General features: G+C 70.7%; 49 protein-coding genes and 5 pseudogenes (1 of these 54 running past the window's edge). 31 read left to right on the plus strand and 23 right to left on the minus strand.

Annotated elements, in window-relative coordinates; all coding sequences use genetic code 11:
- The 4 genes from ACFY10_RS21915 to ACFY10_RS21930 all read right to left on the minus strand — a co-directional run.
- On the minus strand, positions 1-3,957 hold a 3,957-nt coding region (locus ACFY10_RS21915), incomplete at its 3' end, for a beta-ketoacyl synthase N-terminal-like domain-containing protein (RefSeq protein WP_390666846.1).
- 141 nt (positions 3,958-4,098) lie between these two features.
- Entirely contained in the window at positions 4,099-4,956 is an 858-nt protein-coding gene (locus tag ACFY10_RS21920; protein ID WP_390666847.1) for an alpha/beta fold hydrolase, read from the minus strand.
- A complete protein-coding gene (locus ACFY10_RS21925; protein WP_390666848.1) occupies positions 4,940-5,206 on the minus strand; it encodes an acyl carrier protein in 267 nt (88 codons plus the stop codon). Before ACFY10_RS21925 ends, ACFY10_RS21920 begins: the two co-directional genes overlap by 17 nt.
- 487 nt (positions 5,207-5,693) lie before the next feature.
- Positions 5,694-6,554, minus strand: coding sequence for an AraC family transcriptional regulator (locus tag ACFY10_RS21930; protein ID WP_390666849.1), 861 nt, complete (start codon positions 6,552-6,554; stop codon positions 5,694-5,696).
- A gap of 167 nt (positions 6,555-6,721) precedes the next feature.
- Between ACFY10_RS21930 and ACFY10_RS21935 the strand changes: the two genes are divergently transcribed.
- Positions 6,722-7,513: an IclR family transcriptional regulator gene (locus tag ACFY10_RS21935; RefSeq protein WP_390666850.1), complete on the plus strand. Its 792-nt coding sequence runs from the start codon at positions 6,722-6,724 to the stop codon at positions 7,511-7,513.
- A gap of 179 nt (positions 7,514-7,692) precedes the next feature.
- On the opposite strand, the gene ACFY10_RS21940 is transcribed toward ACFY10_RS21935, so the two are convergent.
- Positions 7,693-9,912: an NADP-dependent isocitrate dehydrogenase gene (locus tag ACFY10_RS21940; protein WP_390666851.1), complete on the minus strand. Its 2,220-nt coding sequence runs from the start codon at positions 9,910-9,912 to the stop codon at positions 7,693-7,695.
- Positions 9,913-10,132: 220 nt separating this feature from the next.
- Here ACFY10_RS21940 and ACFY10_RS21945 point away from each other — a divergent pair, with 220 nt between their 5' ends.
- A complete protein-coding gene (locus ACFY10_RS21945; protein WP_390666852.1) occupies positions 10,133-11,674 on the plus strand; it encodes a M1 family metallopeptidase in 1,542 nt (513 codons plus the stop codon).
- A 13-nt stretch (positions 11,675-11,687) separates the two neighbouring features.
- On the opposite strand, the gene ACFY10_RS21950 is transcribed toward ACFY10_RS21945, so the two are convergent.
- The 3 genes from ACFY10_RS21950 to ACFY10_RS21960 all read right to left on the minus strand — a co-directional run bounded on the left by ACFY10_RS21950 (position 11,688) and on the right by ACFY10_RS21960 (position 15,429).
- Positions 11,688-12,794 (minus strand): mechanosensitive ion channel family protein, encoded by a 1,107-nt coding sequence (locus tag ACFY10_RS21950; protein WP_390666853.1) that lies wholly within the window; start codon positions 12,792-12,794, stop codon positions 11,688-11,690.
- Positions 12,795-12,885: 91 nt separating this feature from the next.
- Complete coding sequence (locus ACFY10_RS21955; protein ID WP_390666854.1) at positions 12,886-14,400, minus strand: amino acid permease; 1,515 nt, start codon at positions 14,398-14,400, stop codon at positions 12,886-12,888.
- 27 nt (positions 14,401-14,427) lie between these two features.
- Positions 14,428-15,429 (minus strand): hypothetical protein, encoded by a 1,002-nt coding sequence (locus ACFY10_RS21960; RefSeq protein WP_390666855.1) that lies wholly within the window; start codon positions 15,427-15,429, stop codon positions 14,428-14,430.
- A gap of 259 nt (positions 15,430-15,688) precedes the next feature.
- Here ACFY10_RS21960 and ACFY10_RS21965 point away from each other — a divergent pair, with 259 nt between their 5' ends.
- From ACFY10_RS21965 to ACFY10_RS21985, 5 genes and pseudogenes are all read left to right on the plus strand, one after another.
- Positions 15,689-17,149, plus strand: a complete 1,461-nt coding sequence (locus ACFY10_RS21965; protein WP_390666856.1) for an FGGY family carbohydrate kinase — start codon at positions 15,689-15,691, stop codon at positions 17,147-17,149.
- Positions 17,146-17,352: a hypothetical protein gene (locus tag ACFY10_RS21970; protein WP_390666857.1), complete on the plus strand. Its 207-nt coding sequence runs from the start codon at positions 17,146-17,148 to the stop codon at positions 17,350-17,352. Before ACFY10_RS21965 ends, ACFY10_RS21970 begins: the two co-directional genes overlap by 4 nt.
- A complete protein-coding gene (locus ACFY10_RS21975) occupies positions 17,349-18,752 on the plus strand; it encodes an FAD-dependent oxidoreductase (protein WP_390666858.1) in 1,404 nt (467 codons plus the stop codon). The genes ACFY10_RS21970 and ACFY10_RS21975 overlap by 4 nt, the downstream gene beginning before the upstream one ends.
- Positions 18,749-19,992, plus strand: a pseudogene (locus tag ACFY10_RS21980) (NAD(P)/FAD-dependent oxidoreductase). Before ACFY10_RS21975 ends, ACFY10_RS21980 begins: the two are co-directional and overlap by 4 nt.
- A 34-nt stretch (positions 19,993-20,026) precedes the next feature.
- Positions 20,027-20,527, plus strand: a complete 501-nt coding sequence (locus tag ACFY10_RS21985) for a hypothetical protein (protein WP_390666859.1) — start codon at positions 20,027-20,029, stop codon at positions 20,525-20,527.
- Here the strand turns inward: ACFY10_RS21985 and ACFY10_RS21990 are convergent.
- A complete protein-coding gene (locus ACFY10_RS21990; RefSeq protein ID WP_390666860.1) occupies positions 20,514-21,278 on the minus strand; it encodes a crotonase/enoyl-CoA hydratase family protein in 765 nt (254 codons plus the stop codon). The two genes, ACFY10_RS21985 and ACFY10_RS21990, sit on opposite strands and share 14 nt — an antisense overlap.
- Positions 21,279-21,382: 104 nt before the next feature.
- On the opposite strand from ACFY10_RS21990, the gene ACFY10_RS21995 reads away from it, so the two are divergent.
- Complete coding sequence (locus ACFY10_RS21995; protein ID WP_390666861.1) at positions 21,383-22,099, plus strand: SDR family oxidoreductase; 717 nt, start codon at positions 21,383-21,385, stop codon at positions 22,097-22,099.
- Positions 22,100-22,114: 15 nt separating this feature from the next.
- Here the strand turns inward: ACFY10_RS21995 and ACFY10_RS22000 are convergent, their stop codons facing one another.
- Positions 22,115-23,104 (minus strand): YbhN family protein, encoded by a 990-nt coding sequence (locus ACFY10_RS22000; protein ID WP_390666862.1) that lies wholly within the window; start codon positions 23,102-23,104, stop codon positions 22,115-22,117.
- Positions 23,105-23,269: 165 nt separating this feature from the next.
- Between ACFY10_RS22000 and ACFY10_RS22005 the strand changes: the two genes are divergently transcribed.
- The 3 genes from ACFY10_RS22005 (at position 23,270) to ACFY10_RS22015 (ending at position 26,086) form a co-directional block, all read left to right on the plus strand.
- On the plus strand, positions 23,270-25,180 hold the full coding sequence (locus ACFY10_RS22005; protein ID WP_390667104.1) for an ABC transporter ATP-binding protein: 1,911 nt from the start codon (positions 23,270-23,272) through the stop codon (positions 25,178-25,180).
- A gap of 100 nt (positions 25,181-25,280) precedes the next feature.
- Positions 25,281-25,745: an SRPBCC domain-containing protein gene (locus ACFY10_RS22010; RefSeq protein WP_390666863.1), complete on the plus strand. Its 465-nt coding sequence runs from the start codon at positions 25,281-25,283 to the stop codon at positions 25,743-25,745.
- A complete protein-coding gene (locus ACFY10_RS22015; RefSeq protein ID WP_390666864.1) occupies positions 25,742-26,086 on the plus strand; it encodes an ArsR/SmtB family transcription factor in 345 nt (114 codons plus the stop codon). The genes ACFY10_RS22010 and ACFY10_RS22015 overlap by 4 nt, the downstream gene beginning before the upstream one ends.
- Before the next feature lie 33 nt (positions 26,087-26,119).
- On the opposite strand, the gene ACFY10_RS22020 is transcribed toward ACFY10_RS22015, so the two are convergent.
- Positions 26,120-27,538 carry an amino acid permease gene (locus ACFY10_RS22020; RefSeq protein ID WP_390666865.1) on the minus strand — a complete coding sequence of 473 codons (1,419 nt, stop codon included), beginning with the start codon at positions 27,536-27,538 and terminating at the stop codon, positions 26,120-26,122.
- A 167-nt stretch (positions 27,539-27,705) separates the two neighbouring features.
- Here ACFY10_RS22020 and ACFY10_RS22025 point away from each other — a divergent pair, with 167 nt between their 5' ends.
- From ACFY10_RS22025 to ACFY10_RS22040, 4 genes and pseudogenes are all read left to right on the plus strand, one after another.
- Positions 27,706-28,431, plus strand: a complete 726-nt coding sequence (locus ACFY10_RS22025) for a FadR/GntR family transcriptional regulator (RefSeq protein WP_390666866.1) — start codon at positions 27,706-27,708, stop codon at positions 28,429-28,431.
- Between the two features lie 50 nt (positions 28,432-28,481).
- Positions 28,482-29,954, plus strand: a complete 1,473-nt coding sequence (locus ACFY10_RS22030) for an APC family permease (protein ID WP_390666867.1) — start codon at positions 28,482-28,484, stop codon at positions 29,952-29,954.
- A gap of 84 nt (positions 29,955-30,038) precedes the next feature.
- Positions 30,039-30,236 carry a hypothetical protein gene (locus ACFY10_RS22035; protein ID WP_390666868.1) on the plus strand — a complete coding sequence of 66 codons (198 nt, stop codon included), beginning with the start codon at positions 30,039-30,041 and terminating at the stop codon, positions 30,234-30,236.
- A 33-nt stretch (positions 30,237-30,269) separates the two neighbouring features.
- Positions 30,270-30,551: pseudogene (locus ACFY10_RS22040) on the plus strand (FxsB family radical SAM/SPASM domain protein); the annotation flags it as partial.
- Positions 30,552-30,660: 109 nt separating this feature from the next.
- Here ACFY10_RS22040 and ACFY10_RS22045 read toward each other — a convergent pair.
- Entirely contained in the window at positions 30,661-31,749 is a 1,089-nt protein-coding gene (locus tag ACFY10_RS22045) for an AraC family transcriptional regulator (protein ID WP_390666869.1), read from the minus strand.
- 189 nt (positions 31,750-31,938) lie between these two features.
- Here ACFY10_RS22045 and ACFY10_RS22050 point away from each other — a divergent pair, with 189 nt between their 5' ends.
- The 4 genes from ACFY10_RS22050 (at position 31,939) to ACFY10_RS22065 (ending at position 36,990) form a co-directional block, all read left to right on the plus strand.
- Positions 31,939-33,159 carry an MFS transporter gene (locus tag ACFY10_RS22050; RefSeq protein ID WP_388816127.1) on the plus strand — a complete coding sequence of 407 codons (1,221 nt, stop codon included), beginning with the start codon at positions 31,939-31,941 and terminating at the stop codon, positions 33,157-33,159.
- Between the two features lie 191 nt (positions 33,160-33,350).
- Complete coding sequence (locus tag ACFY10_RS22055) at positions 33,351-34,697, plus strand: flavin-containing monooxygenase (RefSeq protein WP_390666870.1); 1,347 nt, start codon at positions 33,351-33,353, stop codon at positions 34,695-34,697.
- Positions 34,694-35,572, plus strand: coding sequence for an SDR family oxidoreductase (locus ACFY10_RS22060; protein ID WP_078912476.1), 879 nt, complete (start codon positions 34,694-34,696; stop codon positions 35,570-35,572). The genes ACFY10_RS22055 and ACFY10_RS22060 overlap by 4 nt, the downstream gene beginning before the upstream one ends.
- On the plus strand, positions 35,569-36,990 hold the full coding sequence (locus ACFY10_RS22065) for an aldehyde dehydrogenase family protein (protein ID WP_390666871.1): 1,422 nt from the start codon (positions 35,569-35,571) through the stop codon (positions 36,988-36,990). Before ACFY10_RS22060 ends, ACFY10_RS22065 begins: the two co-directional genes overlap by 4 nt.
- Before the next feature lie 321 nt (positions 36,991-37,311).
- On the opposite strand, the gene ACFY10_RS22070 is transcribed toward ACFY10_RS22065, so the two are convergent.
- The 4 genes from ACFY10_RS22070 to ACFY10_RS22085 form a co-directional block, all read right to left on the minus strand.
- Positions 37,312-37,419 (minus strand): HPr family phosphocarrier protein, encoded by a 108-nt coding sequence (locus ACFY10_RS22070; RefSeq protein ID WP_390667105.1) that lies wholly within the window; start codon positions 37,417-37,419, stop codon positions 37,312-37,314.
- Positions 37,420-37,655: 236 nt separating this feature from the next.
- Positions 37,656-39,065, minus strand: a complete 1,410-nt coding sequence (locus ACFY10_RS22075) for a DHA2 family efflux MFS transporter permease subunit (protein ID WP_390666872.1) — start codon at positions 39,063-39,065, stop codon at positions 37,656-37,658.
- Positions 39,066-39,078: 13 nt separating this feature from the next.
- Positions 39,079-39,879: an alpha/beta fold hydrolase gene (locus ACFY10_RS22080; RefSeq protein ID WP_390666873.1), complete on the minus strand. Its 801-nt coding sequence runs from the start codon at positions 39,877-39,879 to the stop codon at positions 39,079-39,081.
- Positions 39,880-39,919: 40 nt separating this feature from the next.
- Positions 39,920-40,378, minus strand: a complete 459-nt coding sequence (locus tag ACFY10_RS22085) for a cupin domain-containing protein (protein WP_390666874.1) — start codon at positions 40,376-40,378, stop codon at positions 39,920-39,922.
- Positions 40,379-40,509: 131 nt separating this feature from the next.
- Here ACFY10_RS22085 and ACFY10_RS22090 point away from each other — a divergent pair, with 131 nt between their 5' ends.
- Both ACFY10_RS22090 and ACFY10_RS22095 read left to right on the plus strand, forming a co-directional pair.
- The gene (locus tag ACFY10_RS22090; RefSeq protein ID WP_390666875.1) at positions 40,510-41,136 is read left to right on the plus strand and encodes a TetR/AcrR family transcriptional regulator; all 627 of its coding nucleotides are present in this window, start codon (positions 40,510-40,512) and stop codon (positions 41,134-41,136) included.
- Between the two features lie 131 nt (positions 41,137-41,267).
- Positions 41,268-41,470, plus strand: a pseudogene (locus tag ACFY10_RS22095) (IS5/IS1182 family transposase); the annotation flags it as partial.
- Positions 41,471-41,822: 352 nt separating this feature from the next.
- Here ACFY10_RS22095 and ACFY10_RS22100 read toward each other — a convergent pair.
- The 5 genes and pseudogenes from ACFY10_RS22100 to ACFY10_RS22120 form a co-directional block, all read right to left on the minus strand.
- Positions 41,823-42,452 (minus strand): hypothetical protein, encoded by a 630-nt coding sequence (locus ACFY10_RS22100; protein WP_390666876.1) that lies wholly within the window; start codon positions 42,450-42,452, stop codon positions 41,823-41,825.
- Between the two features lie 438 nt (positions 42,453-42,890).
- Complete coding sequence (locus tag ACFY10_RS22105; protein WP_390666877.1) at positions 42,891-43,265, minus strand: hypothetical protein; 375 nt, start codon at positions 43,263-43,265, stop codon at positions 42,891-42,893.
- A gap of 514 nt (positions 43,266-43,779) precedes the next feature.
- The gene (locus ACFY10_RS22110) at positions 43,780-44,202 is read right to left on the minus strand and encodes a hypothetical protein (RefSeq protein WP_390666878.1); all 423 of its coding nucleotides are present in this window, start codon (positions 44,200-44,202) and stop codon (positions 43,780-43,782) included.
- A complete protein-coding gene (locus tag ACFY10_RS22115; RefSeq protein WP_390667106.1) occupies positions 44,157-44,414 on the minus strand; it encodes a helix-turn-helix domain-containing protein in 258 nt (85 codons plus the stop codon). Before ACFY10_RS22115 ends, ACFY10_RS22110 begins: the two co-directional genes overlap by 46 nt.
- Positions 44,405-44,614: pseudogene (locus ACFY10_RS22120) on the minus strand (transposase family protein); the annotation flags it as partial. The gene ACFY10_RS22115 and the pseudogene ACFY10_RS22120, both read right to left, overlap by 10 nt.
- A gap of 4 nt (positions 44,615-44,618) precedes the next feature.
- On the opposite strand from ACFY10_RS22120, the pseudogene ACFY10_RS22125 reads away from it, so the two are divergent.
- The 6 genes and pseudogenes from ACFY10_RS22125 to ACFY10_RS22150 all read left to right on the plus strand — a co-directional run.
- Positions 44,619-44,807 (plus strand): annotated as a pseudogene (locus ACFY10_RS22125) (DDE endonuclease); the annotation flags it as partial.
- Positions 44,808-45,110: 303 nt separating this feature from the next.
- Positions 45,111-46,085: a GNAT family N-acetyltransferase gene (locus ACFY10_RS22130; RefSeq protein ID WP_390666879.1), complete on the plus strand. Its 975-nt coding sequence runs from the start codon at positions 45,111-45,113 to the stop codon at positions 46,083-46,085.
- Positions 46,086-46,414: 329 nt separating this feature from the next.
- Positions 46,415-46,834, plus strand: coding sequence for an aspartate 1-decarboxylase (panD, locus tag ACFY10_RS22135; RefSeq protein ID WP_390666880.1), 420 nt, complete (start codon positions 46,415-46,417; stop codon positions 46,832-46,834).
- Positions 46,835-46,872: 38 nt separating this feature from the next.
- A complete protein-coding gene (locus ACFY10_RS22140; protein ID WP_390666881.1) occupies positions 46,873-47,226 on the plus strand; it encodes a GNAT family N-acetyltransferase in 354 nt (117 codons plus the stop codon).
- A gap of 67 nt (positions 47,227-47,293) precedes the next feature.
- Positions 47,294-47,968 (plus strand): aspartate/glutamate racemase family protein, encoded by a 675-nt coding sequence (locus ACFY10_RS22145; RefSeq protein ID WP_390666882.1) that lies wholly within the window; start codon positions 47,294-47,296, stop codon positions 47,966-47,968.
- Between the two features lie 378 nt (positions 47,969-48,346).
- A complete protein-coding gene (locus tag ACFY10_RS22150; RefSeq protein ID WP_390666883.1) occupies positions 48,347-49,264 on the plus strand; it encodes a TIGR03564 family F420-dependent LLM class oxidoreductase in 918 nt (305 codons plus the stop codon).
- A 111-nt stretch (positions 49,265-49,375) separates the two neighbouring features.
- On the opposite strand, the gene gndA is transcribed toward ACFY10_RS22150, so the two are convergent.
- Positions 49,376-50,815, minus strand: a complete 1,440-nt coding sequence (gndA, locus tag ACFY10_RS22155; protein ID WP_390666884.1) for an NADP-dependent phosphogluconate dehydrogenase — start codon at positions 50,813-50,815, stop codon at positions 49,376-49,378.
- A 278-nt stretch (positions 50,816-51,093) separates the two neighbouring features.
- Between gndA and ACFY10_RS22160 the strand changes: the two genes are divergently transcribed.
- The gene (locus ACFY10_RS22160; protein WP_390666885.1) at positions 51,094-52,251 is read left to right on the plus strand and encodes a transglycosylase family protein; all 1,158 of its coding nucleotides are present in this window, start codon (positions 51,094-51,096) and stop codon (positions 52,249-52,251) included.
- Here the strand turns inward: ACFY10_RS22160 and ACFY10_RS22165 are convergent.
- Positions 52,241-53,365 carry a DMT family transporter gene (locus tag ACFY10_RS22165; protein ID WP_390666886.1) on the minus strand — a complete coding sequence of 375 codons (1,125 nt, stop codon included), beginning with the start codon at positions 53,363-53,365 and terminating at the stop codon, positions 52,241-52,243. The two genes, ACFY10_RS22160 and ACFY10_RS22165, sit on opposite strands and share 11 nt — an antisense overlap.
- A 210-nt stretch (positions 53,366-53,575) precedes the next feature.
- Here ACFY10_RS22165 and ACFY10_RS22170 point away from each other — a divergent pair, with 210 nt between their 5' ends.
- The 3 genes from ACFY10_RS22170 to glgC form a co-directional block, all read left to right on the plus strand.
- Positions 53,576-54,331: a (2Fe-2S)-binding protein gene (locus ACFY10_RS22170; protein WP_390667107.1), complete on the plus strand. Its 756-nt coding sequence runs from the start codon at positions 53,576-53,578 to the stop codon at positions 54,329-54,331.
- Between the two features lie 38 nt (positions 54,332-54,369).
- The gene (gene glgA, locus ACFY10_RS22175; RefSeq protein ID WP_390667109.1) at positions 54,370-55,521 is read left to right on the plus strand and encodes a glycogen synthase; all 1,152 of its coding nucleotides are present in this window, start codon (positions 54,370-54,372) and stop codon (positions 55,519-55,521) included.
- A gap of 91 nt (positions 55,522-55,612) precedes the next feature.
- On the plus strand, positions 55,613-56,560 hold the 5' portion of the coding sequence (gene glgC / locus ACFY10_RS22180; RefSeq protein WP_390666887.1) for a glucose-1-phosphate adenylyltransferase. 273 nt of this gene lie beyond the right edge of the window; 948 of the gene's 1,221 nt are visible here — the first part of the coding sequence; the start codon lies at positions 55,613-55,615; the stop codon falls past the right edge of the window.

Below are 56,560 nucleotides of genomic sequence, written 5' to 3' on the forward strand. Positions count from 1 at the left end.
TTCGGCGAGTTGTTCGGGGCCGACGGGGGTGGGGCTGGGGAAGCGTTCCTGGAGGACGCCCATGATCTCGACGCGCTTGATGGAGTCGATGCCCAGGTCCGCCTCGACGTCCATGTCGAGGTCCAGCGTCTCCGCCGGGTAGCCGGTCTTCTCGGAGACCACGCCGAGCAGTGCGGCGGCGATGGCCTCGCTGTTGACGGCCGGAACGGCGGAGGGCGTCACCACCGCCTCCGGACGGCCGTTCATGAGGCCGCCCAGGCTCAGTACGAAGTCCACGATCTCGCTGAGCGTGCGGAGTTCGGCGAGTTGTTCGGGGCCGACGGGGGTGGGGCTGGGGAAGCGTTCCTGGAGGACGCCCATGATCTCGACGCGCTTGATGGAGTCGATGCCCAAGTCCGCCTCCACGTCCATTTCGAGGTCCAGCATGTCCGCGGGGTAGCCGGTCTTCTGGGACACGATGTCGAGCAGGGCCGCCTCGACGTCGCCGGCCGAAGTGCCGGTGGCCGTCGGCTCCTCGGGCACGGCCGGCGCCTCCAGGGCGGCGGGTTCCGAGGCGGGCGGGGACGGGGGAAGCGCGGCCGGGGCAGGCGGTGCCACCAGGGGTGCCGGAGGCTCGGGAGCGAGTACGGGAGCCGGCTCCGCGATGGCGGCAGACGCCACCGGGGCCGACGCGCCCAGCTCCAGGGCCGCCATGTCCCGCAGGATCTCGTTGGCCCGCGTGTGCGCACGCCCGATCGCCAGCCCGTGCTCCTTGACGGAGGCCACACCCGGCAGCACCGCGTCGATGCGGCCCTGCTCGTCGGCCCGCTCCAGCAGGCCCATCATGCGCTGGGCGCTGGTGAGCTGGCCGGTGAGGTAGTCGTCGTGCAGGGCCAGGTGGTCGGCGATCAGGCCGGTGAGCCGGTCGTCGGCCGACTGGGCGGGGGTCAGGGGTTCGTCTTCCATGAACTCGCTCTCCAGGACGTCCAGTTGGGCGGACGGCGCCGCCGCCACGAGCGGCGGTGCGGCGGCGGGCGTCTCGGCTGCGCCGGGATGCAGGGACAGGGGCGCGGCGGCGGGCACCGGGGTCGGCTGCACAGCCGCCACGGGCTGCTGCGGCGCGGGGGCGGCCGGAAGGGAGACGCGGTAGCCGTTCTCCACGGCATCCCGGTACGCGGCCTTGCGGGCCTCGGGCACATGGTTGATGCCGTTCAGCGGTACGGTCATGCCCTTGGCCGGCTCGGTGGGCGCAGGCTCCGCCACGTAACGGTCTTCGGTGGCCAACGGCAGTCCCAGTACGGCCAGTTGGGCGAGGGCCCGCTTCAGGGCCGGCTCGGCGTCCCCCTTGTCGCCCGGGTCCAGCTGCACCGCGAAGTGCTCGCGCTCACCGAGGATGCGGCGCACCAGCTGGGTCAGCACGCCCTTGGGGCCGAACTCGACGAAGGTACGGAAGCCCGCCGCGTACATCTCCTCCACGCGATCGGCGAACTCCACCGGACTGACCAGCTGGTCGACCAGCGTGCGCCGATTGGCTTCGACGTCGGGACCGTACGAGGCGCCGGGCGAGTTGGCGTACACGGGGCGGCGCGGCTCGCCGATCTCGGCCTGTGCCACCCGCTGCCCGAACTCCTCCACGGCGTGCGCGACGAACGGTGTGTGGAAGGCGGCCGACACCGGCAGCCGCAGCGCCCGGATTCCGGCTGCGCCCGCCGCCGCCACCAGCCGCTCCACCGCGTCGGTGGCACCGCCCACCACGATCTGGTCGGCCGCGTTGCGGTTGCAGACGGTCAACTCCGGGTGCTCGGCCAGGAGTCGGCGAACCTGGTCCTCGGGTGCGGACACGGCGGCCATCGCCCCGGCGTCGAAGTCCGGGTCGGCGGGCGGGGCCATCGCCGCGCCCCGGGCGCGGGCCAGCGCGAAGAACGTGTCGTCGTCGACCGCCCCGGCCGCCCACAGCGCCGCCAGCTCGCCGAAGCTGTGCCCGAGGAACCCGTCGGCGGCGAAGCCCAGTTCGCTCAGATAGCGGTAGTGGCCGGCCGCCAGTGCGCCGATCGCGGGCTGCGCGTACTCGGTGCGGCGCAGTTCGCTCTCCTGGGCCGCACGGGTCACCTCGTCGAAGGCCGGCGGCGGGAAGGCGACCCGGGACAGTGGCCGCTCGTGCTCGCCGAACGCCGCGTTGGCCCGGTCGAAGGCCGCCCGCAGCGGGGGTAGCGCGAGCACCGCCGTGCGGCCCGGTTCGACGTACTGGCTGCCCTGCCCGGCGAAGAGCGCGGCCACCTTTCCTGTGGGGGCGGCACACGCGCGGAAGTAGATGCCCTTGGGGTGCGACCAGGCGTCGGCGGTCGGCTTGGCCCGCAGCTCGGCCGCGGCCAGGGCGCGCAGTTCGGCGAGCTCGGTGTCGCCGCGGGCGACCAGGGCGAGCCGGGGGTGGCCGGCCGGGGCGGGGTCGGTGCGCGGGTCCGCTCCGCCGGCGACGGCCCGCACCAGGCTGTTCATGTCAGGTTCATGCCATACATGAACCCGGCTCACTGGGAACAGGACCTGCATGTCGCCGCCGTCGCCGTGCTCCTCCAGTACCACATGGAAGTTGGTGCCGCCGAAGCCGAACGACGAGACGCCTGCCCGCCGTCGGGGGCGGCTCGGGTCGAGGACCCAGGGGCGGGTGCGGGTGCCGACGTAGAACGGGCTCTCGGGCCAGTCGACGGCCGGGTTGGGCCGGTCCACGTTGATGGTGGGCGGCAGCAGCCTGTGGTGCAGCGCGAGCGCCAGCTTGATCATCCCGGCCGCGCCGGCCGCCGCCTTGGTGTGGCCGATCTGCGACTTCACACTGCCGACAGCCGCGAACTGCCGCTCCTCGGTGAACTCGGAGACCACCGCGGCCAGTGCCGACAGTTCGGTCGCCTCGCCGACCGCCGTCCCGGTGCCGTGCGCCTCGAAGAGCTCGACGGAGGCCGGAGAGCAGTCGGCGTCCTCGTACGCCCGCCGCAGGGCCGTCATCTGGCCTTCCTTGCGCGGGGCGTAGATGGACTTGAAGCGGCCGTCGCTGGAGGAGCCGATGCCCCGGATCACCGCGTAGACGCGGTTGCCGTCCCGCTCGGCGTCGGACAGCCGACGCAGGGCCAGCATGCCGATGCCCTCGCCGATGAGGGTGCCGTCCGCGTCCGCGTCGAACGGGCGGATGCGGCCCGCCTTGGAGAACGCCGGCGTCTTGCTGAAGCACAGGTACATGAAGATGGTGTTCTCGGCGTCGCAGCCGCCCACCAGCATCGTGTCCGAGCGCCGTTCCAGCAGGTCGCTGATCGCCGACTTGACCGCGCCGAGCGAACTGGCGCAGGCCGCGTCGATCGTCATGTTGGTGCCGCCCAGGTCGAGGCGGTTGGCGATGCGGCCCGCGACGACGTTGCCGAGCATGCCGGGGAAGGAGTTCTCCTCCCAGGGCGCGTAGGCCAGCTTGAACTTCTCGGCGATCTCCTCGGCGTCCCGCTCGCTCAGCCCGCAGGAGCGCACGACCTCCTTGAGGACCGGCGTCTGCAGCCGGGCGGTCAGCGGCTGGGTGAGCTGGTTGGCGCCGGTCACCCCCAGGACCACGCCGGTGCGGGAGGCGTCGTACCAGTCCTGGTCGGCGCCCGCGTCCTTGAGCAGGTCACGCGCCACGACCAGGCTCAACAGCTGGAGCACGTCGGTGACTTCGAGGGTGTTGGGCGGCAGCCCGAACTCCAGCGGGTTGAAGTCGACGGTCGGGATGAACCCGCCCCGCCTGGCGTACGTCTTGTCGGGCGCGGACGGGTCGGGGTCGTAGTGCTCCGACAGGTCCCAGTGGGTGGCTGGGACGTCCTCGATGCAGTCCGCGGCCGAGACGACGTTGGCCCAGAACTCCCGCAGATCACGCGACTTGGGATACAGGGCGGACAGGCCGACGATCGCGATCGGATCCCGGGCGAGCCGGCGGTCGAGGTCGGAAGGATGTGAAGCGTTCACGGAGAGGCTCTCTTCGTCGTACGGCGGGCCCTGGAGCGGCCCGGATCGGGTCGGTGGCCCTTTGGGGGACGTACGGGGATGTGAGCAGGGCAGGGCAGAGCGACGCGCGGACGCGCGGATGGCGGGAGGAAGCGGTGGGGATCAGGCGGGGGCGAGCAGGGGAGCGAGCACGCGCAGTGCGTCCGGGCGGTCGAGCATCGTGTAGTGATCGCCCGGAGCGGTGTGCGTGGTGAGGCCGTGCGGGGCGAGCGGCTGCCAGCCGAGCGTCGGGTCGCCCGGGATCAGGCTGCGCTCGGCCTTGACCAGGGTGAGGGGGAGGGGGGCGGGAGCCGGACGGTGGGGAGCCGTCAGGCGGTTGTTGCGCAGCAGCCCGTCGACGTACGTGTCGTAGAGCTTGCGCAGTCCCGGCAGCGGAGTGTCCGGGAGGAGGGCCCCGGCGGCGACGCCCTCGTCGAGGACGACGGTGAGCCCCTCGTCGACGCCGAGGCCGGCCAGCCGCCCGGCGGGAACCGGGACGGGGCGGCCGCGCTTGGCCCCGAGGTACATGGCGAACCAGCCGAGGAGCAGGTCGGCTTCGAGCGCGTCGTCGGGCTGCTGGTACTCCTCGGTCGGGGCGATGCTGTCCAACAGGACCAGCCGCTGCGGCAGTTGGCCGGCGGGCAGTTGTCGGGTCATGGACAGGGCGAGCACACCGCCGAAGGACCAGCCGACGAGTGTGTACGGCCCCTGGTGCGGCTCCATCGCGGCCAGCAGTACGGCGGACAGGTCCTCCACGGTGGTGGCGGCCCTGCCTCCGGTGAGCGCCGCCTCCGCGTACTCGGGCACCGCGCCGAGGTCGAGCACGGTCAGCCCGGCGTCGGCCGGCAGCGCGTCGGCCAGGCCCTGGTACACGGAGGCCGCAAGGGCGCCGGGGTGGACGAGGTACACGATCCGCCCCCCGGAGGCCGCGGCCCGCAGGACCCGGGCCACCGGCGGCCGTACGTCACGCGGTGGCCGCACGCTGCCCGCTCTCCTCGGCGAGATACGCGGCCAGGTCCTTCACCGTCGGGTGGTACCAGAGGGTGGTCGTGCTGAGCTCGAAGCCGAGCCAGTTCTCCAACTCGCCTGCCAGGATGAGGGCTTCGGTCGAGTCGAGGTCCAGTTCGTCGAAGTACACCTCGCGCGAGACCTCGCCGGTGGCCACACCCAGACGGTGGGCGATCTTCTCGATGAGCCAGGTCTCCGCCTCGGCGGCGGTCACTGCGGCCATGATGTGTCGTCCTTTCCTGAGTCGCTCCTGGGCGCACGGGCGCGCCCAGGAGCGTGCGGTCGGGTAAGGGCATACGTCGTCCTCGACGGTGGCGCCCAGGGTGATGACACGTGTTTTGACGCAGGGCTTCGCGGGACGCCGGCGGGGGAAAGGGGACGATCTGACACACCGGAATCGAAAACGCGGTAAGCAGTAAGGGGGGAGCGAAGCCGTTTCTGCGAAACGCCGCCGCGGTGCGACGAATGACAACGTGTCAGTAATGCGTGGTCTGGTCCATTCCGTGCTCGATGGGTCAAGGCTTGCGGGCCCGCAAGCCTGCGATGCTTTTGGTTGGTCGCCCGAAGCACGCAGGTCACAGTCTTGCCAGGATCTGGAATCTTTAACAACTGGCCTTCCAGCCAGTGGAAAGAAATCCGCGTTTACGGGCGTGGACGACCGCGGTCCAAAGTAACGGGCGGGTTAAAAGGCACTCGTGGATGGCGGGTTACTACTGGTTACCCGTCTTCGCCTCACGCCGGAAGGCGCCCGGTGTCATACTTACGCGGCGGGCGAAGAACTTGCCGAAGTTGGTGACTTCGGAGAATCCGAGCTGGCGGGCGATGGCCGTGATGGGCAGATCCGTGTGGACCAGCAGGCGCCGAGCCTCCAGTGCGACCCTGGCGTCGATCACGTCCTTGGCGGAGGTGCCGGCGACGGTCCGGCAGGCCCGGGTCAGGGCGCGCGTACTGCAGTTGAGGGCGGTGGCGTAGTCCTCCACCAGCCGGGTGTCGCGGTATTGCCGGTCCAGTTCGCGGCGGAAGCGGAGGAAGAGCTCGCTCTGCTCGGTGCTGAGGGTGCTGGCTGCCACCTCGTGGTGGCGGCTGCGGCAGAGCTGGTCGATGTGGAGCAGTACCACGGCCAGCAGGTGCTTGAGCAGTTCTTCGCCGAGCCCTTGGTCGGGTCGCTCGAACTCCTCCCTCAGGACACTCAAGACCCGCTGGAACGCGGACAGTTCGACGGGGCAGAGCTGCCAGTGCGAGGGGCGCAGGGCATCGTCGAGCATGCCCATGTGGGCGCTCATCTGCAGTGGGAACGCCTCGGTGAACATGATGATGTCCGCTTCCATGTCCGGCTGCGGGCAGGACCGGATCACCTGGCTCGGCCGGGTCCACAGCAGTGTGCCGGCCTGGCACTCCAGCGGCGTGGAGTCGATCTCGTACGTTCCCCTCCCCGCGGTGACCAGCACGATCTGGTGGAAGTCGAGCCGGTGGGGAGAGGCGAGGAAGTCCATGTCGCCCATGCCGCGCAGCCCGCACAGGCTCGCCACCGCGATGGCGAGGCCTGGTCGGCAGACAGGTCTGTAGGGCACGACAGGGATCGGTAACGATGCGAAATCGACCATGAGCGTTCCGGAATCGACCTTTCAGATTCAACTTTCGGCTTGAATCATAGAGGTGGTCGCCCAACACAGGTAATCCCTGCTCAGCACGTGTCAATGCTGCTCTCTGAAGTGCACGCGAAGGGACTCTGAACGGGATGACCACCCCCCACTCCGCCGCTCCGGAGCGTTCCGTCGTCGACCGGACGCTCAGCATCCTCGGTGCCTTCGACCGGGACAACCCGACGCTGACACTCAGCGACATCAGCCGGCGCGCCGGACTCCCCCTCGCCACCGTCCACCGCATCGTCAGCAAGCTCCACTCCTGGGGAGCCCTGGAGAGGTGTGCCGACGGCATGTACAGCATCGGGCTGCGCCTGTGGGAGACGGCCGTCCTCGCACCGCGCTCCTCCGCACTGGTCGAGGCGGCGCAGCCGCATCTGATCGCCCTGCACGGGCAGACCTCGGGCGCCGCGGTGATCGCCATCCGGGACGGCGGCGAAAGCGTGTGCCTGTCCTTCGTCTCGGACGACCCCGAATTCCCCAACCGCTACAGCCCCCAGGGCTGTCGCGTTTCCCTGCACGCCACCTCCGTCGGCCTGGTGCTGCTCGCCCACGCCGACCAACTCCTTCAGAGCGAGGTCTGCGGTGGCCCCTTGCACGCCTACACCCCGCGCTCCCTGACGGACGGCGCCGCACTGCAACGTCTCCTGGGCAGGATCAGACGTGAGGGGCACGCGGCCGTCCACGGCACGCTGACCGAAGCGCGGGGCGGATACGCCGTCCCCGTCCGCGACGGCCGCGGCGTCGTGGTCGCGGCCGTCGCGGTCGTGGGCCCCCCTGACCTGGTCCGGCCGGCCCGGCTCGCCCACCACGTCCACGCCGCGGCCAATGCCATCTCGCAGAGTCTGCGGGCGCTGCGCTCGGGTGCGGCGGAGGTCGGGGCATGAGGGCCGACCGGACGAGCACCTGACGGCACCAGCACGGGTGATGTCTCGTCAACTCGTCGTAAGCGCCCAGCCGTTCACGCCGAGGGTGGCCGGGTCGGGCAGCGCACGGGACGAGTCCGCCCCGGCAGGCGGGACGCCTGCCGGGGCGGGGAACCTCACGGGCCCGTCGGGCCCGGGCGTCAGCTCAGGGACGCCAGCGCCGCGTTCCAGGTGGCGGACGGGCGCATGACCGCGGCGGCCTTGGCCGGGTCCGGCTGGTAGTAGCCGCCGATGTCGGCCGGCTTGCCCTGGACGGCGAGCAGCTCGTCGACGATCTTCTGCTCGTTGGAGGCGAGCGTCTCGGCGAGCGGGGCGAAGGCCTTCGCCAGGTCCGCGTCGTCGGTCTGCGCCGCCAGCTCCTGCGCCCAGTACAGGGACAGGAAGAAGTGGCTGCCGCGGTTGTCGATGCCGCCGACGCGACGGGTCGGGGACTTGTCCTCGTTGAGGAAGGTCGCCGTGGCGCGGTCGAGGGTGTCGGCCAGGACCTTGGCACGGGCGTTGCCGGTGGCCGTGGCGTACTGCTCCAGGGACGGCACCAGCGCGAAGAACTCGCCCAGCGAGTCCCAGCGCAGGTAGTTCTCCTTGACCAGCTGCTGGACGTGCTTGGGCGCGGAGCCGCCGGCGCCCGTCTCGAACAGGCCGCCGCCCGCCATCAGCGGGACGACCGACAGCATCTTGGCGCTGGTGCCCAGCTCCAGGATGGGGAAGAGGTCGGTGAGGTAGTCACGCAGCACGTTGCCCGTGACCGAGATGGTGTTCTCGCCGCGGCGGATGCGCTCGATCGACAGCTTGGTCGCCTCGACCGGGGAGAGGATCTTGATGTCCAGGCCCTCGGTGTCGTGCTCCGGCAGGTACTGCTTGACCTTCTCGATGATCACGGCGTCGTGGCCGCGGGTCTCGTCCAGCCAGAACACCGCCGGGTCGCCGGTGGCGCGGGCGCGGGTGACGGCCAGCTTCACCCAGTCCTTGATCGGGGCGTCCTTGGTCTGGCAGGCGCGGAAGATGTCACCGACGGCGACCGGCTGCTCCAGGACGACGTTGCCGGCCTGGTCGACCAGGCGGACCGTGCCGGCGGCCTTGATCTCGAAGGTCTTGTCGTGGGAGCCGTACTCCTCGGCCTTCTGCGCCATCAGGCCGACGTTCGGCACCGAGCCCATGGTGGACGGGTCGAAGGCGCCGTTCGCGCGGCAGTCGTCGATGACGGCCTGGTAGACGCCGGAGTAGGAGTGGTCCGGCAGCACCGCGAGGGTGTCGGCCTCCTGGCCGTCCGGGCCCCACATGTGGCCGGAGGTGCGGATCATGGCCGGCATCGAGGCGTCCACGATCACGTCGGACGGCACGTGCAGGTTGGTGATGCCCTTGTCGGAGTCGACCATCGCCAGCTCCGGGCCCTCGGCGAGCTCGGCGTCGAAGGAGGCCTTGATCTCGGCACCCTCGGGCAGGGCCTCCAGGCCCTTGTAGATGCCGCCCAGACCGTCGTTCGGGGTCAGGCCGGCCGCGGCGAGGGTCTCGCCGTACTTCGCGAAGGTCTTCGGGAAGAAGGCGCGCACCACGTGACCGAAGACGATCGGGTCGGAGACCTTCATCATCGTCGCCTTGAGGTGCACGGAGAACAGCACGCCCTCGGCCTTGGCGCGGGCGACCTGCGCGGCGAGGAACTCGTTCAGCGCGGCGGCGCGCATCACGGAGGCGTCGACGACTTCGCCGGCGATGACCTTCAGGGGCTCGCGCAGCGCGGTGGTGGAGCCGTCCTCGCCGACCAGCTCGAAGCGGAGGGTGGTGTCCTCGGCGATGACCGTGGACTTCTCGGTGGAGGCGAAGTCGTTCTCGCCCATGGTCGCCACGTTGGTCTTGGACTCGGAGGTCCAGGCGCCCATGCGGTGCGGGTGGGTCTTGGCGTAGTTCTTGACCGAGGCGGGGGCGCGGCGGTCGGAGTTGCCCTCACGCAGGACCGGGTTCACGGCGGAGCCCTTGACCTTGTCGTAGCGGGCCTGGATGTCCCGCTGCTCGTCGGTCTTCGGGTCGTCCGGGTACGCCGGAAGGGCGTAGCCCTGGCCCTGCAGCTCGGCGATCGCGGCCTTCAACTGCGGGATCGACGCCGAGATGTTCGGCAGCTTGATGATGTTGGCCTCGGGCGTCTTGGCCAGCTCGCCCAGCTCGTGGAGGGCGTCCGGGATCCGCTGGTCCTCGGTCAGGTACTCCGGGAACAGGGCGATGATGCGCCCGGCCAGCGAGATGTCACGGGTCTCCACGGAGACACCCGCCTGCGAGGCGTACGCCTGGACCACCGGCAGGAAGGAATACGTCGCCAGGGCCGGGGCCTCGTCAGTGTGCGTATAGAAGATGGTCGAGTCAGTCACCGGGTGCTCCGCTCCACGTCTGCAACATTGCTCGACATCAAGATATCTCGTGATCGAGGCGGGCTCGACAGGGGTCCGGCCACGCGTCCCACACTCCGGAACCCCAAAGGCCTCACCGGCGTGCAACCAAACGTCCGATCCCATGGTCCTGGATGTAGATCGTGCATCTGATCGTCGACGGCCGGAGCTGACCACCCGGCCGCCCGAGCGAAAGCTGACCATGAGATATCGCACCAGAGTGACGGCCCCCGCGGCCGCCCTGATCGGTACGGCCGCAGCACTGACCGTGGGGGGTACGGCCCAGGCAGCCCCGCGCGACACGGGCACCCCGGGTCCCGAGACCCTCGGTGACTCCGTCTACCCCAGCCTCGGCAACGACGGCTACCGCGTCTCGGCCTACCACCTCGACCTCTCCTACGACGCCACCACCAAGCTGGTGGACGCCACCGCGACCCTGCGGATCACCACCACCCAGGCGCTCACCCGCTTCTCGCTGGACGCCCTCGGCCTGGACATACGCACCGTCCGCGTCGGCGGTCGCACCGCCGCCGTCGAGCAGGCAGACGAGAAGCTGCGGATCACGCCGGCCCGCCCGCTGCCCGCCGGGTGCCGGGTGACGGTCTGCGTCGAGTACGGGGCCGACCCGAGCCGCAGCCTCCCGCACACCGCCTGGGTCGTCACCCCGGACGGCTTCGCGATCTGCCCGCAGCCGAACTCGGCGCACACCGTCTTCCCCTGCAACGACCACCCGTCGGACAAGGCGGACTTCACCTTCCGCGTCACCGTCCCCGCCGGCCTGCAGGGCGTCGCGAACGGCCTGCTCGTCGGCACCGAGACCCTCGCCGACGGCCGGACGGCGTACTCGTACCGCTCGCGCGAGCCGATGGCCACCGAACTGGTGCAGATCACGGTCGGCGACTACGTCGTCAAGGACCGGCAGGGCCCGCACGGGCTGCCCCTGCGGGACGTCGTGCCGACCGCCCGGGCCGCCGCCCTGGAGCCGGCCCTCGCGCTGACCCCCGGTCTGGTCGACTGGATCGAGCAACGGCTCGGCGCGTTCCCCTTCGAGACGTACGGACTGCTGCCGTGCAACTCCGACAACCCGAAGGCCTTCGACTTCACCGGCCTGGAGACGCAGACCCTCACCCTGTACAAGCCGAACTTCCTGCTCCAGGAGGAGAAGAAGATCGGCTCGCACATGATGCACGAGCTGGTCCACTCCTGGTTCGGCAACCTCGTCAGCCCCGCCAACTGGGCCGACCTGTGGCTGAACGAGGGCCACGCGGACTTCTACGGACTGCTGTACCGCTACGAGCGCGGCTGGACCGACTCGCTCGGCTACAGCACGTTCGAGGACCGCATGAAGTACACCTACGGCCTCGGCGACCAGTGGCGGCACGACTCGGGCCCGGTCGCCGCGCCCAACGCGGTCAACCTCTTCGACAGCCAGCGCTACACGGGCGGAGTGCTGGTCCTGTACGCGCTGCGCCAGGTCGTCGGCGAGGACGTCTTCCACGCCATCGAGCGGTGCTTCCTGGACCGGCACCGCAACTCGTCGGCGACGACGGACGACTACATCGCCGTCGCCTCCGAGGTCTCCGGCCAGGACCAGTCCGGGTTCCTCAAGGACTGGCTCTACGGCACCAAGACGCCGCGGATGCCCGGCCACCCGGACTGGACGGTCACGCCGGTGAACTCGGCGCTGGCCTCACCGCACAGCCGCAGGGGCGGGCACTGGCACGAGAACTCGGCGACTCTCTGACCTCGCCCAGCTGTCAGTCGAGGCGGGCCGAGGACACCTCGCCCGCCTCGACAACCGCCTCCTGCGGGCCGCGCTGCTGCGGGATCGCCACCGACCCCGGCTGCAGCGCCACCGTCCGCGCGGGCGCCGGGATGCGGATGCCCTCCTCGCGGTAGCGCTTGTGCAGCGCCTTGATGAACTCGTGCTTGATCCGGAACTGGTCGCTGAACTCGCCCACGCCCAGGATGACCGTGAAGCCGATCCGGGAGTCGCCGAAGGTGTGGAAGCGGATCGCCGGCTCGTGATCGGCGACCGCGCCGGTGATCCCCGTCATCACCTCGGCGATGACCTCCATGGTCACGCGCTCGACCTGCTCCAGGTCGCTGTCGTAGGCGACCCCCACCTGCACCAGGACGGTCAACTTCTGCTCGGGACGCATGAAGTTGGTCATGTTCGACTTCGCGAGCTCCCCGTTGGGGATGACGACGAGGTTGTTGGAGAGCGCGCGGACGGTCGTCTGACGCCAGTTGATGTCCTCGACGTAGCCCTCCTCACCGCTGCTCAGCCGTATGTAGTCGCCGGGCTGCACGGTCTTCGAGGCGAGGATGTGGATGCCCGCGAAGAGGTTGGCGAGGGTGTCCTGCAGGGCGAGCGCGACCGCCAGACCGCCCACGCCCAGGGCGGTGAGCATCGGGGCTATCGAGATGCCCAGCGTCTGCAGCACCACCAGGAAGCCGATCGCCAGGACCAGCACCCGGGTGATGTTCACGAAGATCGTGGCCGATCCGGCGACCCCGGAGCGGGATGTGGTGACCGTCCGCACCAGGCCGGCGATCACCCGGGCCGCCGTCACCGTGACGACGAAGATGAGCACCACTGTCAGCACCTGGTTGACGTGGTTCTGGACCGTTCTGGTCAGCGGCAGCGCCGCTCCCGCGGAGGCGGCGCCGCCCACGATCGCCGCCCACGGCACCACCGTGCGCAGTGCGTCGACGATGACGTCGTCGCCGCTCCAGCGGGTGCGGTCGGCGTGCTTGCCCAGCCAGCGCAGCAGCATGCGCAGCAGGAACGCGGCCAACAGGCCCGCTGCCAGCGCGACTCCGGCGATGACCAGGTCGTCCACGGTGAGCGCTCGGTTCACCGGATACCTCCAAGTTCGGGATGTGCAGCCGCTCATCCTGCCTTATTCCGCACAAGGGTTCGTACCTGGTGGTTGCCCGGACGGTGCGGTTTCAGACGATGCCCTCGGCCAGTTCCGCCTGGTCGCGGTCGGAGCCGTACGCGGCGGTCTCGGGAGTTCCGTACGAACGGCGGGCGAGGTACCACCACACACTGGCGAGAACGAGTACGACGGCGAGGGCGATGGAGGCGTAGTTCATCGAGTCGACGGTGACCGGCGAGGACTGCGGCAGGCAGAACAGCACCGTCACACAGGCCACCCACGCCACCGCGATCCAGCCGACCGGCCTGCTCCAACGGCCCAGGTTCCAGGGCCCCGGCGTGAAGCGGTCGCCCGCACGCAGCCGCAGCAGGACGGGGATGGCGTATGCCGGGGTGATGCCGATGACGTTGATGGCGGTGACCGCGCCGTACGCCGTCGCCGAGTACAGGGACGGCAGCGCGAGCAGACAGGCGACCACGATCGACAGCCAGACCGCGGCGACCGGGGTCTGGGTGCGGCTGCTGACCTTGCGCCACAGGCCCGAGCCGGGCAGCGCCCGGTCCCGGCTGAACGCGAACACCATGCGGCTGGCGGCGGCGACTTCGGCGTTGCCGCAGAACAGCTGGGCCACGATCACCACGAGCAGCAGCGCGCTCGCCCCGTCGGTGCCCAGACCGTCGAGCAGGATCTGCGCGGGCGGCACGCCGGTCTCGCTGCCGCGGGTGGCCTCGTAGTCCTGGATGGCGAAGGTGAGGCCCGCGAGCAGCACGAAGCCCGCGATCCACGACACCCAGATGGAGCGCACGATGCCGCGGGCGGCCGACACCGAGGCGTTGGAGGTCTCCTCGGAGAGATGGGCCGAGGCGTCGTACCCGGAGAAGGTGTACTGCGCGAGGAGCAGGCCGACCGCCGCCACGTACAACGGGTTGGACCAGCCGGTGTCGTTCACGAACTTCGTGAACACGAAGGACGGTGACTGGTGGTGGTCGGGCACGATCGCCAGTGCGCCGACGATGAGGGCGACACCGGCCAGGTGCCACCACACGCTGACCGAGTTGAGCACGCCGACCAGGCGGACGCCGAAGAGATTCAGCACGGCATGCAGCAGCAGGATCGCGATGAAGATCAGCATCGTCCTGCCGGGAGTGGGCTCGAAGCCCCACTGGATGCCGGCGAACGCGCCGGTGAACAGGGCGGCGCCGTAGTCGATTCCGGCGATCGCGCCGAGCAGGCCGAGCAGGTTCAGCCAGCCGGTGTACCAGCCCCAGCGGCGGCCGCCGAGCCGGTCGGCCATGTAGTACAGGGCGCCCGACGTCGGGTAGGCGCTGGTGACTTCGGCGAGCGCGAGGCCCACAAACAGCACGAACAGACCGACGCCCGCCCAGCCCCACAGCATCACGGCGGGGCCGCCGGCGCCCATCCCGAAGCCGTACAGGGTCATGCAGCCGGACAGGACCGAGATCACCGAGAAGCTGATCGCGAAGTTGCCGAAGCCGCCCATGCGGCGGGCCAGCACCGGCCGGTAGCCGAGTTCGCGCAGGCGCTGTTCCTCATCGTGCGGGTCGGGGGTGCTGGGGCTCGACATGCGGAAACCTCCGGGGCAGCGGGGGAGTCAGGGGCGGTGGTCGGTGTCGTGGACGGCCGCATGGCTGCGGGCGCGGGCCTGGAGAAAGACCTCCACGGCCTGCGCACGATCGCCCGGATCCGAGGTGCGGCAGGCCCACGGCAGAGAGGTGCAGTACGGGCCGAGGGCGTCGAACACCCGCGCGGCGTCCCGGAATTGGAGGGCGCCCCACAGGGCGTGGGCGAGGTGGTTGAGGTCCAGCAGGGAGCGGTCGGCGGGGTGGGTGAGTGCGAACCACGAGTGCAGGGCCCGGCCCGCCTCGCGGGTGGCGTCCTCGGCCACCCAGTGCAGGTCGAGTGCGGCGTCGTGGCCGCCGGAGCGGCGGTAGCGCTCCACGCGAACGTAGAGCGGCAGGACGTGCAGTGCGGAGCCCGGCGGCGCCGCGCCGGCGGCCCAGTGCGCGAAGGCGGCGGCCTCGGCCGGCGGTCCGGAGGAGCTGCGGCGGTACAGGAACTGCAGCATCCGGTGGTACGCCTCGCGGTTGTACGGGTCCCGCCGGCCGGCCTCCGCGAGCAGGCCCCACGGGCCCGGCGGCAGCGTCGGCTCGGGCGCGGCCACCCGGTGCTCCGGGCGGCGCTGCTCCCGGTCGAGCACGGCCAGCGCGAGCAGACACACCCACGGCACCGGGTCCCGCGGGGCGAGGCGGGTCGCCGCGTCGGACACCTGCCAGGCCTCCCGCCACAGCTCGGGCGTACGTCGGTGGTCCTCCCGGTGCGCCCGCAGCGACCGCTCCACGGTGACCCGGGCGTGCATCACGGCGGCCGGGACGCTGGACGGCTCCTCCGCGAGCCAGGCCCGCACCACGTCGGTGCCGGCCGCGGCGGCCGCCAGGACCTGGGTGCGCTGCGTCCACTGCCACCAGGTTCTGGTGTCCGCGAGCAGGCTGCGCATCGTCATCCAGCGCCCGGTGCGCAGCTCCTGCAGGGCGGCGCGCAGGGCCTGGTCGTGGCCGGCGGGATCGTAGGCGGGACGTGCTCCTTCTCTGGCCATCAGCCGTCCGCCCCCGGGCGGGGGACGTGCGGCGCGACGGCTAATGGGAGTAACAACAGCCCTCCAGTGGGCGGCAGTTGTGGATGCGCGTCGGTTCGGCGGTCACGATAGAGGCGGACGTTCCGCCTCTCCACCGGTTTGCGCATCCTTTCGAACACCTGTGAGGCAGTGCCTGGTCGGGCATTGCTTGACGCGGCGCGCGGCACGGCGGCAGGCTGGCGTTCAGTGATCGCCGGGGGCTTCGAGGGGGAGAGGTGCGATGACAGGTCCGGTGCTCGCGGTCGACCAGGGCACCTCCGGCACCAAGGCACTGGTCGTCTGCCCCGAACGCGGCGTCATCGGCACCGGGTTCGCCGACGTGCACCCCCGCCATCTGCCCGGCGGCCTGGTGGAGGTCGACCCGGAGGAGCTGTACCGCTCGGTGCTCGACGCGGGCCGTTGGGCCCTGGCCGAGGCCCGCGAACCCGTCGTCGCACTGGGCCTCGCCAACCAGGGCGAGACCGTCCTCGCCTGGGACCCGGCCACCGGCCGCCCGCTGACCGACGCCCTGGTCTGGCAGGACCGCCGAGCCGCGACCGTCTGCACCGAACTCGCCCCGCACGACCAGGAGTTACGGGAGCTGACCGGCCTGCCCCTCGACCCGTACTTCGCCGCGCCAAAGATGGCTTGGATACGACGGCACCTCACCCGCGAGGGCGTCGTCACCACCAGCGACGCCTGGCTCATCCACCGCCTCACCGGCGCCTACGTCACGGACGCCGCGACCGCCGGCCGCACCCAGCTCCTCGACCTCGACCGAGCACAGTGGTCACCACGCGCCCTCGACCTCTACGGCCTGTCGGACGAGCGACTCCCCGAGGTCGTAGACAACGCCCAACCAGTCGGTACGACAAGGGAATTCGGCGGGAGAGACATCCCGCTCACCGGACTGGCCGTCGACCAGCAGGCCGCCCTGCTCGCCCAGCGCATCACCGCACCCGGCGGAGCCAAGTGCACCTACGGCACCGGCGCGTTCCTCCTCGCCCACACCGGCGACACCCCGCGGCGCGGCACCTCCGGCCTGGTCAGCTGCGTGGCCTGGCGCCTTGCCGGACACACCAGTTACTGCCTCGACGGCCAGGTCTACACCGCCGCCTCCGCCGTCCGCTGGCTCACCGACCTGGGCGTCATCAAGGGCGCCGCCGACCTCGACACCGTCGGCACCACCGTGCCCGACAGCGGCGGCGTCACCTTCGTACCGGCGCTCGCCGGGCTCGCCGCCCCCTGGTGGCGCGGCGACCTGCGCGGCTCGCTCACCGGCCTCGGCCTGGACACCAGCGCCGGTCACCTGGTGCGCGCCCTCTGCGAGGGCATCGCGGCCCAGGTCGTCGAACTCGCGGACGCCGCAGCCGCCGACCTGGGAATGCCGTTGTCCGCCCTCCGCGTCGACGGCGGCCTGACCCGCTCGACCCTGCTCATGCAGACCCAGGCCGACCTACTGCAACGCCCCGTCGAGGTCTCCGCCCTGCCGGACGCCACCGCACTCGGCGTCGCCGCCCTGGCCCGCCTCGGCGCACAACCCGGCCTGACGATGACGGACACCCTGCCGAACTGGAAGCCGGCCACCGTCCACGAGCCGCGCATTACCGGCGACGAGGCCGCCGAACGCCTGGCCGCCTTCCGCACCGAAGTCACCGCACTGCTCGACCGGTCCGCACTCAAGAAGGCGGGGCGGGCGTGACGGCCACTGTGAGCGGGCGGCTGCCGCAAACGCCGTATGACGTGGCGATCGTCGGTGCCGGGGTCGTCGGCAGCGCGCTCGCCCATCACCCGCGGCTGCGCATCGTGCTCGTCGAGGCTCGGGGCGATGTCGGCCAAGGCATCTGGCGGGCCGGCGCCGCGGTGCTTGACGCGTCCGTGGCCAAGAAGGCGGGGCGGGTGTGACGGTCACTGTGAGCGGGCGGCTGCCGCAAACGCCGTACGACGTGGCGATTGTCGGTGCCGGAGTGGTCGGCAGTGCGATCGCCCGCGCGCTCGCCCATCACCCGGGGCTGCGCGTCGCGCTCGTCGAGGCTCAGGACGACGTGGGTCAGGGCACCTCGAAGGCCAACACCGCGATTCTGCACACCGGGTTCGACGCGGTCCCCGGCTCCCTGGAGGCGCGGCTCGTTCGCGAGGGGGCCCGCCGACTCGCCGCGTACGCCGGTGAGGTGGGCATCCCCGTCGAACGGGTGGGCGCGCTACTCGTGGCCTGGGACCGGGAACAACTCGCCGCGCTTCCCGCCCTGCTGAAGAAGGCGGAGCAGAACGACTACCAGGACGCACGACTGTTGGAGCCCGCCGAGCTCCACGACCGCGAACCCCGCCTCGGCTCCGGCGCGCTCGGTGCCCTGCACATCCCCGGCGAGAGCATCATCTGCCCCTGGACGACCACGCTGGCGTACGCCACTCAAGCCGTCCGGCACGGAGTCGACCTGCACCTCAACTCGCCTGTGGAGCAGGCGAGTCGGGACGACGGCGTCCATCACCTCCACACGCCCCGAGGCACGCTCCGCGCCCGCCACCTCGTCAACGCCGCCGGTCTCCACGCCGACACCCTCGACCGCCTGCTCGGCCACCACGATTTCACCGTCACCCCGCGCCGCGGCCAGCTCATCGTCTACGACAAGTTCGCCCGCACCCTGGTCCGGCACATTTTGCTGCCCGTCCCCACGGCACTGGGCAAGGGCGTCCTGGTCGCCCCCACCGTCTACGGCAACGTCCTGCTCGGCCCCACCGCCGAGGACCTGCGCGACAAGCGCGCCACCGGCTCGACGGCCGACGCCCTGGCGCTGCTGCGCGAGAAGGGCCGCCGCATCCTCCCCGAACTGGTCGACGAGGAGATCACCGCCGTCTACGCGGGCCTGCGTGCCGCCACGGAACACGACGACTACCGCATCACCGCGCACCCCGACCAGTCGTACGTCACCGTCGGCGGCATCCGCTCCACCGGCCTGACCGCCTCGCTCGCCATCGCGGCCCACGTCACCGGCCTACTGGCCCACAACGGGCTGGAGTTGGGCCCGGCCCGCGCCCTGGAACCGGTCCGCATGCCCAACCTCGGCGAGGCCTTCCCCCGACCCCACCAGCAAGCCGAACTCATCGCCGCCGACCCGGAGTACGGCACCCTCGTCTGCCACTGCGAGCGTGTCTCCCGCGGCGAGATCCGCGACGCCCTGACGAGTACGATCCCGCCGCGCACCCTCGACGGACTGCGCCGCCGCACCCGGGCGCGGGCGGGCCGCTGCCAGGGCTTCTACTGCGGGGCAGCGGTACGCGCACTGTTCGAGGGGGCTGAGGCGTGAGGAACGTCGATGTCCTGGTCGTGGGCGCCGGCCCGGCCGGTCTCGCGGCCGCCGCCCGACTGGCCGCCACCGACACGGGCCGCATCGAGGTGCTCGACCGGGAACGGCAGCCCGGCGGAGTCCCACGGCACTGCGCCCACGGCGGCCACGGCACCTGGCTGCACCCGCTGACCGGCCCCGCGTACGCCCGCCTGCTCGCCGACGCGGCCGTACGCACCGGAGCGGTCGTCCGCACCGGGGTGACCGCCCTCGACTGGGCGGGCCCGCTCGCACTGACCACCGTCGGCCCGCAGGGCCCCGAGACCATCACCGCCCGCGCGATCGTGCTGGCGACCGGAGCCCGCGAACGCCCCCGTGCCGCACGCCTGGTGCCCGGCACGCGCCCCGCCGGCATCTACACCACGGGCGAACTCCAACAGGCCGTGCACCTCTACGGGCAGCGGATCGGCAGCCGGGCGTTGATCGTCGGCGCCGAGGACGTCTCGTACGCGGCCGCCGACACCGTACGGGCCGCCGGAGCCGACGTGATCGCCATGGTCACGGAACTGCCGTACCCCCAGACGACACCGGCCCGTGCGCAACACGCCCGGCTGCGCCACCGCATCCCCCTCCTCACCGACACCGCGGTCACCGAACTCCTGGGCCACGGACGGCTGTCGGGCGTCCGCATGCGGCACCGCGGCGGCCGTACGGTCACGCTGCCGTGCGACACGGTCGTCTTCACCGGCGACTTCGTGCCCGACCACGAACTCGCCCGTCGCGGCGGCCTGTTGCTGGACCCCGGCACGCGCGGCCCGGCCGTCGACGGCGCCCTGCGCACCTCACGTCCGGGCGTGTTCGCCGCCGGCAGTGTGCTGCACGCCGTGGAGAGCGCGGCGACGGCGGCGGGCGAGGGCGCGCAGGTGGCGGGGGCCGTCCGGGAATGGCTCGCGGGCGCCGTGGGGGCACCTCCCACGCCCTTGAGGCAGTGGGGGAGGATGGCCGGCATCCCGCTGACCGTGGACCCGCCCCTGCGCTGGATCGCCCCGAACCGCATCACGCCGCCGACCGCCACCCGTACGTCCTGCGCACAACGACCCTGCTGACGCACGCTGTTCTCCACATCACCCAGAACGGCCGCGTCCTGCACCGCCAACGCCTCCACACGGCCGTCCCGAACCGCCCCATCCGGCTGACGGCCCGCTGGAACGGCCGGGTCGACCCGAAGGGCGGGCCGGTCACGGTGAAGGTCCGCACGTGATCCATGGGACCCGTTCTCGATGTATCTGTAGGACATGGAAGTTGTTGCGACGAGCGTCATAGCCGTGCTCGGCACGCTCCTGGGGTCCGGGCTGACGTACCTGTTCCAGCGGCGCACGGTCGGCCGGGCTGAGCAGTTCACGCGGAGCGAGCGGCTGCGGCAGGAGCGAATCGACGCCTACTGCGCCTTCGCGGGTGCGCTCGCGAACTATCGCCGTGGGCAGATGGACCTCTGGTTCGCGAAGCACGAGCAGCAGGCCGAATCCGACCTGCGTGATCTGCGGAGGGAGGAACAGAGGCTGAGGGCCGCCGCGTTGGAGGCGATGTTCCGGGTGGAACTGCTCACCGATGAGCCGGGGCTGGTCGCGGCCAGTCGGCATGCGCTGGAGTCGATCGACCGGATCAACCGTGCGGAGACACGCGCGGAGCTCGATCAGGAGCGAGCGGCATCCCGGACGTTGCTCTACGACTTCGTCACGTCTTCGAAGCCGCACGTCTCCGGCCCGACCGCAGGCACACCCGTCACAGGTCCGTGAACGACCCGCCCCGCCCCGCCCCGGCCGCGAACCGCGCCGCTCCTTCCAGGCCCTCCGCCAACACCCCCATGCCGTAACGGAGTTCGCCACGCATGGCCTCCTCCTCGTCCAGCCCGTCCTGCTCCAGCGCCGATGCCCGGTCGCCCCGCAGACACGCCTGCGGGAAGCGGGCGATCTCGGCGGCCAGCGTCTCCGCCTCGGTGCGTGCCGTGCCGGTGGGGACGAGGCGGTTGGCGAGGCCCATCTCGTAGGCCTCCCGCGCCGGCACCGCACGCCCGGTGAGGATCATGTCCAGTGCGTGGCTCTGCCCGATCAGCCGGGGCAGCCGTACCGTGCCGCCGTCGATCAGCGGGACGCCCCAGCGGCGGCAGAACACGCCGAAGACGGCATCCTCCTCGGCGACCCGCAAGTCGCACCAGAGCGCCAGCTCGAGGCCGCCGGCCACGGCGTGCCCCGCGACCGCGGCGATCACCGGCTTGGACAGCCGAAGCCGCGTCGGTCCCATCGGGCCGTCGCCGTCCTCCGCGACCCGGTTGCCGCGGTCGGTGCCGAGTGCCTTGAGGTCGGCGCCCGCGCAGAACGTGCCGCCCTCGCCCCACAGCACCGCCACCCGCGCCTCGTCGTCCGCCTCGAACTCCCGGAAGGCGGCGACGAGTTCGACGGCCGTCGGTCCGTCCACGGCGTTGCGGACCTCGGGGCGGGAGAGGACGACCGTGGTGACGTGTCCCCGGCGCTCGGTACGGACCGGCATGCTGCGGCCCCTTTCTTCGACAGTGCCGGTGCGGGCGGCGACCGGCGGGGCGATCGTGGAACGGCTGTGCGAGGCTGGAACACCGTACAGAGGGAGTGTTCCTGATGGCAGCTGCACATGCGGGCGCGCTACCGGTCGCCGTCGTGACGGGCGCCAATCGCGGGATCGGGTACGAGGTGGTGCGGCAGCTCGCCGGGCGCGGCCACCGCGTGGTGCTCGGCTCGCGTGACCTGGCCAAGGGGCGCACCGCCGCCGCGCGCATCGACCCGGGCGGGGAGCGGGTGAGCGCCGTGCAGCTCGATGTCGCCGATGAGGCGAGTGTGGCTGCGATGGCCGACTGGGTCACCCGGAACCTGGGGCGCGTGGACGTGGTCGTCAACAACGCCGTGATCCTGTACGACACCTGGGCGCAGGCCCGGTCGGCCGACCTCGGCGAGGTCCAACGGGCCCTGGACACCAATCTGTTCGGCGCCTGGCGGGTCACCCAGGCGCTGCTGCCGCTGCTGCAGCGCAGCCCGCACCCGCGGGTGGTCATGGTGAGCAGCGAGGGCGGTTCGCTGCAGTCGATGAGCGGCGGCACTCCGGCCTACAGCGTCTCCAAGGCCGCGCTCAACGCCCTGACCTGTCTGCTGGCCGGTGAGCTGCGCCGGCATCGCATCCTCGTCAACGCGATCTGTCCCGGCTGGGTCGCCACCGACATGGGCGGCGGTGGCGGACGCCCCGTCGCCGAAGGCGCCGCCGGGATCGTGTGGGCGGCCACGCTGCCCGACACCGGGCCGACCGGGGGCTTCTTCCGGGACGGCAAGCCGGTGCCCTGGTGACCTCGGCGGCGCGGCTCAGATCACCTTCAGTCGTACCAGCGCCCCCAGCGTCAGTGCGCCCGGCAGCAGCGGCAGCCACACCGTGATGATCCGGTAGGCGAGCACCACCGCCGTCGCCACGGCCACCGGGCCGCCCGCCGCCACGAGCGCCACGACGAGCGCCGCCTCCACCGAGCCGAGCCCGCCCGGCGTCGGCACCAGCGCGACCGCGACCGTCGCCGCCAGATACGCCACCGCGATGTGCACGGGCGGCACCGGCAGCCCCAGCGACAGCCCGACCAGGACCAGCCCGGCCGCCTGCAGCGCGGGGAAGGCGAGCGAACCGCCCCACAGGGCGAGCGCGCGGGACGGACGGGTGTGCACCGAGCGCAGTTCGCCCAGCGCCGTGAGCAGGAAGGACGCGACGGCCGTACGCAGCCGTCGTACGAGAACCAGGACGCCCGCGGCCACCACCAGGGCCCCGGCGACGGCGAGCAGCAGCGGGCCCATCGCACCGTCGGGCAGCAGCGTGCCCAACCGCAGCGCGCCGGGGAAGGCCAGCAGCAGCCCGGCCAGCAGGCTCAGCCGGGCGACCGTCTCCGCCAGCAGATACAGGGCCAGCGCGGCCGAGGAGCGGGCGAGCGGAATCCCGCACACGGTCATGAACCGCAGGTTGACGGCGCTCGCGCCGAGGCCCGTCGGCAGCAGGTGGTTGGCCGAGCCCGCCGCGAACTGCGTGGCGAGCAGCCGCCTCTTGGGCAGCCGGTCGACGACCGCGCCCTGCCGGGTGAAGGCGGCCGCCACCCAGGTCAGACAGGTGGCGCCGGCCGCCGCCAGCAGCCAGGGCCATTCGGCGGCCCGCAGATGGCCGAAGCCCTCGGCGAGCACGGACCGGTGCTGCACGGCCACGACGGACACGAGCAGCAGCGGCAACAGGCACAGGATCTGCCGGAGCACGCGGGCCGGGACGCGTCGGGGGAATCGTCCTGGGGGGAGTGGCCCTTGGGGAAGGTGTACCGCAGTCACATCCGCAGAGGCTTCCCAGGCCGTGCCAACGGCGGGTTGCGGAAGCGGGGACAGCGGTTGAAGCGGGGACAGCGGCTTACGTACGGTCATCGGGTCCTTCGCGGGGGACGTCAGGAAAACATTGACCTCAATGTTGCTTGAGGTCTTACGGTCTCTCTCATGAGCATGGAGACCACAGCCTGGATGCAGTTGCACAGTGTCATGAACGCCGAGCAGGAGCGCCGCCCCTTCGCGCGCGCCACGCTGCGCCGCATCGCCGCGTTCGCCCGCCCGCACCGCGCCCGCATGGCGCAGTTCGTGGTGCTCGGGGTGGTGACCGCGCTGCTCGCCGTCGCGACCCCCGTACTGGCCGGGCGTGTCGTGGACGCGATCGTGTCGGGCGGTGACGAGGGCAAGGTCGTACGTCTGGCCCTGCTCATCGCACTCATCGCGGTCGCGGAGGCGGCCCTCGGCATCCTCGGCAGGAGGCTTTCGGCGACGCTCGGGGAGGGGCTCATCCTCGATCTGCGGACGGCTGTGTTCGATCATGTGCAGCGGATGCCGGTCGCGTTCTTCACACGCACACGTACGGGAGCGCTGGTCTCCCGTCTCAACAACGACGTCATCGGCGCGCAGCGTGCGTTCAGCAACACACTGTCCGGAGTGGTCAGCAACCTGGTCACCCTCCTGCTCACGCTCGCCGTCATGCTGACGCTGTCCTGGCAGATCACCCTGCTCGCGCTGGTGCTGCTCCCGGTGTTCGTGATCCCCGCCCGGCGCATGGGCAGCCGCATGGCCCGTATGCAGCGGGAGGCGGCCACGCTCAACGCGGCGATGGGCACCCGCATGACCGAACGCTTCTCCGCCCCCGGCGCCACACTGGTCAAGCTGTTCGGGCGCCCGGAGGAGGAGTCGGTGGAGTTCGCGGCCCGCGCCGGACGGGTCGCGGAGATCGGCGTGCGCACCGCCACGGCCCAGTCGGTGTTCATCACAGCCCTGACCCTGGTCTCCTCCCTGGCCCTCGCCCTGGTCTACGGCCTCGGCGGCTGGTTCGCGCTGCGCGGCAGCCTGGCGCCGGGCGCGGTCGTGTCGCTGGCGCTGCTGCTGACCCGTATGTACGCGCCGCTCACCGCGCTCGCCGGGGCGCGCGTCGAGGTGATGAGCGCCCTCGTCAGCTTCGAGCGCGTCTTCGAGGTGCTCGACCTCAAGCCCCTCATCGAGGAGAAGCCGGACGCACGCGCCGTGCCCGACGGCCCGGTCTCCGTCGAGTTCGACGACGTCCGCTTCGGCTACCCCTCCGCCGACAAGGTCTCCTTGGCCTCCCTGGAGGAGGTGGCGACCCTGGACACCCGGGGCGGCGCCGAGGTCCTGCACGGCATCTCCTTCCGCGCCGAACCGGGCCAGACCGTCGCACTCGTCGGCTCCTCCGGCGCCGGCAAGTCGACGATCGCCGGACTGCTTCCGCGCCTGTACGACGTCGACGGGGGTGCCGTACGCGTCGGCGGCACCGACGTCCGCGACCTGACCGCACAGTCCCTGCGCGCCACCCTCGGCATGGTCACCCAGGACGGCCACCTCTTCCACGACACGGTCCGCGCCAACCTCCTCCTGGCCGCCCCCACCGCCACCGAGGCCGACCTGTGGGACGCCCTGGGCCGCTCCCGCCTCGACGATCTCGTACGGTCCCTGCCCGACGGTCTCGACACGGTGGTCGGCGAGCGCGGCTACCGTCTCTCCGGCGGCGAACGCCAGCGCATGACCATCGCCCGGCTGCTGCTGGCCCGCCAGCGCGTGGTCATCCTCGACGAGGCCACCGCCCACCTCGACAACACCTCGGAGGCCGCCGTCCAGGAGGCACTGGCCGAGGCCCTGGAGGGCCGCACCGCGGTCGTCATCGCCCACCGCCTGTCCACGGTGCGGGCGGCGGACGTGATCCTGGTGATCGAGGGCGGACTGATCGTGGAACGGGGGACGCACGAGGAACTGCTGCTGGCCGGCGGCAGGTATGCGGAGCTGTATCGGACGCAGTTCGAGGAGCGGGGCGGCGAGGAGCGGAACGGCGAGGGGGGTGCGGCGGCGGTCGAGGCGGTGGCATAGGCCCGATGCGCAACCGGCTGGTTGCGTGTCGGGCCGGGGATGTGCAACCGTTGGGTTGCACATCCGGAGGGTCCGATCCGGATGATCCGAAGGAGACGAGGTGGCCGTGATCCCCGACGTGATCGAACGTTCCGTCGTGATCAACGCATCCCGGGAGAGGGTCTGGACCGTGCTCACCGAACCCGCCTTCCTCGGCCACTGGTTCGGCAACGGTGAGCCGGTCAAGGTCGACCTCCGCCCGGGCGGCCTGCTCGTCTTCGACCACGGGGTGCATGGAGTCATCCCGGCCCGCATCGAGACGGTGGACCCGCCCCGCACCCTCTCCTGGCGTTGGTCCCAGGGCGCCGCGGGCGAAGAGCCGGACGACCTCAACGCCACCCGGGTCGAGTTCACCCTGGTCGAGGACGAGTCCTCGGCGAGCACCCGGCTGACCATGGTCGAGAGCGGCTTCGCGCGACTGGGCCTGCCCGGCGACGAGGCGGCCGTACGCCATCGGGCCAACAGCAGCAACTGGCCCGGCAAGCTGGACCGGTTGCGCGCGGAATGCGAGCAGACCGAGGCATGACCCGTACCGCCGACAGCGTTCCGGCCCCGGACGACGTCCTGGTGGCCGTGGCCGACCCGATCCGCCGGCAGATCCTCGCCGCCCTCGCCCGCGACGGCGGCGCGACGCCGACGACCCTGGCGGCCGGCCTTCCCGTCACCCGGCAGGCAGTGGCCAAGCACCTGTCCGTCCTGCACCGCGCAGGACTGGTCCGCGCCCACCGTGCCGGGCGTGAGGTCCGCTACGAGGCCCAACTGGAGCCGCTCAAACAGGCCACACGATGGATGGACGCACTTGCCGCCCGCTGGGAGCACCGCCTGCAGTCGATCAAGGAACTGGCAGAGGGCGATACCGGGCCCTGAGACGGACCCGGTATCACCCGCCAGTGCCCGGTCCTACGACGAGACCAGCGCGTCCCGCTTCCGGCCCACCCGCTCGCGGACCAGCGCGAAGACCACCACGGCCAGCGCCACCAGCGTAGACAGGACCACCTGGTCGCGCCCGCCGCCGTCGGCGGTGTCGGTCAGCATGTAGCCCAGTACGAAGGTGATCAGGGCGATCGTGGCCCAGGTCAGGTACGGGTAGAGCCACATCTTCACGACGAGCTTCTCCGGCGCCTCCCGCTGGATGATCTTGCGCATCCGCAGCTGCGAGAAACAGATCACCAGCCACACGAACAGGGCGATCGCACCGGAGGAGTTGAGCAGGAACTGGAAGACGGTGTCCGGCCACAGGTAGTTGAAGGCGACCGCGACGAAGCCGAAGACCACCGAGGCCAGGATGGCCGTACGCGGCACGCCGCGTCCCGTGGTGCGCCCGAAGGAGGCCGGGGCGTCACTGCGGCCGCCGAGCGAGAACGCCATGCGCGAGGCGGTGTACAGGCCGGAGTTGAGACAGGACAGCACCGAGGTCAGCACGATCGCGTTCATGATCTGGGCGGCGTGCGGGATGCCGATGGAGCTCAGGGCGGCGACGTACGAGCCGTCCTTGAGGATCGCCGGGTCGTCCCAGCGCAGCAGCGAGACCACGATCAGGATCGAGCCCAGGTAGAACACCGCGATGCGCCAGATCACGCTGTTGGTGGCCTTGGTGACCGCACCCTGCGGGTCCGCGGACTCACCGGCCGCCAGCGTGACGATCTCGCTCCCCATGAAGGAGAAGACCACCATCAGGACACCGGTCAGGATCGCCCCCGGCCCGTGCGGCAGGAAACCGCCGTGCGCGGTGAGGTTGGAGAAGCCGGACGCCGGGTGGTCCGAGCCGGGCAGCAGGCCGAAGATCGCGAGCCCGCCGACCACGATGAACGCGGCGATGGCGACGACCTTGATGCCGGCGAACCAGAACTCGAACTCGCCGTAGGAGGCGACCGAGGCCAGGTTGGAGGCGGTCAGGACGAGCATCACGATCAGGGCCCAGCCCCATTGCGGGACCGCCGGTATCCAGCCGGCCAGGATCTTGGCGCCGGCGGTCGCCTCGACCGCGAGCACCACGACCCAGAAGAACCAGTACAGCCAGCCGATGGTGAACCCGGCCCAGCGCCCCAGCGCACGGTCCGCGTACGCCGAGAACGAGCCGGAGGTCGGGTTGGCCGCGGCCATCTCGCCCAGCATCCGCATCACGAGGACGACCAGGACGCCGACGAGCGCGTACGAGACGAGGATGCCGGGGCCGGCGGCGGCGATGCCGGATCCGGAGCCGACGAACAGACCGGCGCCGATGACGCCGCCGATCGCGATCATCGACAGGTGGCGGTTCTTGAGCCCGGCCTTCAGACCGGGCTCGGCGGGCGGACTCTTGGTGAGCGTTGAGGTCATCGCGACATCCATGAGGGGAGAGGGGACGGTGACCCGGAAATTAGTTCAGTACGATCTAAAAGAACAGTCTTGTTTAACTGTTCACCATGCTCTATTTTCCGTGCATGCACAGGACGCCGCGTCATCGCCCGCCCTAGCCCCGCTCGGCCGACCGTTAGGGTGACGTCGTGGTGAACGCAGCGGGCAAGTTCGGGCCCTACAGCCAGCCGGGTCCGGCGCCGGAGGCCGGTGTGCACGACGCCCGTGTCCTGCCCGGCCGGGGCCAGACCGGCTCGGAGCTCGTCCGCTCACGCATAGCCCTGCAGGTGCGCCTGACGTCCGTGGCACCGGGGGACCGGCTGCCGGACGCCGGTGTACTGGCGGAAGAACTGGGCATCGGCGAGATCACGGTGCGCCGCGCGCTGGAGGGGATGTGCCAGGACGGCCTGCTCGACCGCCGACGCGGCCGGGCCGGCGGAACCTTCGTCGCACAGGGCTGGGACACGGTCGTCCCACTGCTGCACGACGCCGACGAGGCGGCCTCGCTGGACGCCTTCCACCTGCTCCTGGAGTGCGGTCTCGTGGCCCACAGCGCGGGCGAGGTTCCGGCCGAGCGGCTCGAAGGACTCCAGGCGCTGGTCGACGAGATGGACCTGGCCGACGACCCGGCACAACTGCTCATGCTGGAGACCCGCTTCCACCTCGACCTCGCCCAGGCGCTCGGCGGAGCGGGCATCCGTGAACTCACCGCCGACCTCCTCGGCCGACTGTGCCTGGTGCTGCCCGCCCCGAGTCCCGAGGCGGTACGGGCGCGGAACCGCTGCCACGCCGATCTGCTCGCCGAACTCGGCCGCGGCGCGCTCGACCCCGCCGTCCAGGCGGTCAAGGCACACCACCACACCCACCCGAGCTGACATCCCCTGCGCATAGCTTGCACCGCCCCGGAGCAGAAGGAGCTGCCGCCATGCCCCACCCCGAAACCGTCGGCCCGCCGCCGGCGCCGGGTGCCGTCGGCGGCACGCCCCAGCGGCTGCGCGGCGGCGTCCTCGGCATGGCGGACATCGCCGCCGCCACCATGGCCAACGTCGGCCCGGCCATGAGCTTCTTCTTCGGCTTCGCCTTCCTGGCCACCACCGCCGGTGTCGCGTCCCCGCTGACCATCCTCGCGGCGGGCGTCGCGGTCGCACTCCTTGGCAACACGCTCGCCCAGTTCTCCCGGGCCCACCCCTCGGCGGGCAGCTTCATCACCTTCGTCGGCAAGACCTTCGGGCCGGTCAGCGCGGTGACCACGGCCCTGCTGGCCGGTCTCGGCTACATCATCGCGATGGCCTCCGTCATCGCGATCTCCGGTGGCTTCGTGCAGATCACCCTGCACCACTACACCGGCGTCGACCTGCCCTGGATCATCTGGACGCTGCTGCTGACCGGCCTGTCGGTCGTGCTGATGCTGCGCGGAGTGGTGGTCTCCACCAAGTGGGCCGGCTACTTCTTCGGCGTCGAGATGCTGGTGCTCGTCGTGGTCTCGGTCGCGGCGCTCGTGGAACACCGCGGCAACCTCTCCGCCGCCCCGTTCCTGCCCGACCACATCCACCACGGCCTGCGAGGCCTGGCCGCAGGCTTCCCGCTCGCCGTCTACCTCTTCATCGGCTGGGAGAACTCCGCGGCCCTGGCCGAGGAGACGGAGAACCCCCGGCGCAACGTCGGCCGCGCCGTCTTCTCCTCCATCGGGATCATGACCGTGAGCTACATCCTCTTCTCCTACGCCACGGTCACCGGCTTCGACTACGACGTCGCCAGACTCGGCGAGGCCCGCATCCCGTTCATCGACGTCGCCCACGACACCCTCGGAGCGCTGGCCTTCCTCGCCTACATCGGCGGCCTGACCTCCACGCTCGGCGTGCTGATCGCCGGCATCAACTCCCAGGCCCGCCTGGTGTTCAACGCCGGACGCGAGGGACTGCTCCCGTCCTTCTTCGGCTACGTCCACCCCACCCGCCGTACACCGAACAACGCGATCGTCACCTTCGCCGCCATCTCCCTGCTGATCATCGGCGGCTGGGGCCTGGGCCATCTGCTCGGCGCCGACGGCGGCCCGATGAACCCCGTCGTCTTCTTCACCGAGTCCTCGAGCCTCGGCTCCATCCTGATCCTGCTGGTCTACCTCGCGTCCAACATCGCCCTGCCGCTGTACTACCGCCGCTACCGTCCGCAGGAGTTCCACACGGTCCGCCACCTGGTGCTGCCCGCCCTCGGCGCCCTCGCCATCCTGGTCCCGCTGTACTACCTCGCCAAGCCCGGCCAGCCCGCGCCGTACAACTGGTTCCCCCTCGCGGCACTCGCCGCCCTGCTCCTCGCCGTCGGCTACGCGACGCTCCTGGTCCGCCGCGACCCGGGCCTGGCCGAACGGGTCGGGTCGGTGGTCGCCGACGCGGAGTGAGGGCGCCGGCGAACTGCGAACACGGGCAGCGCAGAGCCGCCACCGCGCCCGCCCCAGTGCCCGCGACTTCATGAAGGGGATGCCATGAAGCGAGTCCAGGAGTTCTCGGCACAGCTGCCGGGAGAGCCGAGCCCGAGCACTGACACCGAGGCGGTCGACAGTGTTCTCCCGGATCTCCAGGACACCCCGGTGGACGACCTGTGGATCATGGGCGAACGGACCCTTGGTCGTCTGCTGCCGGCGCGCCGCCCGGGCCACATCGGATTCAATTCGGCGATCTGAGCTGCGACGGGTCCGATCCGGGCGACGCGTCTCATGCTGACATCGAGCCGGCCCCGGCCGTTCAGGCAGTTCGTCCTGAAGGTCCACAGCCGCTGCGACCTGGCGTGCGATCGCTGCTACGTGTACCGCCATGCCGATACGACGTGGGCGGGCCGGCCGCAGGTGATCGCCGACGACACGCTGCGGCGCACCGCGCGCCGGATCGCTGAACACGCCGCCGCGCACCGCCTCGCGCAGGTCCATGTGGTCCTCCACGGAGGAGAGCCGCTCCTGGCCGGCCGGGAACGCCTGCGTCACATTGCCCGGGAACTGCAAGAAATGTCTCGCAGACTCATGCGCCTGGCCACCGGGTAGGGGGCATTCCGGCGGTATTCGTACAGAAGGCCACCGCAACTCTCGGAATTCCACCGTCCCGACGACAGCGTCACGCGGGTGGCCGGCCGGTGGGCGTCTCCCGCTCCAGCAGTGCGGCGCGCAGCTCGAGCGGGGTCACTCCGTGCCACCGGCGCACCGCCCGCCGCAGTGCACTCACGTCGGCGAAGCCCGCCTGGCGGGTGATGTCACGGAGCGTCAATTCCGGTCGTCGCAGGAGTTGTTCGACCTGCTCGCGGCGTACGCCGTCGACGATCGCCTCGTACGTGGTGCCGCACTCGGCCAGGCGACGGCGCAGGGTGCGTTCGCTGGACGCGTGCCTGCGGGCCTGCTCCGGGAACGAGGGGACGTCCGGGAGGCTCTGCGCGATGGAGATCTCCAGCACCTCGAGCAGGTCCTGCTGGTCGCGCCGTGACGCCATCTCCTTCTCCAGCACGTCGAGCACCGAGGCGTACGTGATCGGGTCCCGTCCCGGCATGGTGGCACGGGCCCACCGGGCGGGGATCACCATGCGGTTGCCGGCGGCGTCGAAGCGCAGCGGGCAGCGGAAGAGCTCGTCGAACGGGCGCATGTCGCGCGGGGCGGGGGAGGCGAACTCGACCGCCTGCGGGGCGAATGCGGCGCCGACACTCAGCCGGGTGAGGGTGACGACGCTGGAGTAGGCCTCCTCGATCAGGAAGACGGCGACCGTCGGATCCAGTGCCGGGTCCGGCAGATCGGCGCGCAACACGTAGCCGACGTCCTCCCAGCCGGCCGACCACACCGTCATCGCCCCGGAAAGGTTCTGATAGCGCACGCCGGTCTCGATGGCGTCCTGAAGAGTGTCCGCGGCCATCATGGCCAAGCCGAGCAGCCCCCACGCGGTCAGGTGCTGCGCCGCGCCCACGCGCAGCCCCAGGTGTTCGTCCCCGGTCAGCTGCACCGCCGGGCGGATGACGTCACTGCCCTGCCGGTAGGAGACCCGCAGCGCGGCGGAGCCCATCACCGTCGGGTCCAGCCCGACCCGGGTCAGCAGCGGCTGCAGGTCGACGCCGCACTCGCCGGCGACCCGGGCGAGGTAGCGGAGGATGTTCGGCGCGATGGTGGCCGAGGTGCTGCGGCTCGTTCCCGGAGAAGTGACCGGAGCGGGAGCATCGGGCATCGCGTCCCCTCTCACCAGGGCGTCTCTCGCCCCACTGTAAGCAGCCGGGCCCCGCCTGTCGCGGGTGTGGCCGCCGGGGCCCCCTTTTCGGCCTCCGGCGCGCTGCACACGGTCTTTTCGCCATCCCTACCTTTTGCGGAACCCGCCCGTTGTGCGCTCTCGCGCCGGCGCAACGAACGAAGGCTCACCATGACCGCACCTGTTCAGACCCCGGCCCGGCGACGATACCTGCGCCGCAGCCCCCATGCGGCGGCCCGACGGGCCGTGGCGACGGTGTTCGCCGCCCAGGGAGCGGCGGTGGCCGCCGTGGCCACCACGGTACCCGCCGTCAAGGAGCGCCTCTCGCTCTCCCCGCTGACGATGACCGTGCTCGTCGTGACCGTCGCGCTGAGTGCGGGCGTCGGCAGCTTCGCCGGACTGGCCGTGATCCGGCGGGTGGGGCTGGTCGCCGCGATGCGGACCGCCGTCGTGGCGACCGCCGCGTCCCTGCTGCTGATCGGCTGGGCTCCCGGCCAGGCCGTGGTCGCGGTGTCCTACGGGCTGTTCGGCATGGCGCTGGGCTGCATCGACGTGTCGGCGAACACCCGGGCCGCGGCCGTCGAACGCCACTACGGCCGGAGCATCTTCGCCTCCTTCTACGCCGCCTGGAGCGCGGCCGGCATCGCGGCCGCACTGCTGACCGCGGGCACCGCGCACCTCGGTTGGCCCGCCGAGTACACGCTGACCGCACAGGCCGGGCTTGTCCTGGCCCTCGCCCTGACCGTCCGCACACACGAGCTGCCCACCGACTCACCCCTCGCCGTGTCCGACCATGAGGAGTCCCACGGGGAGTCCGTCGTGCTGGGCCGTGGACTGTGGGTCAAACTCGCCCCGTTCGGCCTTGTCCTCCTGGTCGCCTACGTCATCGACTCCACGGTCTCGTCGTGGTCGACGCTGTACCTCCACCAGACCCTGGACACCGCCCTGTCCATCGCACCCCTGGCCTATGCGGCCTACCAGGTGGGCACCGTCACCGGGCGGGCCTGCGCCGACCACCTCGTACGCACCATCGGCCCGGTGGCCGTGATCCGTGCCGCCACCCTGCTCACCGCCGCCGCCCTGGCCGGACTGGCGGCCGCCCCCGCCTGGCCGTACGCGGTCCTGGCCGCCGCGTGCACCGGGCTCGGAGTCTCCGCACTCGTCCCCCTGTGCCTCGCCTCCGCCGGACGCCTGCGACCGGGGGCGACCGAAGCGGTCCTCGCCCGTATGAACGTCTTCAACTATGCGGGCGTGCTCGCGGGCGGCGCAGCCAGCGGAATCCTCGGGTCCACCGGCCACTTCCGCCTCGCCTACGCGATACCCGCCGCACTCGTCCTCGCGCTCCTGACGACCGCACGGTCTTTCGCATGGCCGCCCAAGCCCCCTCTCTGACCGCACGGACCATTTCGCGCTGAACGGCAGATGAATAAGTTTCCCTCAACCCCTCAACCCCTCAACCCCTCAACCCCTCAACCCCTCAACCCCTCAACCCCTCAACCCCTCAACCCCTCAACCCCTCAACCCCTCAAACCTTCAGCCCTTCAGGAACGGGCCTGCGAACCGATAGAAAAGGGATCCGCCTCATGGGAAAAATCCAGTACGACACCTGCGTGATCGGAGCGGGACCTGCCGGGCTCGCGGTCGCCAGAGCCCTGACGGAGCGGAACCTGCCGTACACGCATCTTGAGCGGCACACCGGGCCGGGCGGCATCTGGGACATCGACAACCCCGGCAGCCCGATGTACGAGTCGGCCCATTTCATTTCCAGCAAAACCCTCTCGGGTTTCGGCGGATTTCCGATGCCCGAAGAATTCGCCGACTATCCGCCGCACCGGCAGATCCTCTCCTACCTGACGTCTTTCGCCGACGCATACGGACTGACGGAGCGCATCCAGTTCGGCGTCGAGGTGGAAAGTGTGGAAAAGAACTCGGACGGCACCTGGACGGTCACCCGGACCGACGGACGCCAGACCGTGCACGGCCAGGTCGTGGTGTGTACGGGGTCCCAGTGGCACCCCAACGTCCCTGAACTGCCCGGCCACTTCACCGGCGAGGTCCGCCACACGGTCGGCTACCGCAGCGCGCAGGAACTGCGCGGCAAGCGGGTCCTGGTCGTGGGCGCCGGGAACTCCGGCTGCGACATCGCCTGCGACGCGGCCCGCAGCGCGGACCACGCGGTGATCAGCATGCGCCGCGGCTACTGGTTCATCCCCAAGCACCTCTTCGGCCGGCCGGTGGACACCATTGCGGCGGGCGGGCCGCACCTGCCGATGTGGCTGGAGCAGCGGGTCTTCGGCACCCTCCTGCGGATCATCAACGGCGACCCGACGCGTCTGGGCCTGCAGAAGCCGGACCACAAACTTTTCGAGACCCACCCCGCGATCAACTCGATGCTGATCCACCATCTCCAGCACGGCGACATCACCGCCAAGCCGGGGATCGCCCGCACCGAGGGCCGCACGGTCCACTTCACGGACGGCACCCGCGACGACTTCGACCTGATCCTGCTGGCCACCGGCTACGTCCACCAAGTGCCGGTCGCGCAGAAGTACTTCGGCGACGAGCAGCACCCCGACCTGTACCTGTCGTCGTTCTCCCGCGAGCACCAGGGCCTCTTCGGAGTCGGCTTCATCGAGACCAACTCCGGCGCGTACCAGCTCTTCGACACCCAGGCCCAGCTGATCGCCGGGCACATCGACGACGTGGCGCAGGGGCTGCCGAACGCGAAGCGCTTCGCGGGCATGATCCGTACCGACCGCCCAGACCTGACCGGCGGCCTCAAGTTCGTCGACTCGCCCCGGCACACCGGCTACGTCGACAGCGGGGCCTACGTGAAGCACCTCGCCAAGGTCGCTGCCGAGATGGGCTGGCGCACCGAGGGCCTGCCGCCGCGCGTGCGGTCCCTGCGCGGCGTGGAGGCAGTCTCGTGAGCGGCTTCGACTTCCGTGACAAGGTCATGCTGGTGACCGGCGGCGCCGGCGGGATCGGCAGCGCGATGTGCCGCCGCTTCGCCACCGGGGGCGCCCGCTGCGTGGTGGTGGACATCGACGAGGCCCGCGCCAAGCGTGTTGTCGCCGAGCTTCCCGGCGCCGGCCACACCGCTCTCGGCTGCGACCTCGTCGACCGCGCCCAGGTGGAGCACCTCTTCGACCAGGTGGCCGATGCGTACGGCCGTCTCGACGTCCTCGTCAACAACGTGGGCATGACCAGCGCCGAACGCTTCGACGTGCGCAGCGTCGAGAGCATCGAGCAGGAGATCACCCTCAACCTGACCTCGCCACTGGTCGCCACCCGGATCGCGATCCCGCTGCTGCAGGCCTCCCGGGACGCCCGCGTGGTCACCACCGTCTCCCTCGGTGGGATCTTCCCGCTGGGGGAGACCCCGATCTACACGGCCTCGAAGTTCGGGCTGCGCGGGGCGATGCTCGCCGTCGGGCTCGATCTGAGGAGCAAGGGCATCCTGGCCGGATCGGTGCTGCCGTCGGCGACGGACACCCGGATGCTGCGCCAGGAGGCCGTGGATGGCGGGAACTCCATGCAGTTCCAGGATCCGCCGCAACAGCCCGCCGACGTCGTCACGGCCGTGGTGAGCCTGCTCGACAAGCCCCGCCTCGAGGCCTACCCCCGGACCGGCGAGTCCCGCCTCGTCCGGTTCGCGATGCTGGCGCCGAACCTGCTGCCGAAGGTGTTCCCGCTGTTCCAGCGGAGAGGGGAGCGCGGCATGGCCCGCTATCTGGACGACCTGCGTCGCCGGGGACTGGCCCGGCAGACCGACGGACGCTGGGAACTGGTGGAGGAGAAATGACCGCAGTCGAGAGCCCCGCCACGCTGAAGGTCGTGAACCCGGCCACCGGGGAGCTGATCACCACCGTGCCCGCGACCAGCTCGGAAGACGTCACCAAGGCCGCCGAGCGGGCCGAGCAGGTCTTCGCATCCGGCGTGTGGTCCGGGCTGCCGGTCCGGGAGCGCAGCGCGGTGCTGCTGCGACTGGCCGACCTGATGGAACGCGACACCAGGATCCTGGCCCGGCTGGACAGCGAGGATGCGGGGAAGCCGATCACCGAGTGCCTCACCGGCGACGTACCCGGTGCCGTCGAGTCGATCCGCTGGTTCGCCGAAGCCGCCGACAAGGTGTTCGGCAGGATCGCTCCCGGCGGTCCGGACGGCCTCGGCCTCATGACCCGGGAACCGGTCGGGGTGGTCGCGGCGATCCTGCCCTGGAACTACCCGCTGGCCATGACCGCATGGAAGGTCGGCCCGGCGCTGGCGGCGGGCAACAGTCTGCTGGTCAAGCCCGCGGAGGCGACCCCGCGTTCGGCGCTGCACCTGGCCGAACTGGCCGCCGAGGCGGGCCTCCCCGAGGGGGTCCTCACGGTCCTGACCGGCCACGGCTCCGTCACCGGCACCGCCCTGGCCCGCAACCCCGTCGTGGGCGCCCTCTCCTTCACCGGCTCCACTGACACCGGGCGCCGCATCCTCAAGGACGCCGCCGACACCAACTTCAAACGCGTCTCACTGGAGATGGGCGGTAAGAGCCCCCAGATACTGATGGCCGACGCGCTCGCCTACGGCGACGAGCTCATCGACCACATGATCGAGGCCGCATTCCTGACGATGGGGCAGAACTGCACGGCGGGTTCCCGCGTCCTGGTCCACCACAGCATCGCCGACGAGGTGCTGGAGCGGTTCACGGCCGCCGCGAAACGCCTGGTCATCGGCGATCCCGTGGACCCTCGCACGCAGCTGGGGCCACTGATCGACCGGGCGGCCTTCGACCGGGTCGCGGCGGCGGTCGAAGCCGCCCGGGCCGGTGGAGCCCGCATTCACACCGGAGGACTGCCGCACGGCCTCCCGCAGCGTGGGGCCTACTATCCGCCCACCGTGATCACCCACGCGCCCGAAGGCAGCGACGTACTCACCAGGGAACTGTTCGGCCCCGTCGTCACCGTCCAGACCTTCACCTCCGAAGAGGAGGCCATGTACCTGGCCAACGCCACCGAATACGGGCTCGCCGCCTCGGTGTGGACCCGCGACCTCGACACCGCCCTCCGGCTGGCACGCGGTGTGCAGGCCGGCGTGGTCTCCGTCAACGCCTACAGCGAGGGCGACATCACCACCCCCTTCGGCGGCTGGAAACAGTCCGGCTTCGGCGGCGCGGAGAAATCGACCAACGCCTTCGCCCAGTGGACCCGGGAGAAGACCGTCTGGATCCGCACCCGCTGATCCCGTCGGGGAGTCGGCAACGGGTCGTTGTGAGCCCTCAGACACCGGAAGACGGCTGACCGGACACGCGCAGGGTGGCCCATCGGGTGGTGCGGGCCGCCCGGCTGAAGATGCCGTGCTGAATGGAGAGTGCCGCGATGAGGCCCTCTCCGCGGCCGTGTTCTGCAAGAAGGGGATCGGAGCCCACGGGTACGGGCTGAGCAGGGTCAGCGGGTCCGCTGTCGGTGACCTCCACGCGGACGTGTGGTCGGCATGCGCCGTGTCAGGGATCGGTGTGTGCGGGGGAAGAGGCTGCATCCGGTGTCTCATGGCGAGCAGGGATCATTCGGCGTTCGCCAGGATGTCGGTCAGGGCCGCGACGGCGTTGCGTGCGTCGGGTCCGGTGGCCCCTACGGTCTCGGTGCTTCCGGCGGTGGCGCCCAGCCCCATGACGCCGAGCACGAGGCCGTAGATGCCGTCGGCGCGCAGCCCTGGGCCGATGTCGTGCTCTCCGGAGCCGCCACGGTCGATCAACTCACGAGCAACCTCGCGGCAGCGCGCGTGCAGTTCCAGCCCGCCCACCTGGAGCGGCTCACCGAGCCGGCCAGGTCCGCGGACACCCACTGGGCGCACCGACTGTCAAGCACTGCGCACACCACCCACCGACGCCATCCGGACGCAGCGATTCAGCTCGCATCCACGGTGAGGTGTGACTGCTCGTCGGCGATACGTCCGGCCCCGTCGGGGGTGCCCCCGCGGCCGGACGTCAGGGTGCTCAGGGCGAGTACGGCAAGGCCGCACCCTGCGATGATCCACCAGGGCGCCGTCCTCGATCCGGCGGCGACCACGGCGCCGATCACCGCGATGCCGAGTGCGGAGCCGACCTGCCGACTCGTTGCGGCGACCGCGGCGGCCACCCCCGCCCGGTCGCGGGGCAGGCCGGCCACCGCCGTGTCGGTGATCGGAGCGTTGACGAAGCCGAAGCCGAGGCCGAACAGCGTGTACGTCAGGGCGAGTAGTGCGTACGAGGGGTGGGCGGAGCGGGTGACGAGCACGGCCAGCACACCGCTGGCGGTGATACCGGCCCCCGCGATCAGCAGCGGCAGCCGCGGGCCCCGACTGCCCACCATCCGCCCCGACAGCGGCGGGCACACCAGCGACAGCACCGCCATCGGCAGCAGCCGCAGCCCCGCCTCCAGCGGACTCAGCCCCAACTCGCCCTGCAGATAAAGGGCGTTGGAGAAGAGGAAGCCGCCGAGTGCGGCGAACGCGAAGATGGCTGTCAGGGTGGCCCCGCTGAAGGGGGCGCTGCGAAAGAGCCGCGGATCGATCAGCGGTTCGGCGCGCCGGTTCTCGTAAGGTACGAGCCCGGTGAGCGCGCCCGCCGCGGCGATGAGGCAGGCCACGATCAGCGGCGAGGTCCAGCCCTCGCCGGGGCCTTCGATGACGGCATACGTCAGCGCGCCGAGCAGGACGATCACCAGCAACTGCCCCACCGGGTCCGCGCGGCGGGCCCGGGCAGCGCGTGACTCGGGGACGAACAGCGCGGTGAGGACCAGTGCGGCCAGCCCGATCGGTACATTCAGCCAGAACACCGACCGCCAGTCGACCGACTGGACCAGTACGCCGCCCAGGACCGGCCCGGCCGCCATGCTGACGCCGACCACGCCACCCCATACACCGATCGCCCGTGCCCGCTCCCTCGGCTCCGGGAAGGTGTTGGCGAGGATGGCCATGGCGACAGGCGTGAGCATGGAGCCGCCCACCGCCTGCACCATGCGGAAGACCACCAGCCACCCCGTGCTCGGCGCCAGGCTGCACAGCGCCGAGGCGCCGGTGAAAAGCACCAGGCCCAGCTGGAAGACCCGCCGCCGCCCGACCCTGTCGGCCGTGGAGCCGGCCGCCGTCAGCAGCGAGGCCAGCACGATGGTGTACGCGTCCAGCGTCCACTGCAGCCCGGAGACCGAGGAGCCGAGGTCCCGCCGGACGGCGGGCAGGGCGACGTTGAGGACGGTGGTGTCGAGACTGACGAGCAGGACGCTCAGACAGCAGACGGCCAGGACCGACGTCCGTCGGCCGCCACGGGGTCGGGGCACGGGACGCTTCCCTTCAGGGCCGGTTCACGGCGTGGGAGTCGGCGAAGTCCCAGACCACGGTCAGGAGTTGCTCGGGCGTCTCGATCTGCGGCATGTGGCCGGTGTCGGGCAGCAGCTCGAACCGGGCCTGGGGGATGGCCTCGGCATACGCCCGCCCGTACTCGGCGTCGCAGACCTCGTCGCTCTCGCCCCATGCCACCAGGGCCGGGTGCGTGACCTTGGCCAGGCGCTCGCGGAGGGTGGGGTCCTCCATGACGTACGGCCCCGAGTAGACCTCCAGGGCGGCGCGGTTGGCGGCCATCACCGCGCGGGCGGCCTCCGGGAGGGTGGTCGGGTCGACAGCGAACTTCGTGGGGTCGTGGAAGGCGAGGCGGGACAGCTCGGCCGGAGTGATGGAGAAGGTGTCGGCGATGGGGTGGCCCGGGACCTTGATGCCGGCGGCGTTGACCAGGACGACGCTGCTGATCCGGTCGCTGCCGAGCAGGGCGATCTCGGCGGTGATCCAGCCGCCGATGGAGTTGCCGACGACTGTGACGTCGGTGAGGCCGAGTTCGTCGAGCAACTGGACGTAGGCCCGGGCGAGGGTGGCGACGTCGGTCAGCCAGTCGGGCCGGGCGGTGCCGCCGAAGCCCGGGTGGACCGGGGTGACGACCCTGGCGGGCCGCCGTCCGGCGAGCAGTCCGGCGAACGGCGCGACCGTCTGCGGACCGCCGCCGCCGTGCAGCAGGAGGAAGGGGTGGCCCTGGCCCTGGTCTTCGACGGTGACGTCGACGTCGCCGGAGGGGAGGGAGAGGGGGTGGACGGTGCTGGGCATGGTGTCTTCTCCGGAGAGTCGAAAGGTGGGAGTCGGTCGGTCAGGCGAAGTCGGTGGCGGGAACGGTGGCGTAGCGGCTCATGACCTTGACGGTCGACTCGGCGTTCAGCTCCTGGCCGCCGGCGATCATGTCCCGCAGGTCGCGGAAGTACTGCACGTACAGGTCGGGCGTGAAGGTGTTGAGCATGACGGCCGGCTCGTCGCCGGGGTTGGCGAAGGTGTGCGGGGCGCCGGGCGGGATCATCGCGAGCGTGCCGGCCGGGGCGACGTGCGTGGTGTCCCCGATGGTGAAGTGCACGGTGCCGGAGACGACGTAGAAGCCCTCGTCGTGCTGGGCGTGACGGTGCTGCGGCGGGCCTTCGGTGTGCGGGGCCAGTGTGATCTCGCCGATCCCGATGCGGTGTCCGGTGGTGCTGCCGTCCTCGAGGATGCGCATCTGTGTGGGGCCCAGCCGGATCGTCTCGCCGTCGTCCGGGCCGACCACCGAAACCGTGCTCATTGCTCCTCCTTCACGCTTCGTGAGAGCTGACTCTCATGAGAGTAGAGAAGTCGAGTCTCGTAATGCAAGAGAACTCTCACGAAGAGGGTCGACTGCTAGGATGTGAGTGAACCGACAGGAGGAGCTCGACGATGACCGCACAGGTGGACACGGGCCGCAGCAACCAGAAGCAACGCACGCGGACGGCGATCGTGGCGGCCGCCCGCGAACTCATCGGTACGGGCGCCGAGGTGACCATGCCCGCGATCGCCCGCGCGGCTCTGGTGTCCGAGGCCACCGCCTACCGGTACTTCCCCGACCTTCCGTCGCTGATCAGTGAGGCCCTCGCCGGCGCCTGGCCCGCTCCCGCCGACGCGCTCCGCCCTGTCGCGGACTCCAGCGATCCCGTCGAACGCGTCGCCTTCGCCTGCGAGTTCCTGCTCCGCGGCATACTCGCCCGCCAGGGCGCGGTGCGCGCGATGATCGCCGCCACCATCACCCGGCCCGAAACGGTGGCCACACGACCCGGCATTCGCTTCGGCCTCATCGACCATGCGCTCGTGCCCCTGGTGGACACGCTGGGGGCGACCAACCCGGAGGCGTTCGCCCAGCTCAAGCGGGACCTGGCGGTGGTGGTCAGCGCGGAGGCCCTGTTCTCCCTCACCGACCTGTGCGGCCTCGCCCCCGACGAGGCCGTGGCCAGCGCCGTGCGGACCGCGACCACCCTGACCGAGGCGGCGGTCCACGCGGCGGGTTCACCGCACCGTGGTGACGCCTGAGGCGCATCGCCGATACGAATGGCCGGGTCCCCCCGGTGAGCGTCGTCAGGCCGACGGCAGTACAGCCTGCCGTACCGGCACTCGGGGCGTGTGCACGGCAATCATCCGCGGTCACGACCCCCATCGTCGCCGGCCGGTACTTCAAGGCCCAGCGCCTTCGCGCCAACAAGGCTTACGACCGGCCGGACCTGCGAAAAAGGTTGCGCCGGTAGGGGATCGGAGTGCGCGTCGCCGCAGGGACGTCGAGTCCAGCGAACGCTTGAGGCGCCGGAGGCGGATGATCGAGGGCGCGACGTCGTGCCCGTCCGGCCGGCGCAGACTCAACCCCCGGTATCTCGTGGACAACGGGGGCAAGTGGCGGGCGATGCCCGCCGATTTCCTTGCTCAGGGAGTTCCATCACCGGCCGCGCAGTCAGGCCCGCGAGCGTACGGGACGGGATACGGAGATGGCGCCGGTCACTGTGCGACCGGGTTCCAGCAGGTCTGCCGCGCCGATCTCTTGGGACACCAGGACGAGCGGCTGCCCTTCGCTCCAGCGGCCGGTGGCGTCGCACGGCCAGGTCGGGTAGCTGCTCGGAAGGTACGCTTTTCGCGTCTAACCCGAGGCCGATCCACAGGTCATGAGCATTGCTCCACCGTTAAGTTTGGGAAGGCTTGCTGGCAACGCCGGGATGTCGGACGGGCGTTCAGCAGTTCTGTACGTACCAGACCCATGACCAGTCGGCGAAGTTGTCGGAGCTGTACGCTCCGGCGTCGTGCCAGCGGTTCAGGTGAGCGGAGTCGCGGAACTGCGCGAAGGTGCCTTTGGTCTGATTGTTGATCCACGAGCCGGTCCCGGACCACGGGATGCTGTATTCGGCGCACTTGTACATGTCGATGACGTCGCCCGTGTATTCCGTGCCGCTGTAGGCGCAGAAGTGCCCGTACCGGCAGGCGTACAGCGCAGAGCGAGGCGCGCTGGGCGCTTGCTCGCCCGCCCCGGCAGACTTCTGGTTCGGCAGCGCCAGAACGAGCGTCGCTCCGGCTACGAGCCGGATTTTGTTGGCACCGAGCTGTTCGCCGCCTTGCTTCGCGATAAAGGCGGCGACCCGGTTCTGGAGAGCCCTCGCCTGGTCCGCGTCGAGGCCGAGGTCCTTGGCCTGCGCCGCGAAGGACTCTGGGGAGGAGGGGGTGCGCACCGTCTCGGATGCGTGGATTGTGCGGCTGCCCGCGCTCGCCAAGGGCTGGGCGGCCGAGGCGAGGCCGGTGGCGGTTGCTACCAGGCTGCTTGCGGCGAGAAGAGCAACGACGGCACGGCGAAGGAGATGGTTGCCCACAGTTCCTCATTTCTCATTTTCTCGTGCCCCGATGACGGAGAGATCGTTTAACGCACTGCTCTGCCGGGCCGCTCAGGGGCGCGGCATGGGCGGACCTCCATGCCGCTTCCCCCTCGGCGGGCCGGACCGCGCCCTTGGTCACGCTTGGTGACGGGCTGCTACTGATGGCAGCCGCCCATGCACAGCACGGTGATGGTTTCGCCACCATGGGGCGCGATGGAGGCAGTCTCGTGGGTGGTGGCTGCGGGGGTCTTGCTGGTCTCCCAGGGCATGTGGGCGGCCATGGCCTGACGGGCGAGGGAGATGAGCTGCGGTGGTCGCGAACACGGCGGCAACTGCTCCCTTGCGCGGACGCATGGTGACTCCTCGGTCGATGTTTCTTCGGACAACAACGCTGAGGGCCGGGAGGCGCAGCCGGGCACACTTGCCGGTGGGCGGCTACGGTCGGTTCAGGACGATCGAGTTGATGGGCGTGAGGTAGAAGTTGCCGAACTCGTTCAGCCCGATGGTGGTCACGCAGTCGGCGCCGTTGTAGCCGTTGCACAGCTCGGCGGTGGCTTTGGCGCTGCCGTACTGGTTGTTGAACACATAGTGGTAGCCGAACTGGTTGCTCAGATTGTGGGCGCCGTAGCTGTAGAAGATGTTGGTCGGTGTGCTGTTGTGGATGTCCGCGCCCTGGGGGTAGATGCAGACTGCCCCGCCCGGACAGCCGTATGCGGGCTTGTCGCTCGCGTGTGCCGAGCCGGTGGCGATAGCTGTCACGGCGGCCGTGGCGATGGCGAGCGCGGCAGCGCCCCGCATAATCCTGCGCATAGAGGTGTTCCTCCGTCCGCGGCCGACTTTCGTCAGTCGGCCACCCTTGTTGAATTTCGCGTCGTGCTGGGGTGCCTGGCGGGCGAACAGGTCAGGGACCGTCCACGTGTGACCGCTAGGCAAGCGTGGTCCTCTCATCCCCCGAGCTGGCACCAGCCTGCGACGTCAGAAGAGCGCGGTCCATCTCTTCGACGAGCATCGAAAAGATGGACTCCGGGCGTGCTCCTGTCGAGGGCAACCGCCATGTCACCGACAGTCCGTAACTTCGGTGCTTGGTCCCGGGTGTGGGTCAGCGCGCTAGTGTCTCGTGATCCCGTTGGTATCACTTCGAGTTGTTTGCGACGAGCTTCTTGATGTTGGTCTGGACGAGACGGACTTTCGCCAGGATCTCCTCGGTGGTTGCGTCCCATGTGAACGGTTTGGCATCGGAGTTCCAGGTGTCGATGCAGTCGCGGATCTGCTTGATCAGGACGCTGACGCCGGCGAAGGTGCCAACGGCGGATCGACTGACGGGTCAGGATTCCAAACCAGGTCTCGGCCTGATTGACCAGGAAGACCCGACGGGGGTGAAGTGGAAGCGGACCTGCGGGTTGCCTGCCAGCCATGTCTTCACCTCCGGCGTGGTAGGCGTGGAGCGGTTGTCCAGGACGACGTGAATTTCTTGCAGTTGCGGCTCGGCTTGCACTCGCCGATCACTTCGCCGGTGCCGACGTTGAGCGCGGCGAACAGGTTGGTGGTGCCGTGCCGGACGTAGTCGTGGGTGCGTTTCTCGGTCGATCGAGAGCACGACCGCCCCGCCCGGCGGGGCGAGATAGAGACCGACGACATCGGCGACCTTGTCCGCGAACGCGGGGTCCTTGGAAATCTTGAAGGTGCCGCTGCGGCACGGCTTCAGATTCTCCTCGCGCCAGACCCGCGCGATGTAATGCCAGGACACGGTGACGTACCCGACGGCGGCGTCATACGCGTCAGCGCAATCACCCGGGCCCGAACCCTCGCCGGCACTTGCTTCCTCGCCCCTCCGGGACGGTTGCCTTCCAGTCCGGCCGGCCCGCGCTGGGCGTAACGGGTTTTCCAGCGGTCCACGGTCGGCAGCGAGACTCCGAGCAGCTCGGCAATGTCCTTGCGCCGACGTCCCTCGGGCTGCATCGTGCCCTGCGGAAGATCTGCCACGACTTCGGTCGCGCGACACCGCGCTGGACTGGCGCTCGCGCCGCGGACAGCGCGCGGTTGACGGTCTGCCGGGTGGGCGTGAGACTACGGCCCGGCGGGCGTCTGAGGGACGTCGTCACCCAGGGGCCGGCTCCCATGTAGGCGCGGTCGGCGAGGACTGGAACGCCCTGACGTTCGTGCGCACCCGACCTCAACCCGGTCGAGGGCATCTGGTCCGTCCTGCGACGCACCACCGTGGCCAATCGTGCCTTCGCCGACCCCGATGACTTGATCACTGCCGTCCGACGCGGCCTCCGCCAGCTCCAGTACCGCCATGACGTCCTCGACGGCTGCCTCACCGGCACCGGCCTCCGACGCCAGCCCCCATGACGACATCACGCATTCAAGGTCAAGTAGCCGTGGCGGGCTCCAATACTTCGCTGGGCGAACTTGTCGACGGCGGTGACAACCATGGCGGGGCGAGGCGGTAGAGCAGGCACAGTCGGCGCTCCTCCGGCTCCTCGGAGACCCCCGGCGGACCGGGGCCCAGCGGGTCGTCGATCGGCAGGAAGACGGATGCCCGGTCGTCGGGGAACGCGGCCGCTCGATCCTTGAGGTACCGCCGGACCTGTCGCTTCGCCCGCGGCGCACGTCCGTGGTGCGATGGAACTGGGGGCGGAAAGGAGAGCGATCATGCCCGCAGCGAAGCGAACGAGTGTCGCCGCCTCGGTGTCGGTCCGCCCGCTGGTTGAGCCGGACCTGGATCGGGCCGACGAGATCTTCAGGGTCGCCTTCGGGACCTTCCTCGGGGTCCCTGAGCCGGAGACGTTCTTCGGGACCGCCGACTATGTCCGCACCCGCTGGGCGGCAGATCCGCACGCGGCCTTCGCGGCGACCGTCGAGGGCGAGGTCGTCGGATCGAACTTCGCCGCCAACTGGGGCAGCGTCGGGTTCTTCGGCCCGCTGACCGTACGTCCGGATCTGTGGGACCAGGGCATCGGCAGGCGCCTCATGGAACCGGTCATGGCCTGCTTCGACACCTGGGAGAACCGCCACCTCGGCCTGTTCACCTTCTCGCACAGTCCCAAGCACCTCGAGCTCTACCGCCGGTACGGTTTCTGGCCCCGATTCCTTACAGCCATCATGAAGAAACAGGTCGCCGTCAGTGCCGCAGTCCCCGGCCGAGTGCTGTACGGCGAGCTGACCGCCGCTGAGCGGCCCGACGCACTGAGCCTCAGTCGCGCACTGACGGGGGCCGTGTACGAGGGCCTGAGCTTGGAGCGCGAGATCATGGCCACACAGGCGCAGGGGCTCGGTGACACCATCCTCCTCGAGGGCGCCGACTCCGACCTCGACGGGCTGGCTGTCTGCCACTGCGGAGCGGGGTCGGAGGCCGGTGAGGACGTGTGCTTCGTCAAATTCGGCGCCGTACGCCCTGGCCCGGACGCCGCGGACCGGTTCGAACGACTGCTGAATGCGTGCGAGCAGCTGGCCACCGAGAAGGGACTGGGGCAACTGGACGCCGGAATGAGCCTGGCCCGCCAGGATGCCTACCGGCGCATGGTCGACCGCGGTTTCCGTACCTGGCTGCAAGGCGTGACCATGCACAAGCCCAACGAACCTGGCTACAGCCACCCAGATGCCTACGTGATCGACGACTGGCGCTGAGTCCACCGCCATACTCGGCTTCGGGGAAGACCCGATGCCGTCACGAGACGTCAGCCCCTACGACACCACGCTTTGAAGGTCAGTGACCGGCGATGCGCGGCTGTGTTGCGCGCTGCCGGATCAGAGGACGGAACTTGTTCGACCTCATGGTCGGCTGGTTGAGCCCTGCTGTGGCGATCGTCACGAAGGTCCCCGACGGTCATTGCGTACGCTGATCCCGGCCGCTCGTGAAGGGCGGCCGGGGGAGTCGGATCCCCGCCAACGCCCTGGATCAAAAGCCCTTGACCTGCAAATACGCAGGCAGGGAGCAGACAAATCAGGAGTTATCCGTGCTTCGAACCATGTTCAAATCGAAGATCCACCGCGCCACCGTCACCCAGGCCGACCTGCACTACGTGGGATCGGTGACCATCGACGCCGATCTCCTCGACGCCGCCGACCTGTTGCCCGGCGAGCTGGTGCACATCGTCGACATCACCAACGGTGCCCGCCTGGAGACGTATGTCATCGAGGGCGAGCGCGGCTCGGGCGTGATCGGGATCAACGGGGCCGCCGCCCATCTCGTCCACCCCGGCGACCTGGTGATCATCATCAGCTACGCTCAGGTGACCGACGCCGAGGCGCGGGCGCTCGAACCCCGCGTCGTGCACGTGGACCGCGACAACCGCATCGTGGCCCTGGGCGCCGACCCGTCCGAGCCGGTACCGGGCTCGGACCAGGAACGCAGCCCGCAGGCCGTATCGGCCTGATCACCGTCCTCCCCGACCTTCGGACCAGGAGCGTGTCCATGAGCGAGATCGAGATCCGCGACGACCGGGCGGCGGGCCGCCTGGAAGCGATCGGTGACGGTACGGACGGCGAAGTCGTCGGCCACATCGAGTACTTCGTCCTCGAATCCCCCGAGCGCGCCCTGGTCCCGGTCCACACGATCGTGGAACCGGCCCACGAGGGGAAGGGCATCGCGGGCTCGCTGGCCCGTGAGCTGTACGCCATCGCCGAGCGCGAGGCAGTCGTCGTCGCCCCGCTGTGCCCGTACGTCACCAAGTGGGCCGTACGCCACCCCGACGAGGCCCCGGCGGCCGACCCGGAACTGCTGCGGGCGGCCAAGGAGTGGCTCGTGGCGCACCCAGGCCGGTTCTGAGACCTCGTAGTCCTCGTAATCCTTCGCGTCCTCGTTTCCGCGCCTTGGCAGAAAGGCCCCTGCCCGTATGCTCGCCCTCCTGCACACCTCGCCCCTGCACGTCCCGGTCTTCGACACCCTGCGCGACGAGGACCACCAGGGCCTGGAACTGCGGCACTTCGTCGACGAGGAGCTGTTGGCCCGGGCCCGCCGCGAGGGGCCCGAGGCGGTGGCGGACGGGGTGCGGGCCGCGCTGGACAGGGCCGTCGCCGAAGGTGCGCGAGCCGTCCTGTGCACCTGCTCGACCATCGGCGGGGTCGCGGAGGCGGCCGGCGCCGGGGCGGGCGTGCCGGTGCTGCGGTCCGACCGTCCGATGGCGGCCGCCGCGGTGGCCGCCGGTTCACGGATCGTCGTCCTGGCCACCGTGGAGAGCACGTTCGGGCCGACGGTGTCCCTGATCGAGGAGGAGGCCCGTCGCGCCGGCCGCCCCGTCCAGGTGCGGACCGGTCTCGTCGAGGGGGCCTGGACCTGCTTCGAGGCGGGAGACACCGAGGGCTGCGCCCGTCTGGTGGCGGCCGCCGTCGACGCGGTCACCGACGCCGACGCGATCATCCTCGCCCAGGGCTCCATGGCCCCGGCCCAGCACCTGACGAGGACCGCTGTCCCAGTGCTGTCCAGCCCCCGCCCCGGCCTTGCCGCGGGCGCCGCGGCGGTCAACGCCGCACAGGCCCACCTGGGCCTCTGCCGTCCTACGGGCGGGTGAGTGGGGAGGCGGCCGTCGGGTACGCGGGGGAGAAGTCCAGAGCCCACGTCGACCGACTGGCCGGAGGACATCATGACCGAGCCGTACCCCAGCCCCGTACCCCCCGGACCCGCGCCGGGCCCGGACCCCCAGCCCCCCGACCCGTACCCTTCTCCGGTCCCCACGCCCCAACCGCCCCCCGGCCCGGAACCCACCCCGCCGCCACCTCCGCCCTCACCACCGACTCCGACACCACCCCCGGAGCCCTCCCCGTCACCGATCCCGCCGGGCCCGGAACCGGTGCCGAATCCGGAGCCCGGGCCACCGCTGACCTGAACACCGCCAACTCGCCTTGCACGGAAGGGAATTCGGGCCCCTCGCAGGCCGGTTGTCGCGTGTATGACCCTTGGCGTAGCGCTCGCTCTCCAGAACCGGATCGATCCCACGGTGCAGCTCGCACGGGAGGCCCACGAGGCCGGAGTGCGCTCCGTGTGGTTCGGGCAGACCTTCGCGTACGACTCGCCCTCGCTCGCCGCGATCGTCGGCCGCGAGGTGCCCGGACTGCACGTCGGTACCGCTGCGATCCCCGTCTTCGGCCGGCATCCGCTGCTCGTCGCCAGTCAGGCCCAGACCGCCCAGGCCGCCACCGGTGGCCGCTACCACCTCGGACTCGCACTCGGCACCAAACACCTCACGGAAACCGGCTTCGGCATCCCGTACGAGCGTCCCGTCGCCCGGCTCCGCGAGTTCCTCACCGCCCTGCGCCAACTCGTGGAGACGGGCAGCGCCGACTTCCACGGAGAACTGCTGACCGCCACCACACCGCTGCCCGCGTCGGTGCCCGGCGCCGAGCCGCCGGTGCCGCTGCTGGTCGCCGCCATGGCGCCGCAGGCCCTGCGCGCCTCCGGCGAACTCGCGGACGGCATCCTTCCGCTCCTGGCGGGTCCGCGTGCCCTCGCCGAGCACATCGTCCCGGCCGTCACCGCGGCGGCCGAGGCGGCGGGCCGGCCGGCACCCAGGATCGTCGCGTTCGTGCCCGGCGTGGTCACCGCCGACGTCGAGGCGGTACGGGAGACGGCGACCGAGACGCTCGCGTTCTACGAGCAGTTTCCTTCCTACCAGCGCGTCATCGGCCTCTCCGGCGCCACTCGCGCCGCCGACGTGGCGGTCATCGGCGACGAGGAGACCGTCGCCACCGAGGTGCGCCGCTACCGCGAGGCCGGGGCGACAGAGGTGGTGTTCACCGCGACGGACCTGGGCGGCGAGGAGGACCAGCGCCGTACGTGGAAGCTCCTCGGAGAACTGGCGGCCGGCTGAGCGGCCTGACGAAGTCCGGTGCGATCCCGCGCCCCTTATAAGGGGCGCGGGGAACTGCGCGACCAGCCCCCACCGGCCCGCGGTTTCAATTACCGCGCTTCCAGCGGAGCGCTATGCGTCGACCTCCGACCGGTCCCCGCCCCACAGCGTGTGGAACGAGCCGTCCCGGTCCGTGCGCCGGTAGGTGTGCGCACCGAAGAAGTCACGCTGCCCCTGCGTCAGCGCGGCCGGCAGCCGCTGCGCGCGCAGGGCGTCGTAGTAGGCGAGGGCCGCGGCGAAGCCGGGGGTCGGGACGCCCTGGCGGGTGGCGGCGACGATGACCTCGCGCCAGTCGTCCTGGGCGTCCGCGATCTCCTGCGCGAACGTCTCGTCGGACAGCAGGCTCGGCAGATCGGCCCGCGTGTCGTACGCGGCGCGGATGCGGTCCAGGAAGGCCGCCCGGATGATGCAGCCGCCGCGCCAGATCGCGGAGACCGCGCCCAGGTCGATGTCCCAGTCGTACTCCTCACGGGCCGCCGCGATCTCGTGGAAGCCCTGCGTGTACGACACGATCTTCGAGGCGTAGAGGGCCTGCTCCACGCGGTCCGCGAACGCCGCCGCCTCGGATTCGGACAGCGGGGACGCCTTGGGGCCGGCCAGCCCGCGCGAGGCCTCCCGCAGGGCCGCGTGACCGGACAGCGAGCGGGCGAAGACCGCCTCCGCGATGCCCGAGACGGGAACGCCCAGGTCGAGGGCGATCTGGACCGTCCAGCGGCCGGTGCCCTTCTGCTCCGCCTGGTCCACCACCACGTCCACGAACGGCTTGCCGGTCGCCGCGTCCACATGGGACAGCACCTCGGCGGTGATCTCGATCAGGTAGGAGTCCAGGCGGCCCGTGTTCCAGGTGCGGAAGATCTCGGCGATCTGCGCGGGGGAGTATCCGGCCACGTCGCGCAGCAGCTGGTACGCCTCACCGATCAGCTGCATGTCGGCGTACTCGATGCCGTTGTGGACCATCTTCACGAAGTGCCCGGCGCCGTCCGGACCCACGTGCGTCACGCAGGGCGCGCCGTCCTTGGCCTTCGCGGAGATCTTCTCCAGCATCGGGCCGAGCGAGTCGTACGACTCCTTCGGGCCGCCCGGCATGATGCTCGGCCCGTTCAGCGCGCCCTCCTCGCCGCCGGAGACGCCCATGCCCACGAAGTGGATGCCCTGCTCGCGCAGTTCGCGCTCCCGGCGGCGGGTGTCCGCGAAGTGCGCGTTGCCGCCGTCGATGATCATGTCGCCGGGCTCCAGGAGCGGGGCGAACTCGTGGATCACCGCGTCGGTCGGGTCGCCGGCCTTGACCATGATGACCAGGCGCCGCGGCCGCTCCAGCGCCGCCACGAACTCCTTGGCGGTCTCGGCCGCGATGAAGTCGCCCTCGTGCCCGAACTCCTCGACCAGGGCGTTCGTACGCGCCACTGTGCGGTTGTGCAAGGCGACCGTGTAGCCGTTGCGTGCGAAGTTACGGGCGAGATTGCGGCCCATGACCGCGAGTCCCGTGACGCCGATCTGGGCTGAGTTGCTCATTCGGTTGGCTCCTAAAGGATCCGGTATCGGTGGTGCCGGTCGTGCACGCCAGTATCGCCCCACCGACCATCCTGACTTGCCGGTACGCCGAGCGCATGTCCGGGGTGCCCGACCTTCCGCAGGCAGATACGCACGACGGGCCCCACCCGCCTCAGCCGTTCGGCAACTGGCGTGAGGCACTGGTTGTTTGAGGGGCAGGGCGGCCGATTGCCGTCTTGTCATGGCCTGTTCGGGGCGCTTACTTTTGGCCCTCCTGGCATATGTCGAGGGGGATCTTCATGGCCGTACGCGGCCGGCACCGCCGGTATCAGCCGAACAGGATCAACCGCGCCTCACTCACCGTCACGGTCGGCGGCGCCGGCATGGCGATCCCGCTGATCGGCACCGGCACCGCCCACGCGGCCGACGTGTCCACCTGGAACAAGGTCGCCGCCTGCGAGTCGACCAACAACTGGAGCATCAACACCGGCAACGGCTTCTACGGCGGACTTCAGTTCACCCAGTCCACCTGGGAGGCCTACGGCGGCGGGAAGTACGCGCGGCGCGCGGATCTGGCCACCAAGGACCAGCAGATCGCCGTGGCCGAGAAGGTCCTGGAGGGCCAGGGGCCGCGTGCCTGGCCGGTGTGCTCGCAGAAGGCCGGGCTGGCCCGGGGCGGCGGCACCCCGGACGTCCACCCGGCTGCCACCACCAGGAAGACCTCCGCGAAGACCTCCGTCGAGGACGTACGGCCCCAGTCCACGCCCCAGTCCCGGGCCGGCACGGCCGAGATGTACACCGTGGTCCGCGGCGACTCCCTCTCCCAGATCGCCGAGACCGAGCATGTGCCGGGCGGCTGGCAGCGCCTGTACGCCGGGAACCGCAGGACCATCGGCACGGACCCGGACCTGATCCTGCCGGGGCAGCGGCTGAACCTGCGCGCGAAGGCCCCCACGACGCACACGTCCGGGACGGGCGACACATCCGCCAAGGCGTCCAAGTCGGCCACGGAGAAGGCCTCTTCGGCCACCGAAAAGAAGGCCACGACCGGCCACTCGCTCGTTGCTCCGGTGGGCGGCCCGATCGGCACCCCGTACCACGTGGCCGGCTCCTCCTGGTCGAAGGGCTACCACACCGGGGTCGACTTTCCCGTGGCCACCGGCACGACCGTGAAGGCGGTCGCCGCGGGCCGGGTCGTCACCGCCGGCTGGGGCGGCTACTACGGCTACCAGGTGGTGATACGGCACGCCGACGGCCGCTACAGCCAGTACGCGCACCTCTCGGCGATCTCCGTGAGGGCCGGGCAGAGCGTGGGCGGCGGGCAGCGCATCGGCCGCTCCGGTTCGACGGGCAACGCAACGGGCCCTCATCTGCACTTCGAGGTGCGGACGGGGCCCGGTTTCGGTTCCGACATCGACCCTGTGGCCTATCTCAGGGCCGGTGGCGTCAGGATTTGACGCGTTCCCGGTGCCGGTCGACGTCCGGCGACGGGATGTACGAGCCGCCGTAGAAGGGGCCGTAGAAGCGGTAGCGGGCCGGGTCCGGGGGCAGCTCGTCGCCCTCGCTGTAGGCCACGGCCATGACGGTGGGGCCGACCTGGGCGGGCACGAGGACCTCCTCGCGGAGCGCGGCCACCGGCTGCCCGGGAATCGTGGCGAGCAGTTCCTCGACGGATTCCTCGATGGATGCGGGGACCGGCTCGGTGAGGGGCTCGGCCGGCTGCGGCGCGGCTTCGGTGGTGGTGCGGGCGATGCGCTCCGTCGTCAGCAGGATCAGGCCGCCGGCTGCGACCACGCCGCAGCTCAGGGCGAGCGCGGTGCCGGTGCTGCCGTATCGGAAGGTCTCGCCGAACATCGTGATGCCGACCGCGGCCGCCACCACCGGGTTCACGACGGTCAGCGTGGCCAGCGGGGCCGCGAGTCCGGCGCCCCGGTAGGAGGCCTGGGACAGCAGCATGCCGGCCGTGGCGAAGACACCGATCACGGCCAGGGAGGGAAGGTCGGTTGCGGTGACGCCGCCCGTCCAGTCGACCGCGACGGTCTTGGTGAACACGGACGACATGCCGAAGGCTATGCCGGACGCGGTCGCGAGCAGCATGCTGCGCACCGCCGGATGCCGGTGGGCGGCCCGGCCCGCGATCATCAGGGACATGACCACGCCGCCGGAGACCACGGCCACCGCGATCCGCTGGGCGGTGTCCAGCGACTGCGCATCGGAGGTGCCGACCAGGGCCAGCAGACCGGCCAGGCCCACGGTCGCCATGATCGCGCCCCGCCAGGCGGTCGCGCCTGCCCTGCGGCCCACGAACAGCGCGGCCATCGGCAGCGCGAACACGATGGTCAGCGCACCCAGCGGCTGCACCAGGCTCAGCGGGCCGTAGGCGAGCGCCACCACGTGCAGCAGTCCGCCGAGGCCGTTGAGGGCGACCGCGGCCCACCAGGTCGGCCGGCGCAGCGGCGCGTACTCCTGAACGGGGGAGGACACCGCCACGTACTCCTGCACGATCGCCCCGCCCGCGTAGGCGACGGCGGAGACGAGCGAGAGGAGAACGGACAACGCGAGGGCACTCATGTGCTGCTCCTCTGCGTGTGGCGGGGGCGGTGCGCCCTGCGCGACGAACGGTCGGCCTTCATAGCCAACACGATGCCTTGTCGATCTGTTCCCGTCGTCGTCCCTGAGCAGGCAATGGGTCCTACTACCGATGGAGTACGAATCGGGCGCCGTCCTCCCCAGGGTGGGCGACTCCGGGTGCAGACCCCCCAGTGGGAACCCCTAGGGACCTTGGTACTACTGCTGTTCGTGGACCTCGATCAGGATCTCGCCGCCCTCGGACCGCTCGGCGGCTTTTTCGTACTACGGACAGGCGGAGCGCCGCACACGCCACTGCCGACGCTCGCCCACGCGTACGAGAACCGGACTTCGAATGTGTACGGAAATGCTATTACTTTTCGGGTTGAAAAGGTGGCGAACGCCCTCCGTGCCCCCGAGTTGCGGATCGCCGCCTCCGTGGCCCAGCAGGGGCTGGCGGCCCGGCTCTGGTCGGTGACGCTCGGCTGCGCCGCGGTGTACGGCCGCGTGCCCGACCTCGACCCCGGGCTGCTGCACTGGGACCCCGACGCCTCCGCCCCCGACGACCTGTGGCTGTCCGAGATCCGCCCGCTGCCCGCGGACCCCGCGACCATCGCGGACGTAGTCCTGCACGGCCACCTCGCCCCGCTGGCGACGGCCCTGCGGGCGCACCACCGGATCGCGCCCGGCCTGCTGTGGGGCAACGCGGCCTCCGCGCTGGCGGGAGCCGCCCGCCAGCTGGAGCACTGGGCGGGCCTGCACGGCCGTACCGAGGCCGCCACCCGCACCCGTACCCTCACCGCCGAACTCCTCGCCCACCCCCTCCTGTCGGACACCGGCACCCTCACCGGCACCGCCTTCCGGCGCCGCAGCTGCTGCCTCTACTACCGGGTGCCCGGCGGGGGAGTGTGCGGTGACTGTTGCTTCACACGACCGCCGCGCTCTTCCGCGCACGGCGCATCTGGGTGACCATGAGGGAACCGGTCGCCGAGAGCTGGGGGTTGCGGGTGCGAGTGGGACTGCTGACCCGGGAGTACCCCCCGGATGTGTACGGCGGCGCGGGCGTCCATGTGGAGTTCCTCGCCAGGGAGTTGAACTCCCTGGTCGACCTCGAGGTGCACTGCTGGGGCGAGGGCCGCGGCGTGGGTGTCGTACGCCACCGCTCCTGGGCCGCCCTCGACACCGCCAACGACGCGCTGCGCACCTTCTCCGTGGATCTTGCGATGGCCGCCGGCCTCGAAGGCCGCGAGCTGGTGCACTCCCACACCTGGTACGCCAACCTCGCCGGCCACTTCGGCAAGCTGCTGTACGGCATACCGCACGTGATGACCGCGCACTCGCTGGAGCCCCTGCGCCCTTGGAAGGCCGAGCAACTCGGCGGCGGATACGCCCTCTCCAGCTGGGCCGAGCGCACCGCGATTGAGACTGCCGATGCCGTGATCGCCGTCTCCGGGGCCATGCGCGAGGACATCCTCACCTGCTACCCGACACTGGATCCGGCCAAGGTCCAGGTCGTGCACAACGGCATCGACACCACGCTGTACCGGCCCGACCACGGCACCGAGGTGCTCGCCCGCATCGGCCTCGACACCGGCCGCCCGTACCTCCTGTTCGTCGGCCGCATCACCCGCCAGAAGGGCGTGCCGCATCTGCTGCGCGCGGTGCGGGACATCGACCCGGGCGTGCAGGTCGTGCTGTGCGCGGGGGCGCCCGACACTCCGGAGATCGACAGAGAGTTCCGCGATCTCTACCAGGAGCTGAGCCGCGTCCGCGAGGGCGTGCACTGGATCCCGCAGATGCTGCCGCGTCCCGAAGTGATCCAGCTCCTGACACACGCTGCCGCCTTCGTCTGCCCGTCGGTGTACGAACCTCTCGGCATCGTCAACCTCGAGGCGATGGCCTGCGGCACACCCGTCGTGGCCTCCCGGGTCGGCGGCATCCCCGAGGTCGTGGACGACGGCAAGACGGGCCTGCTCGTCGACGTGGACGACGACTTCGAGGCAGGCCTCGCGCGGGCGCTGGACCAGGTCGTCGGCGACTCGGAGGCAGCGCGGCGGATGGGCGAGGCGGGGCGGGAGCGAGCGGTGGGGGAGTTCGGCTGGGATGCCGTCGCCCGCCGTACGGTCCGGCTTTACGAGGAGATCCTCAAACAGGAGTAGACAGGAAGAGAACGGTCGGGAGTTCCTCGAACAGGCTTACACCGCTCTGCTCAGGGGCAGGCATGGATCAACCACGGTGAGGGGAGCGGCCATGCGTCGTGGCGGACCTTCGGTGCTCGGGATCGTACTGGCGGGCGGAGAAGGCAAGCGCCTGATGCCCCTGACAACGGACCGCGCGAAACCAGCGGTCACCTTCGGCGGCACATACCGCCTTGTCGACTTCGTCCTGTCCAACCTCGTCAACGGCGACATCCTGCGCATCTGCGTGCTCACGCAGTACAAGTCGCACTCGCTGGACCGGCACATCACCCAGACCTGGCGGATGTCGAGCCTGCTCGGCAACTACGTCACCCCGGTCCCGGCCCAGCAGCGGCTCGGCCCGCGCTGGTACCTGGGCAGCGCCGACGCCCTGCTGCAGTCCCTGAACCTCGTGCACGACGAGGGGCCCGAGTACGTGGTCGTGTTCGGCGCCGATCACGTCTACCGCATGGACCCCCGGCAGATGCTGACTCAGCACATCGAGAGCGGGGCGGGCGTGACGGTGGCCGGCATCCGCGTGCCGCGCGCGGAGTCCTCGCAGTTCGGCGTGATCACCCCCGGTTCGGATGGCCTGACCGTGGAGCGCTTCCTGGAGAAGCCCGCCGATCCCCCGGGCCTCGTGGACGACCCGGAGACGGTCTTCGCCTCGATGGGCAACTACATCTTCACCACCAAGGCCCTGATCGAGGCACTGCAGCGGGACGCCGAGGACGAGAACTCCGTGCACGACATGGGCGGCTCGATCCTGCCCCAGCTCACCGACCGCGGCGAGGCCCAGCTGTACGACTTCAGCGCCAACCACGTGCCCGGCGAGACCAACCGCGACCGCGGCTACTGGCGCGACGTCGGCACGCTGGACGCGTACTACGACGCCCACATGGACCTGATCGCAGAGCGCCCCGCCTTCAACCTCTACAACCGCCAGTGGCCCATCTACACCCACGCCAACCAGCTCTCCCCGGCCCGCTTCAACGCGGGCGGCATGGCCAGTGAGTCGATC

Origin of the sequence: Streptomyces sp. NPDC001401, assembly GCF_042895385.1 — a bacterium.
Lineage (GTDB): Bacteria > Actinomycetota > Actinomycetes > Streptomycetales > Streptomycetaceae > Streptomyces.

Coding starts and splice junctions, on each gene's coding strand:
- ACFY10_RS21925 (WP_390666848.1), bottom strand. CDS start 5,206: ATGGCCGCAGTGACCGCCGCCGAGGCGGAGACCTGGCTCATCGAGAAG.
- ACFY10_RS21935 (WP_390666850.1), top strand. CDS start 6,722: ATGACCACCCCCCACTCCGCCGCTCCGGAGCGTTCCGTCGTCGACCGG.
- ACFY10_RS21945 (WP_390666852.1), top strand. CDS start 10,133: ATGAGATATCGCACCAGAGTGACGGCCCCCGCGGCCGCCCTGATCGGT.
- ACFY10_RS21955 (WP_390666854.1), bottom strand. CDS start 14,400: ATGTCGAGCCCCAGCACCCCCGACCCGCACGATGAGGAACAGCGCCTG.
- ACFY10_RS21960 (WP_390666855.1), bottom strand. CDS start 15,429: ATGGCCAGAGAAGGAGCACGTCCCGCCTACGATCCCGCCGGCCACGAC.
- ACFY10_RS21965 (WP_390666856.1), top strand. CDS start 15,689: ATGACAGGTCCGGTGCTCGCGGTCGACCAGGGCACCTCCGGCACCAAG.
- ACFY10_RS21985 (WP_390666859.1), top strand. CDS start 20,027: ATGGAAGTTGTTGCGACGAGCGTCATAGCCGTGCTCGGCACGCTCCTG.
- ACFY10_RS21990 (WP_390666860.1), bottom strand. CDS start 21,278: ATGCCGGTCCGTACCGAGCGCCGGGGACACGTCACCACGGTCGTCCTC.
- ACFY10_RS21995 (WP_390666861.1), top strand. CDS start 21,383: ATGGCAGCTGCACATGCGGGCGCGCTACCGGTCGCCGTCGTGACGGGC.
- ACFY10_RS22005 (WP_390667104.1), top strand. CDS start 23,270: ATGGAGACCACAGCCTGGATGCAGTTGCACAGTGTCATGAACGCCGAG.
- ACFY10_RS22015 (WP_390666864.1), top strand. CDS start 25,742: ATGACCCGTACCGCCGACAGCGTTCCGGCCCCGGACGACGTCCTGGTG.
- ACFY10_RS22020 (WP_390666865.1), bottom strand. CDS start 27,538: ATGACCTCAACGCTCACCAAGAGTCCGCCCGCCGAGCCCGGTCTGAAG.
- ACFY10_RS22030 (WP_390666867.1), top strand. CDS start 28,482: ATGCCCCACCCCGAAACCGTCGGCCCGCCGCCGGCGCCGGGTGCCGTC.
- ACFY10_RS22035 (WP_390666868.1), top strand. CDS start 30,039: ATGAAGCGAGTCCAGGAGTTCTCGGCACAGCTGCCGGGAGAGCCGAGC.
- ACFY10_RS22045 (WP_390666869.1), bottom strand. CDS start 31,749: ATGCCCGATGCTCCCGCTCCGGTCACTTCTCCGGGAACGAGCCGCAGC.
- ACFY10_RS22050 (WP_388816127.1), top strand. CDS start 31,939: ATGACCGCACCTGTTCAGACCCCGGCCCGGCGACGATACCTGCGCCGC.
- ACFY10_RS22055 (WP_390666870.1), top strand. CDS start 33,351: ATGGGAAAAATCCAGTACGACACCTGCGTGATCGGAGCGGGACCTGCC.
- ACFY10_RS22065 (WP_390666871.1), top strand. CDS start 35,569: ATGACCGCAGTCGAGAGCCCCGCCACGCTGAAGGTCGTGAACCCGGCC.
- ACFY10_RS22070 (WP_390667105.1), bottom strand. CDS start 37,419: ATGGGGCTGGGCGCCACCGCCGGAAGCACCGAGACCGTAGGGGCCACC.
- ACFY10_RS22080 (WP_390666873.1), bottom strand. CDS start 39,879: ATGCCCAGCACCGTCCACCCCCTCTCCCTCCCCTCCGGCGACGTCGAC.
- ACFY10_RS22085 (WP_390666874.1), bottom strand. CDS start 40,378: ATGAGCACGGTTTCGGTGGTCGGCCCGGACGACGGCGAGACGATCCGG.
- ACFY10_RS22090 (WP_390666875.1), top strand. CDS start 40,510: ATGACCGCACAGGTGGACACGGGCCGCAGCAACCAGAAGCAACGCACG.
- ACFY10_RS22105 (WP_390666877.1), bottom strand. CDS start 43,265: ATGCGCAGGATTATGCGGGGCGCTGCCGCGCTCGCCATCGCCACGGCC.
- ACFY10_RS22115 (WP_390667106.1), bottom strand. CDS start 44,414: ATGCAGCCCGAGGGACGTCGGCGCAAGGACATTGCCGAGCTGCTCGGA.
- ACFY10_RS22130 (WP_390666879.1), top strand. CDS start 45,111: ATGCCCGCAGCGAAGCGAACGAGTGTCGCCGCCTCGGTGTCGGTCCGC.
- ACFY10_RS22140 (WP_390666881.1), top strand. CDS start 46,873: ATGAGCGAGATCGAGATCCGCGACGACCGGGCGGCGGGCCGCCTGGAA.
- ACFY10_RS22145 (WP_390666882.1), top strand. CDS start 47,294: ATGCTCGCCCTCCTGCACACCTCGCCCCTGCACGTCCCGGTCTTCGAC.
- ACFY10_RS22150 (WP_390666883.1), top strand. CDS start 48,347: ATGACCCTTGGCGTAGCGCTCGCTCTCCAGAACCGGATCGATCCCACG.
- gndA (WP_390666884.1), bottom strand. CDS start 50,815: ATGAGCAACTCAGCCCAGATCGGCGTCACGGGACTCGCGGTCATGGGC.
- ACFY10_RS22160 (WP_390666885.1), top strand. CDS start 51,094: ATGGCCGTACGCGGCCGGCACCGCCGGTATCAGCCGAACAGGATCAAC.
- ACFY10_RS22165 (WP_390666886.1), bottom strand. CDS start 53,365: ATGAGTGCCCTCGCGTTGTCCGTTCTCCTCTCGCTCGTCTCCGCCGTC.